At 30.1% G+C, this 57,671-nt stretch carries 47 protein-coding genes (1 of these 47 only partly in view); 43 read left to right on the plus strand and 4 right to left on the minus strand.

Going from position 1 to position 57,671, the window contains the following annotated elements; all coding sequences use genetic code 11:
• From pduB to ACZ446_RS03275, 27 genes are all read left to right on the plus strand, one after another.
• Positions 1-78 carry the 3' end of a propanediol utilization microcompartment protein PduB gene (gene pduB, locus ACZ446_RS03145; RefSeq protein ID WP_464393690.1) on the plus strand. The gene continues 753 nt to the left of window position 1, outside the view, so the window shows 78 of its 831 coding nt (coding positions 754-831); its start codon lies off the left edge, out of view; the stop codon is at positions 76-78.
• Between the two features lie 50 nt (positions 79-128).
• A complete protein-coding gene (locus ACZ446_RS03150; RefSeq protein ID WP_464393691.1) occupies positions 129-1,799 on the plus strand; it encodes a propanediol/glycerol family dehydratase large subunit in 1,671 nt (556 codons plus the stop codon).
• Between the two features lie 18 nt (positions 1,800-1,817).
• Positions 1,818-2,486, plus strand: coding sequence for a propanediol/glycerol family dehydratase medium subunit (locus ACZ446_RS03155; RefSeq protein WP_464393692.1), 669 nt, complete (start codon positions 1,818-1,820; stop codon positions 2,484-2,486).
• 23 nt (positions 2,487-2,509) lie between these two features.
• A complete protein-coding gene (locus tag ACZ446_RS03160) occupies positions 2,510-3,019 on the plus strand; it encodes a diol dehydratase small subunit (RefSeq protein WP_464393693.1) in 510 nt (169 codons plus the stop codon).
• Positions 3,020-3,042: 23 nt separating this feature from the next.
• On the plus strand, positions 3,043-4,884 hold the full coding sequence (locus tag ACZ446_RS03165; RefSeq protein ID WP_464393694.1) for a diol dehydratase reactivase subunit alpha: 1,842 nt from the start codon (positions 3,043-3,045) through the stop codon (positions 4,882-4,884).
• Positions 4,877-5,413 (plus strand): glycerol dehydratase reactivase beta/small subunit family protein, encoded by a 537-nt coding sequence (locus ACZ446_RS03170; protein ID WP_464393695.1) that lies wholly within the window; start codon positions 4,877-4,879, stop codon positions 5,411-5,413. Before ACZ446_RS03165 ends, ACZ446_RS03170 begins: the two co-directional genes overlap by 8 nt.
• Before the next feature lie 34 nt (positions 5,414-5,447).
• Positions 5,448-6,047 carry a BMC domain-containing protein gene (locus ACZ446_RS03175; protein ID WP_464393696.1) on the plus strand — a complete coding sequence of 200 codons (600 nt, stop codon included), beginning with the start codon at positions 5,448-5,450 and terminating at the stop codon, positions 6,045-6,047.
• Between the two features lie 14 nt (positions 6,048-6,061).
• The gene (locus ACZ446_RS03180; protein ID WP_464393697.1) at positions 6,062-6,370 is read left to right on the plus strand and encodes a BMC domain-containing protein; all 309 of its coding nucleotides are present in this window, start codon (positions 6,062-6,064) and stop codon (positions 6,368-6,370) included.
• Between the two features lie 73 nt (positions 6,371-6,443).
• Positions 6,444-7,271, plus strand: coding sequence for an ethanolamine utilization protein EutJ (gene eutJ / locus ACZ446_RS03185; RefSeq protein WP_464393698.1), 828 nt, complete (start codon positions 6,444-6,446; stop codon positions 7,269-7,271).
• Between the two features lie 18 nt (positions 7,272-7,289).
• The gene (locus ACZ446_RS03190; RefSeq protein WP_464393699.1) at positions 7,290-8,102 is read left to right on the plus strand and encodes a flavoprotein; all 813 of its coding nucleotides are present in this window, start codon (positions 7,290-7,292) and stop codon (positions 8,100-8,102) included.
• Positions 8,084-8,359 carry a EutN/CcmL family microcompartment protein gene (locus ACZ446_RS03195; RefSeq protein ID WP_089716148.1) on the plus strand — a complete coding sequence of 92 codons (276 nt, stop codon included), beginning with the start codon at positions 8,084-8,086 and terminating at the stop codon, positions 8,357-8,359. Before ACZ446_RS03190 ends, ACZ446_RS03195 begins: the two co-directional genes overlap by 19 nt.
• Before the next feature lie 12 nt (positions 8,360-8,371).
• The gene (locus ACZ446_RS03200; RefSeq protein WP_464393700.1) at positions 8,372-8,944 is read left to right on the plus strand and encodes a cob(I)yrinic acid a,c-diamide adenosyltransferase; all 573 of its coding nucleotides are present in this window, start codon (positions 8,372-8,374) and stop codon (positions 8,942-8,944) included.
• Positions 8,934-9,350 carry a GlcG/HbpS family heme-binding protein gene (locus ACZ446_RS03205; RefSeq protein WP_464393701.1) on the plus strand — a complete coding sequence of 139 codons (417 nt, stop codon included), beginning with the start codon at positions 8,934-8,936 and terminating at the stop codon, positions 9,348-9,350. The genes ACZ446_RS03200 and ACZ446_RS03205 overlap by 11 nt, the downstream gene beginning before the upstream one ends.
• Positions 9,351-9,372: 22 nt before the next feature.
• A complete protein-coding gene (locus tag ACZ446_RS03210) occupies positions 9,373-10,776 on the plus strand; it encodes an aldehyde dehydrogenase family protein (protein ID WP_464393702.1) in 1,404 nt (467 codons plus the stop codon).
• A gap of 32 nt (positions 10,777-10,808) precedes the next feature.
• The gene (locus ACZ446_RS03215) at positions 10,809-12,140 is read left to right on the plus strand and encodes a 4Fe-4S dicluster domain-containing protein (RefSeq protein ID WP_464393703.1); all 1,332 of its coding nucleotides are present in this window, start codon (positions 10,809-10,811) and stop codon (positions 12,138-12,140) included.
• Positions 12,137-12,685, plus strand: a complete 549-nt coding sequence (locus tag ACZ446_RS03220) for a BMC domain-containing protein (RefSeq protein WP_089722943.1) — start codon at positions 12,137-12,139, stop codon at positions 12,683-12,685. The genes ACZ446_RS03215 and ACZ446_RS03220 overlap by 4 nt, the downstream gene beginning before the upstream one ends.
• 52 nt (positions 12,686-12,737) lie before the next feature.
• Positions 12,738-13,874 carry an iron-containing alcohol dehydrogenase gene (locus tag ACZ446_RS03225; protein ID WP_464393704.1) on the plus strand — a complete coding sequence of 379 codons (1,137 nt, stop codon included), beginning with the start codon at positions 12,738-12,740 and terminating at the stop codon, positions 13,872-13,874.
• Positions 13,875-13,897: 23 nt separating this feature from the next.
• Complete coding sequence (locus ACZ446_RS03230; RefSeq protein ID WP_464393705.1) at positions 13,898-15,127, plus strand: acetate/propionate family kinase; 1,230 nt, start codon at positions 13,898-13,900, stop codon at positions 15,125-15,127.
• Between the two features lie 29 nt (positions 15,128-15,156).
• Positions 15,157-15,510 (plus strand): ethanolamine utilization microcompartment protein EutS, encoded by a 354-nt coding sequence (eutS, locus tag ACZ446_RS03235; protein ID WP_290769540.1) that lies wholly within the window; start codon positions 15,157-15,159, stop codon positions 15,508-15,510.
• Positions 15,511-15,512: 2 nt separating this feature from the next.
• On the plus strand, positions 15,513-15,947 hold the full coding sequence (locus ACZ446_RS03240) for a EutP/PduV family microcompartment system protein (protein WP_290769543.1): 435 nt from the start codon (positions 15,513-15,515) through the stop codon (positions 15,945-15,947).
• A gap of 29 nt (positions 15,948-15,976) precedes the next feature.
• Positions 15,977-17,242: a phosphotransferase gene (locus ACZ446_RS03245; RefSeq protein WP_464393706.1), complete on the plus strand. Its 1,266-nt coding sequence runs from the start codon at positions 15,977-15,979 to the stop codon at positions 17,240-17,242.
• 39 nt (positions 17,243-17,281) lie between these two features.
• Positions 17,282-17,938 carry a phosphate propanoyltransferase gene (pduL, locus tag ACZ446_RS03250; protein WP_464393707.1) on the plus strand — a complete coding sequence of 219 codons (657 nt, stop codon included), beginning with the start codon at positions 17,282-17,284 and terminating at the stop codon, positions 17,936-17,938.
• Between the two features lie 181 nt (positions 17,939-18,119).
• Positions 18,120-19,511, plus strand: coding sequence for a DUF2254 domain-containing protein (locus ACZ446_RS03255; protein ID WP_464393708.1), 1,392 nt, complete (start codon positions 18,120-18,122; stop codon positions 19,509-19,511).
• Between the two features lie 92 nt (positions 19,512-19,603).
• Complete coding sequence (locus tag ACZ446_RS03260; protein WP_464393709.1) at positions 19,604-22,348, plus strand: cation-translocating P-type ATPase; 2,745 nt, start codon at positions 19,604-19,606, stop codon at positions 22,346-22,348.
• A 76-nt stretch (positions 22,349-22,424) separates the two neighbouring features.
• Complete coding sequence (locus tag ACZ446_RS03265; RefSeq protein ID WP_464393710.1) at positions 22,425-23,876, plus strand: GntR family transcriptional regulator; 1,452 nt, start codon at positions 22,425-22,427, stop codon at positions 23,874-23,876.
• Between the two features lie 138 nt (positions 23,877-24,014).
• On the plus strand, positions 24,015-25,157 hold the full coding sequence (locus tag ACZ446_RS03270; RefSeq protein WP_149796915.1) for a baeRF7 domain-containing protein: 1,143 nt from the start codon (positions 24,015-24,017) through the stop codon (positions 25,155-25,157).
• Between the two features lie 187 nt (positions 25,158-25,344).
• The gene (locus tag ACZ446_RS03275; RefSeq protein WP_464393711.1) at positions 25,345-27,537 is read left to right on the plus strand and encodes a methyl-accepting chemotaxis protein; all 2,193 of its coding nucleotides are present in this window, start codon (positions 25,345-25,347) and stop codon (positions 27,535-27,537) included.
• Here ACZ446_RS03275 and ACZ446_RS03280 read toward each other — a convergent pair.
• The gene (locus tag ACZ446_RS03280) at positions 27,532-28,758 is read right to left on the minus strand and encodes a BaiN/RdsA family NAD(P)/FAD-dependent oxidoreductase (protein WP_464393712.1); all 1,227 of its coding nucleotides are present in this window, start codon (positions 28,756-28,758) and stop codon (positions 27,532-27,534) included. The two genes, ACZ446_RS03275 and ACZ446_RS03280, sit on opposite strands and share 6 nt — an antisense overlap.
• 476 nt (positions 28,759-29,234) lie before the next feature.
• On the opposite strand from ACZ446_RS03280, the gene ACZ446_RS03285 reads away from it, so the two are divergent.
• On the plus strand, positions 29,235-30,170 hold the full coding sequence (locus ACZ446_RS03285; RefSeq protein ID WP_464393713.1) for a hypothetical protein: 936 nt from the start codon (positions 29,235-29,237) through the stop codon (positions 30,168-30,170).
• 64 nt (positions 30,171-30,234) lie between these two features.
• On the opposite strand, the gene ACZ446_RS03290 is transcribed toward ACZ446_RS03285, so the two are convergent.
• The 3 genes from ACZ446_RS03290 to ACZ446_RS03300 are packed head-to-tail and all read right to left on the minus strand — an operon-like array spanning position 30,235 to position 33,431.
• Positions 30,235-31,788 (minus strand): DnaB-like helicase C-terminal domain-containing protein, encoded by a 1,554-nt coding sequence (locus ACZ446_RS03290; RefSeq protein ID WP_464393714.1) that lies wholly within the window; start codon positions 31,786-31,788, stop codon positions 30,235-30,237.
• Positions 31,775-32,461 (minus strand): AAA family ATPase, encoded by a 687-nt coding sequence (locus ACZ446_RS03295; protein WP_464393715.1) that lies wholly within the window; start codon positions 32,459-32,461, stop codon positions 31,775-31,777. The genes ACZ446_RS03290 and ACZ446_RS03295 overlap by 14 nt, the downstream gene beginning before the upstream one ends.
• Positions 32,462-32,480: 19 nt before the next feature.
• Positions 32,481-33,431: a winged helix-turn-helix domain-containing protein gene (locus ACZ446_RS03300; protein ID WP_464393716.1), complete on the minus strand. Its 951-nt coding sequence runs from the start codon at positions 33,429-33,431 to the stop codon at positions 32,481-32,483.
• Positions 33,432-34,058: 627 nt separating this feature from the next.
• Between ACZ446_RS03300 and ACZ446_RS03305 the strand changes: the two genes are divergently transcribed.
• The 15 genes from ACZ446_RS03305 to ACZ446_RS03375 all read left to right on the plus strand — a co-directional run bounded on the left by ACZ446_RS03305 (position 34,059) and on the right by ACZ446_RS03375 (position 56,474).
• On the plus strand, positions 34,059-34,367 hold the full coding sequence (locus ACZ446_RS03305; RefSeq protein ID WP_464393717.1) for a hypothetical protein: 309 nt from the start codon (positions 34,059-34,061) through the stop codon (positions 34,365-34,367).
• Between the two features lie 33 nt (positions 34,368-34,400).
• Positions 34,401-36,947, plus strand: coding sequence for a DEAD/DEAH box helicase family protein (locus ACZ446_RS03310; RefSeq protein WP_464393718.1), 2,547 nt, complete (start codon positions 34,401-34,403; stop codon positions 36,945-36,947).
• Positions 36,948-37,221: 274 nt separating this feature from the next.
• Positions 37,222-37,701: a hypothetical protein gene (locus ACZ446_RS03315; RefSeq protein WP_464393719.1), complete on the plus strand. Its 480-nt coding sequence runs from the start codon at positions 37,222-37,224 to the stop codon at positions 37,699-37,701.
• An 18-nt stretch (positions 37,702-37,719) separates the two neighbouring features.
• A complete protein-coding gene (locus tag ACZ446_RS03320) occupies positions 37,720-38,856 on the plus strand; it encodes a PD-(D/E)XK nuclease family protein (protein ID WP_464393720.1) in 1,137 nt (378 codons plus the stop codon).
• Between the two features lie 175 nt (positions 38,857-39,031).
• On the plus strand, positions 39,032-39,814 hold the full coding sequence (locus tag ACZ446_RS03325) for a BrxA family protein (RefSeq protein WP_464393721.1): 783 nt from the start codon (positions 39,032-39,034) through the stop codon (positions 39,812-39,814).
• Entirely contained in the window at positions 39,798-40,355 is a 558-nt protein-coding gene (locus ACZ446_RS03330; protein ID WP_464393722.1) for a BREX protein BrxB domain-containing protein, read from the plus strand. Before ACZ446_RS03325 ends, ACZ446_RS03330 begins: the two co-directional genes overlap by 17 nt.
• Positions 40,356-40,373: 18 nt before the next feature.
• Positions 40,374-43,985: a BREX system P-loop protein BrxC gene (gene brxC, locus ACZ446_RS03335; RefSeq protein ID WP_464393723.1), complete on the plus strand. Its 3,612-nt coding sequence runs from the start codon at positions 40,374-40,376 to the stop codon at positions 43,983-43,985.
• A 10-nt stretch (positions 43,986-43,995) separates the two neighbouring features.
• Positions 43,996-47,655, plus strand: a complete 3,660-nt coding sequence (gene pglX / locus ACZ446_RS03340; protein WP_464393724.1) for a BREX-1 system adenine-specific DNA-methyltransferase PglX — start codon at positions 43,996-43,998, stop codon at positions 47,653-47,655.
• Positions 47,656-47,683: 28 nt separating this feature from the next.
• Positions 47,684-49,108: a hypothetical protein gene (locus ACZ446_RS03345; protein ID WP_464393725.1), complete on the plus strand. Its 1,425-nt coding sequence runs from the start codon at positions 47,684-47,686 to the stop codon at positions 49,106-49,108.
• A 22-nt stretch (positions 49,109-49,130) separates the two neighbouring features.
• A complete protein-coding gene (locus ACZ446_RS03350; protein WP_464394367.1) occupies positions 49,131-51,374 on the plus strand; it encodes a PglZ domain-containing protein in 2,244 nt (747 codons plus the stop codon).
• The gene (gene brxL / locus ACZ446_RS03355; protein WP_464393726.1) at positions 51,355-53,406 is read left to right on the plus strand and encodes a protease Lon-related BREX system protein BrxL; all 2,052 of its coding nucleotides are present in this window, start codon (positions 51,355-51,357) and stop codon (positions 53,404-53,406) included. Before ACZ446_RS03350 ends, brxL begins: the two co-directional genes overlap by 20 nt.
• A gap of 58 nt (positions 53,407-53,464) precedes the next feature.
• Complete coding sequence (locus tag ACZ446_RS03360) at positions 53,465-53,596, plus strand: DUF2292 domain-containing protein (RefSeq protein ID WP_464393727.1); 132 nt, start codon at positions 53,465-53,467, stop codon at positions 53,594-53,596.
• A gap of 28 nt (positions 53,597-53,624) precedes the next feature.
• Complete coding sequence (locus ACZ446_RS03365) at positions 53,625-54,173, plus strand: hypothetical protein (RefSeq protein WP_464393728.1); 549 nt, start codon at positions 53,625-53,627, stop codon at positions 54,171-54,173.
• A gap of 66 nt (positions 54,174-54,239) precedes the next feature.
• Entirely contained in the window at positions 54,240-55,832 is a 1,593-nt protein-coding gene (locus tag ACZ446_RS03370; RefSeq protein ID WP_464393729.1) for a hypothetical protein, read from the plus strand.
• A 111-nt stretch (positions 55,833-55,943) separates the two neighbouring features.
• Positions 55,944-56,474 carry a hypothetical protein gene (locus tag ACZ446_RS03375; RefSeq protein WP_464393730.1) on the plus strand — a complete coding sequence of 177 codons (531 nt, stop codon included), beginning with the start codon at positions 55,944-55,946 and terminating at the stop codon, positions 56,472-56,474.
• The last annotated feature ends 1,197 nt before the right edge of the window (positions 56,475-57,671 follow it).

The following is a 57,671-nucleotide window of genomic DNA, read 5'->3' on the forward strand; positions in this document are numbered from 1 at the left end:
GCTGCTCGTGAGGTTGGCATTAAGCTTCTAGGAAGTTTAGGAGACAAACCACAATCAACAACTAAACCATACATTTAAAAATAAAACATTGATATTTAAGTATAAATAATGTTTAAGGAGGGAAAAATGTGAAAAGATCCAAGCGATTTTTAGAATTAGAAAAAAGACCAATCAGTAAAGATGCTTTTATTAAAGAATGGCCAGAAGCTGGTCTAGTTGCAATGGAAGGACCAGATGATCCGAAGCCAAGTGTAAAAATTGAAAATGGTAAAATTGTTGAATTAGATGGAAAAAAACGAGCTGATTTTGATATGTTAGATTCATTTATAGCAGATCATACTTTAGATTTAGATATAATTGAAAATGTAATGTCACAGGATTCTATTGAATTAGCTAAAAAAATTGTCAGTGTAGATGTATCTAGAGATGAAATTAAAAAGATTACATTAGGCATGACTCCTGCCAAAATAGTAGAAGTAGTAGGGAAAATGAATGTAGTAGAAATGATGATGGCAGTACAAAAAATGAGGGCTAGAAAAACTCCTTCAAATCAATGTCACATCACAAATGTAAAAGATCATCCTGCTTTAATTGCTGCTGATGCTGCTGAGGCAGCTCTACGAGGCTTTGATGAAATGGAGACTACAGTAGGTATAGTTCGATATGCTCCTTCTAATGCAATTGCATTATTAGTTGGTGGTCAGGTAGGAAGAAGAGGAGTATTAACCCAGTGTGCTGTTGAGGAAGCAATGGAATTAGAAATGGGTATGCGTGGATTTACAGCTTATGCAGAGACAGTATCTGTATATGGTACAGAACAGGTATTTGTAGATGGTGATGACACACCATGGTCTAAGAGTTTCTTAGCTTCAGCATATGCCTCAAGGGGACTAAAGATGAGATATACATCTGGAACTGGTTCAGAAGCTGAAATGGGTTTTGCGGATGGAAAATCAATGCTTTATTTAGAATCTCGTTGTTTATACATGACTAAAGGTGCTGGTGTACAGGGTATTCAAAATGGTTCAATAAGCTGTATTGGAGTTCCTGGAGCTGTTCCTTCTGGTGTTAGAGCGATCCTGGCTGAGAACTTAATAGCAATGCTTCTTGATTTAGAGTGTGCTTCTGGAAATGATCAGACCTTTACTCATTCCAGAACAAGAAGAACTGCAAGAATGTTAATGCAGTTTTTACCAGGTACAGACTTTATCTTCTCTGGTTATAGTGGGGTACCAAACTATGATAATATGTTTGCTGGTTCAACTCACGATGTAGATGATTATGATGATTATTTAACTCTACAGCGTGATTTAAAAGTAGATGGTGGTCTTCTTCCTGTAGAAGAAGAAGATGTAATTAAAGTTAGAAATAAAGCAGCTAAAGCTCTACAGGCAGTTTTCAAAGAAGTTGGTATGCCAGAAATAACTGAAGAAGAAGTTGAGGCAGTAACTTATGCTCACGGTAGTAAAGATGTTCCTGATCGTGATGTAAGAGAAGACTTTAGAGGCATTGAAGATATGCTTGAAAGAGGTACTACAGGTGTTGAGATTGTAAAAGCACTTGCAAAACATGGGTTTAATGATGTAGCAGATAATGTATTCAATCTTTTAAAACAAAGAATTGCAGGAGATTATTTACATACATCTGCAATATTTGATAAAGATTATAATTGTATTAGTGCGGTAAATGATAAAAATGATTATGCTGGTCCTGGTACAGGATATAGAGTTTCTGATGAGTTATGGGAAAAAATTAAAAATACCAGGCTTGCAAGGGATCCATCTGAAATAGGTGAATAAAATTTTGGAGGTGTTAAAATGCAGTTAAATGAAGATACTATTCGTCAGATAGTTGTTAGTGTATTAGAGGATATGAGCGAAGAAAATAATAGTTCTAATACAAATAAGCAGAATAATTCAATTGCAGTAAAGTCTGGTGATTTTAGTATTCAAGAAATCGGGCTTGCTGAAGAGGGTAAAAGTAATGATGAAGTTGTAATTGCAGTTGGACCTGCTTTTGGAGATAAATTATCAAAGACCATGATTGATGAAAAACATTCTAATATTTTACGAGAAATAATGGCTGGAATCGAGGAAGAAGGATTAAAAGCTAGAGTAGTAAAAAATTATGTTACAGCTGATGTTGGTTTCATGGGACATCAGGCAGCTCAATTAAGTGGTTCAGGTATAGGAATTGGATTACAATCAAAAGGTACAATTTTGATACACCAGAAAGATTTGAATCCGCTTGCAAACCTGGAGTTATTTCCACAGGCACCACTTTTAACTTTAAAAACATATAGACAAATTGGAAAAAATGCTGCCCGTTATGCTAAGGGAGAAAACCCTGATCCTGTTCCAACTCAAAATGATCAGATGGCTCGGCCAAAATATCAGGCAATATCTGCTGTTTTATATAATAAAGAAGTTAAATGTCTTGATAAGGCAAAAAAGGTTGTAGAATTAGCAGTTGATTTTAGTAAGTAATTATATATCAGGAGGTGTAATTTATGGAAAAAGAATTGATTGAATCTATTGTTCGTGATGTTTTAGGTAACTTAGAAAATGATGAAAATATAAGTAAAAAATCATCAAATAAAAGTGGAGGCCTTACAGATAAGGATTATCCCTTAGCAAAGAAGCAGGCAGATTTAGTAAAGACTCCTTCAGGAAAAAAATTAGATGATTTAAAACTACAAAAGTTTATTTCTGGAGAAATGGATGGATCAGAGTTGAGAATAACTGCCGAAACACTTTATCATCAAGCAGAAATAGCAAGGTCAGTTGGTCGAGATCAATTTGCCAAAAACCTTGAAAGAGCAGCAGAATTAACAAAAGTAGATGATGATAGAATTCTTGAAATCTATAATGCAATGAGACCTTATCGATCATCTAAAGCAGAATTAATAGAAATTGCTGAGGAACTTGAAAATAATTATGATGCTGTAATTAATGCAAACCTGATACGTGAGGCTGCAGATGTTTATGAAAAAAGAGAGCGCCTCAAAGGGGATAGATAAGTTAATAAGAGTAGGTGACGACTATGGAATATATTGTTGGAGTAGATGTAGGAAACTCTACTACAGAGGTTGCTGTAGGAAAAGTAAATAAAGAAGAGGAAAACATAGAATTTATAACTGATGGTATATATAAGACTACTGGTTTCAAAGGTACAGTAGATAACATAGAAGGAATAATAAATTCTTTGGATTCTGCACTTGAAAAAGTAAATTTAAAATATGAAGATTTAGATTTAATTAGGATTAATGAGGCTACACCGGTAATTGGTGATGTAGCTATGGAAACAATTACAGAAACAGTTATTACCGAATCAACAATGATAGGCCATGACCCCTGGACTCCAGGAGGAATAGGACTTGGAGTTGGTTATACTACCAGGATAGAAGACATATCTGACTGTAGACCGGGAGATGAATTAATTGTTATCATCCCGGGAGATGTTGATTTTGCGGATGCTGCTGTCTTAATAAATAAAGCAGTAGAATCTGGGATTAAAATTAACGGGGCTGTTGTTCAAAAAGATGATGCTGTTTTGATTGTTAATCGTCTTAATGAGAATATACCAGTTATTGACGAAGTTAAGTATATTAATAAGATACCACTAAATAAAAAAGCAGCTGTAGAAGTTGCCAGGCCAGGTGGTACTATTAATAAACTTTCTGATCCTTATGGTATTGCAACAATTTTTGAACTTAATTCGGAAGATACTAAACATATTTTTCCAGTGGCCCGGTCATTAATTGGTAATCGTTCTGCTGTAGTAATCAGAACTCCAGAAGGAGATGTTGAAGAAAGAAAAATTCCTGCTGGTAAGCTGGTGATTTTTGGTGATAAAGGTAAATCAGAAATCAGTGTAGATTCTGGAGCAGAAAAAATCATGGATTCGTTAGAAAAAATTCAACCTGTAAAAGATGTAAAAGGTGAATCTGGAACTAATGTTGGTGGAATGTTAGATAGGGTAAAAGAAACAATGAGTCAGGTTACTGATCAAAATTTATCTGAAATAATGATTAAGGATATACTTGCAGTTAACACCTTTGTACCTCAAAAAGTAAAAGGCGGACTTGCAGAAGAACATGCAATGGAAAATGCTGTTGGTCTTGCTGCAATGGTTAAAACTTCTCAATTACCGATGCAGAAAATTGCTGATAAACTACAGCAAAAAACTGGTGTAAAAGTTGTCATTGCTGGAGTAGAAGCAAATATGGCAATTCGTGGGGCTTTAACCACTCCTGGTACTGACAAACCATTTGTTATTCTTGATATGGGTGGAGGATCTACTGATGCAGCAATGGTTACAACTAAAGACCAGGTATATTCAACTCATTTAGCTGGTGCTGGAGATATGGTTTCACTTTTAATTAATATAGAACTGGGAATTGATGATTTAAAACTTGCTGAGTTAATTAAAAAATATCCCCTGGCTAAAGTAGAAAGTATTTTTCATATCAGACATGAAGATGGAAGTGTTAAATTTTTTGATAAACCTTTAGCATCTAAATTATTTGGACGAGTTGTTATTTTAACAGAAACTGATATGATTCCGATTCCCACTAAGCATTCTCTAGATAAAATTAGTCAGGTTAGAAGAGAAGCCAAAAATGATGTTTTTGTGCGTAATTCTGAAAGAGCCTTAAAAAGAATTATTCCAACAGGAAATATTAGAGATATTGATTTTGTAGTTATGGTTGGCGGATCTGCTATTGACTTTGAAATACCAACCCTAATATCTAATCGTTTATCTGAATTTGGAGTTGTAGCAGGAAGGGGTAACATTAGAGCAATCATGGGACCACGGAATGCTGTAGCTACTGGACTGGTTCTTTCTTATCTAGATACAGAAGGAAGTGTTAAAAATGGGTGATCATAGGGAAAAACCATCTGTATATATAGCAGTTGAAGACAATTATAAAAACAGTTCTTTCTTAGACTATTTATGCTATGGTTTGGAAGAAGAGGGTATACCTTTTAAAATAATGGATAATAGTGCTGAAAATTTATATTCTTTAGCACATCAAGCAGCTCAAGCTTCACGTTTAAATGTTTCTTTAGGGCTTGGAGATAATAATAAAGTGCTGATTCATCATAAAAAGTTAGAGATTAATGAACCTTTTTTTGAAAAAGAAATAAGAAAAGAATTTCAAGCAAAGGTGATTGCATCAAATGCAGCTCGATTGGTTAAAGGTATACCAATTAAAGATATTCCCTTAGAAATAGATCATAAGCAAAAATCTGTATCTGATATTTTAACTGATTTAGATAACTTTAAGAATATTAGTAAAGATACTAAGAATGAAGAAATCTCTAATTCTGCAAACGAAATAAATGAAAAAAGAATAAAAGAATTAACTAATTATATTTGTAAAAGATTAAAAGATATAGAAAACAAATAATATTGAAGAGGCACTTTTGAGGAAAGGAGGTAATATGTCCCAAAAAGCTCTTGGAATGATAGAAACAATAGGAATTCTTGCTGCATATGAAGCTGCGGATGTAGCATTAAAATCAGCTAATGTTAAACTGGTCGGTTATGAAATTAGTAGGGGTGGTTTAATAGTTATTAAATTTACGGGTGATGTCAGTGCAGTAAGATCAGCTGTTGATGCCGGTAAAACTGCTGCTTCGAAATTATCTAAGGTGTGGTCTTCTCATGTAATAGCCAGGCCTGCTGAACAAATAGAAAAAATGATAAATAGTGAAGATACAATAAACAATAAGAATAAATCAAATAAGAAAGCAGAAAAAAAAGAAGCAGTTGAAAATAATGAATCTAAAAATAAGCTTGAGGATCAGGAAAATAATGAATTAGATAGTGTTCAAAACGAAAAAAATGAAGAAGTAGAAGTGGTAAAATCATCAGAGGAAATAAATAAAGAATCAGAGGATACAGAAGATTCTGAAGAGGTAGAAGAAAAAAAAGAAGAGGATATATGTAATCTCTGTGGAGATCCAGCCTGTCCTCGAAGTAAAGGAGATTTACACACGGATTGTATACATTATGATGAAATTAAAGGTGATAAAGAATAGAAGGGGGAATATTAATGAGTGGCGAAGCTTTAGGATTAATTGAAACTAAAGGATTTGTAGGTGCAATTGAAGCAGCAGATGCAATGGTGAAAGCAGCAAATGTTACTCTAGTAGGCTACGAAAAAATTGGTGGGGGACTAATTACAGTTTTAGTTAGAGGTGATGTTGGAGCTACAAAGGCAGCTACAGATGCAGGAGCAGCAGCAGCTGGTAGAGTAGGAGAATTGGTTTCTGTTCATGTAATTCCAAGACCTCATACAGATGTTGATGGTCTTTTACCAAAAATTGCAAAAGAAGAATTAGATATGCCTGAAATGAAATAAATAATAATATCCCCTTCCTGGCTATTAAAAGGAGGGGGATAATAATATGCTTTAATTGTCTGGAGGGTAATTAATGGATTGCTACATAAAGAAAGCTAATAGAACACTTGAAAAACTAAATAGTTTAATAGAAGAAAAAAATAGTAGTATAAATTATGATGGAGAAATAAAAGCAGGTGTTGATCTTGGAACTGCAAATTTAGTTTTGACACTTGTTGATCAGGATAATAACCCATTAGCTGCCTTAAAAAAATCAGGTAAAGTTGTTCGAGATGGTCTGGTAGTAGATTATATTGGGGCTTTGAAAATAGTAAGAGAAATGAAAAATAAGATGGAAAATATTTTGGGAAGAGAAATTTTATATGCAGCAACTGCTGTACCACCTGGAACTGGGGAAGGTGATGTTGACACCTTCAAAAATGTTGTTGAAGGAGCTGGATTTCAAGTAAGTAATGTTATTGACGAACCATCAGCAGCAGCAACTGTCTTAGAGATTGAACGAGGTATTGTTGTTGATATTGGTGGAGGCACAACTGGTATTTCAATTCTTGAAGATGGTGAAGTGGTTTATACAGCCGATGAAGCAACTGGAGGTACTCATTTAAACCTTGTAATAGCAGGAGGGCTTGGAATTAGTATAGATGAAGCAGAAAAAATGAAAGAAGACCCTAAACACGCAAATGATATATTCCCAATGACAATTCCAGTTATTGAAAAAATTGCTTCAATTATTAACAAGCATATAAAAGATTATAAAGCTGAAACAATCTATTTAGTTGGTGGAACGAGCAGTATTGAAGGAATAGAAAATGTCTTAGCTAAAAAAACCGGCCTTAAAGTAGTAAAACCATCCCATACCTTATTAGTTACTCCTCTTGGTATTGCTATGAACTGCAAATAGCTGGAAGGAGGAATAATTGTGAATCAGATTAGTGAAGATCTTATTAGAAAAATAATTGAGAAAGTAATAACTGCTCTAGAAGCAGATAAAAAAATGAAAATCACTGTTGTTTTTACAGGAGGTAAAATTAAATTTGAAGAATCCTTATCTCAATTGAAAAAAATAGATAATAATTATAATGTAATTTGGAATTTTATTTTCTCAGAATCAGCTAAAGAAATTCATAATCATAATAAAATAAGATGTGAATTTGAACAGCAGATTAGACAAAAACCAATTCAGTTTAATACAGTTAACGAGAATGATTTAATATTGATTCCAGTTTTAACCCGAAACACTGCTGCAAAACTATCAGCACAATTTCTAGATACATTTCTTTTAGATTACATTTTTAGATCATTAATGGCATCTGTTCCTGTTGTTGCAGCATCTGATGCAGCAGATTTAAATGGAGAGGGCTGGCAAAACCTTGGTTTTAATAATTTTTCTGATGCAATTAAGTTAGAAAATCAGCGTCATTTAGAAAAAATTAAGTCGTATGGTATCCAGTTGACTGCTGCAGATAATCTTGCTGAAAAATCTTTTTCAATCTTAAATGGTGATAACAAAAAAATTGTTAATAAGTCGAGTTCACAAAATACTGTTTCTAGTTTAAATAAATCAGATAATAAAAGTATTTATCTTGAATCAAAAGTAATAACTTATAAAGATATTAATCCATTAGCTAAAGATATAGATAAAATTTATTTAAAAAGTAATGCAATAATCACACCATATGCAAGAGAGATAGCAGAAAGAAAAGGGATGATAATATGTTTACAGCAAAAGTAGTTGGAAATGTTGTTGCAACCCAGAAAGACGAATCTTTAAGAGGTTCTAAATTACTTGTTATAAAACCTCTTTTTGGAAAAGCAAAAAAAGAAGATTGTTTCGTTGCAATTGACATAGTTGGGGCAGGAGTTGGAGAAAGAGTCTTAGTTGCCAAAGGAAGTGCTGCGCGTAAAGTTGATCAGTTTTCTGATAGCCCAATTGATATGGCTATAGTTGGTATTATTGATGATATAGAGCTGGATGAAAGTGAGTTCTAGGGAGGTGTAGAAATGTCGATAGCAACTAAACGGGGAGACAAAGGGAATACCAGCCTTTTAAGTGGAGAAAGAATAAAAAAATCTGATCCACAGGTTGAAGCCTATGGAGCTGTCGATGAATTAAACTCGTACCTTGGTTTAATTCGTTCTAAAAGTAAATATTCAGATCTTAATGCTGTAATTTATAAGATACAAAAAGATTTATTTATAGCTGCAGCGGAATTGGCCTCTCTTTCTAAAAAACCTAAAGAACAAATTTCTGATAAACATTTGAATTATATTGAAGAAAAGTTAGATTTATATCAGGTAAAATTTAACTTTAAAGGGTTCACTGTACCTGGAGAAAGTGAAATAGGGAGTTTATTTGATATATGCAGAACCATATGTCGAAAGGTTGAAAGAAGAATGGTTGCAGCCGAAGGTGAAGATTTATTTTACTCAAATACTTTAAAGAGTTATATTAATAGGCTTTCTGATTTATTATATATAATGGCCAGAGTTTCTGATGATAGAAATTTAGTTGAACAGATTACGGAGAAGGTTTTAAAAGTTTTAGCCCTAAAAGGTGATAAAAATGAAAATTAACTTAAAAATTGCAGAAAATATAGCTAATAAATGTTTTGAAAAAGCAAAAGAAATTAATGTTCCTATGTCAATAGCTATTGTTGGGAATGATGGACAGCTTATTTATTTTAAAAGAATGGATGGTGCACTTCCAATTAGTATAGACTTAGCACCTGCTAAAGCTTATTCAGCTTACTCTTTAAGGATGACTACAGAAAAGTTGAAAACTTTAACTGAACCCGGAGAAATGTTGTATGGTCTTGATAAAAGTTGTGACAATATAGTTATTTTTGGTGGAGGTATACCAATAAAATTCAATAGTGAAGTGATTGGTGCAGTTGGGGTCAGCGGCGGTAGTGTTCAAGAAGATATTGAAGTGGCTGATTCTGGAGTTAATTTTTTCGAAAATAGATATACAACTAATTGATTTAAGTAAAGGGGGAATAAAATTGGATATTAAAAAAGATGAATTAAATAGAATTGTAAACCAAGTAATTAGTTCATTAAATAAACAACAGGATAAAATTATTGATCTAAACAAAAAGAATAATGGTATATTTACTAAGATGGATGATGCAATTTCAGCAGCTGTAAAGGCACAAGAATGTTTACAGTTAAACTATTCTATTGAGGATAGAGAAAAGATTATTAAATCTATGCGCGAAGCTGCCGCTAGGTATGTAGAAAAAATGTCAGAAATGACTGTAGAGGAAACAGAGATGGGTCGCGTTGAAGATAAAATAGTTAAAAATAATTTAGCAATTAATAAGACACCAGGGACAGAAGATCTAAGAACTGAAGCCTATAGTGGTAAGAAGGGTTTAACTATTGTAGAAGAAGCACCTTTTGGCGTGATATGTGCAATTGCACCTGTAACAAATCCAACAGAAACTATTATTTCAAACGCTATTTCTATGATAGCAGGTTGTAATGGGGTAGTTTTTAACAGTCATCCAGGTGCAAAAAAAGTTTCTAAGTTTATTATTGAAATATTAAATAAAGCAGTTGTAGATGCTGGAGGTCCAGAAAACTTATTAACTGCTGTAAATGAACCGACTCTTCAAACAGTTGAAAGTTGTATGAAAGATGAGAGGATTGCAATGATTGTTGCAACTGGTGGACCAGGAGTAGTAAATGCAGCCCTATCTTCCGGTAAAAAAGCTATTGGAGCTGGAGCTGGAAACCCCCCTGTTTTAGTAGATGATACTGTGGACTTAAAAAGAGTGGCAAAAGATATAATAAATGGGGCCAGTTTTGATAATAATTTACCATGTACTTCCGAAAAAGCAATTGTAGCTTTAGATAGTATAGCTGATTCTTTGCTAGAAGCTATGACAAATGAAAATGCACAATTAGTATATGATATAAAAGCTTTGGAAAAAGTGATTTTAAATGAAGATGGTTCAATAAATAAAGGTTTAGTTGGCAAAGATGCAGCATATATATTAAATGAAGCAGGACTTAAAGCTAAAAATAAAGATTTGCGTTTAGTTGTAGTAGATGTAGATTTGAAGCATCCATTTGTTCAAAAAGAACAACTAATGCCGGTTATTCCTCTAGTAAGAGCCAAAGATTTTAATGAGGCTATGGAGATGGGAGTTGATATTGAGGAAGGAAATCGACATACCGCTATGATTCATTCTAAAAATGTTGATAATTTAACAAAATTTGCTAAAAAAATTGAAACGACTATTTATGTAAAGAATGCTCCTTCATATGCAGGTATTGGAGCAGGGGGAGAAGGGTATGCCACTTTTACTATTGCTGGTCCTACTGGAGAAGGACTAACTTCTGCTAGAAGCTTTACACGTAAAAGGAGATGTGTTTTAGTAGATGGTTTCTCAATTATTTAAATTTCTAGTTGTTTATTGAGAGGAGTTTTAATATGAGTCTAATTGATGATATATATCAAGCAGGAGTTGTAGGGGCCGGTGGTGCCGGTTTTCCTACTCATGTTAAGTATGATTGCCAGGCAGAATATTTAATAATTAATGGAGCAGAGTGTGAACCTTTATTAATGACTGATAAATATCTTATGCGTAATTTTACTGAAGAAATATTGGATGCTGTCAATATAGTAGCTGAAAATATTAAAGCAGAAAAAATAGTATTTGCATTAAAAAAGAAATATAAAGATGAAATAGCCTGTTTGCAAGAAATAAGTAAAAAAAAGAATTACAATATCGAGTTTTTTTTAATGGAAAGTTTTTATCCTGCAGGTGATGAACAAATTATGGTTTATGAAATAACTGGCAGGACTGTGCCTGAAGGTGGGATACCAATAGATGTCGGTGCAGTTGTGACAAATGTAGGAACATTAAAAAATACTTATTTTGCCTTGGAAAATAAACCAGTTACAGATAAATATGTTTCTGTTTTAGGTGAAGTAAATAACCCTAGTATTATTAAAGTACCTATTGGAACTTCAGTTAAAAAATGTATTGAAATTGCTGGGGGAACTAGAATAGAAGAATATTCAGTTATTCTTGGCGGACCTATGATGGGCAAGAATTATAGTCAAGAAGAAGTAGAAGGGGTTACAATAACTAAAAGAGATGGTGCTGTTATAGTTGTTCCTAAAGATCATTTTATTATTAAAAGAAATAAACAGAGTATAGAACATATAAAAAACCAGGCAAAAGCTGCCTGTATACAGTGTAGAATGTGTACTGATTTTTGTCCTCGTTTTTTAATAGGACATGAACTTGAGCCTCATAAAATAATGCGGGCACTTGCATATTCGGATGATGAAGAAGTATTGAAATCAGCTCAACTATGCTGTGAATGTGGAATCTGTGAACTTTATGCCTGTCCAATGGGACTTTCTCCAAGATTAGTTAATGTTCATTATAAAAATAAAATTAGTGAAAAATATGAAAGTCAAAAAGAATCTTATCAAGCGCCCCCAATGCGTGATTTTAGAAAAATCCCTACTGACAGACAGATTGCAAGAATTGATCTTTCAAAGTATAAACACCAACAAATAGCTGAAAATATAAAAGGCAGTATAGATATTGTAGAAATTAAGCTTATTCAACACATAGGAGCACCTGCAGTTAAAATAGTTTCTGTAGGAGACAAAGTTAATAAAGGAGATTTAATAGCTGAGGCTAAAGAAAATTCTTTGAGTATAAATATTCATGCTTCTATTAAAGGGGAAGTAGTTTTTGCAGATGATGACCAAATAATAATTAAAAAATCAGAGGTGGTATCATGATTACTACAATTGGACTACTTGAGTTTAATTCAATAAGTCAGGGTATAAAAGTTGCAGATATAATGAAAAAAGCAGCAGATATTGATCTAATCCTTGCTCAACCTACTTGTCCTGGTAAGTATACAATATTGATTTCAGGAAAAGTTGGAGCAGTAAAATCTTCTGTTGAGTCAGGTGTAGCTGCCGGGGATCCATTTGTAGTAGACCATCTGGTTATTCCAAGAATTCATAAGCAGATCCTGAGTGCTATTAATGGTACTACAGAAATTAAAAAAATTAATGCTGTGGGAGTATTAGAGTATTTTGGTATAGCTAGTGCTATTATTGGAGCTGATGCAGCTGCCAAGGCTGCTCAAGTAGATTTAATCCAGGTGCGGCTTGGAACTGGTTTAGGTGGTAAAGCTTATGTTAGCTTTACAGGAGATGTTAGTGCTGTTGAACAATCTTTAAAAGCAGGAGCTAATACAGGTAAAGATTCAGGAATGTTATTTAATAAGGTTATGATTTCTTCTCCGGATAAAGAAGTATTTGCAACACTATTATAAAATTTGTTGTTTTTAGATTATTGTTTGTAAGTTTTAGTAGGGAGTGGGATAAATGGGTTTATATAATTTCGAATTTCAAATAAAAACAAAAATTAAATTTGGCAAAAATAAAATAGAAGAATTAAATGACAGTCTAAAATCATTTGAAACAAAAAGAATTATGTTAGTTGTTGATCAGGGAATTATTGAGGCTGGATTAATTGAAAAAATTGAAAAAATACTCAAAGAATCTGATTTTGATTATTTTATCTTTGACCAAGTAAAACCTGACCCAACAATTGCAATAGTTAATTCTGGAGTTAGATTTCTCATAAATAACAATATTGATGCTTTAGTAGCAGTTGGCGGGGGTAGTCCTATTGACACTGCTAAAGCAATTAGAGCTTCATTTTCTAAAACAGAATTATCAGAAAAGATAACTGCTGACAAATTACCATTAATTACAATTCCTACAACTTCCGGTTCTGGGAGTGAAGTTACTAAAGCAATTGTAATAAAAGATGAGAATACTAAAAAGAAATTTGCTGTAGCTAATGAAAATTTAGCACCCGACATTAGTATTGTTGATCCTGTTATGACCAAAACATTACCACCATATTTGACTGCAGTTGGTGGAATGGATGCCTTAAGTCACTGTATAGAATCATATACTTCTCATGACGCTGTTTTGCCTTTTGAAATGATTGCAACAAAAGGAATTGAGATGGTAAAAAATTATCTTCGACCTGCTGTAGGAAATGGAAATAATATGGAAGCAAGAGCAGGAATGTCACTTGCCAGTTTATTTGGAGGCATCTCACTAAGCAACTGTGGATTAGGTTTGGTACATGCAATTTCTCATCCCTTAGGCGGGCAATTTAATATTCCTCATGGTCTGGCAAATTCAATGATTTTGCCGTATGTTATGGAATTTAATATTATTGCAAATCCAGCTAAATATGCGAATATTGCACGTTTGTTTGGGGTTAATATTGATAATATGACTGAAATGGAAGCAGCATATAAGGCGGTAAAAGAAGTAGAAAAAATTAAAAAAGACATTGGGTTAGATTACAGTTTAGATGATTTTGGAGTAGATAAATTTGAATTTATAGCAGAACTGGCTTTGAAGGAAAAATTAATGTTAAAAAGTAATCCTCGCTCTATAGGAAAAGAGGATATCATAAAAATACTAAGGAGAGCTTATTAGCATTTTTAGAAAGGGTAGATAATATGAAAGTGTTTGTATTAAATTGTGGAAGTTCCTCTTTAAAATATCAGTTAATAAATATAAAGAATGAAAAAGTAATTGCTAAAGGACTTGTAGAAAAAATTGGTGAAAACATCTCATATTTAAGTTATAAAACTGAAGCGGATAATGAAATTGAAATAGAAAAGGAAATTAGTGATCATAACCAGGCAATAGAAATGGTACTTGAAATACTGCAAAATAAAGAATATGGTGTACTAGAAAATATGGACGAAATAAATATTGTTGGCCATAGAGTTGTCCACGGTGGAGAAAAGTTTTCTGGTTCTGTTTTAATAGATGAAGAAGTAATAAAGGCTTTAAAAGAAAACATAAAATTAGCTCCTCTACATAACCCAGCAAATATTATGGGAATTGAAGTCAGCAGAAACTTAATGCCGAATACCCCAGATGTAGGAGTTTTCGATACAGCTTTTCATCAGTCCATGCCTAAAAAATCATATTTGTATGCTGTTCCTTATGAATGGTATGAAGATAATGGAGTTCGCAGGTATGGTTTTCATGGTACCTCTCATAAATATGTTTCAGAAAGAGGAGCAAAATTATTAGGGAGAGATTATAAGGATTTGAAAATTATCAGCTGTCACTTAGGTAATGGAGCAAGTATTACAGCCATCGAAGATGGAAAAGTAATTGATACAAGTATGGGTTTAACACCTTTAGATGGTTTGGTTATGGGTACTAGGTCCGGGGATCTTGATGCAGGTATAATACCATATGTTATGAAAGAAAGAAATATGAATATTAAAGAAATTGATCAAACTCTTAATACGGAAAGTGGGGTACTTGGAATTTCCGGAGTTAGTAATGATTTTAGAGATATTGGTGAGGCAGCTGAAGCAGGTAATAAAAGAGCAAAGCTTGCTTTAGATATCTTTTGTAGGAGGGTAAAAAAATATATTGGTTCATATGCAGCTTTATTAGGACGAGTTGATTTATTAATCTTTACTGCTGGTATTGGTGAAAATGCAGTTAATGTTAGAAAAAAAATAACATCAAATATGGATTGTTTCGGTATTGAAATTGATGAGAATAAAAATAATTGTCGTGGAAAAGAAATGAAAATTAGTTCAGAAAGCTCTAAGGTCGATGTTTATGTTATTCCAACAAACGAAGAACTGGTTATTGCAAGAGAAGCAAAAGACGTTGTAGAAAGTCATATTAAAACTATAATTAAAGAAATTGTTGGATAATTATTATGCTTATTTCCGGAGGAGATAACATGGCAGAATTGAATAATAAAAAAGATAGAGTAATCCAAGAATATGTGCCAGGAAAACAGGTGACTCTAGTTCATTTAATTGCACATCCTTCAGCTGATATTTATAAAAAAATTGGTCTAAATGAAAAGCATGAAGCTCTTGGAATTTTAACTATTACCCCCAGCGAGGCAGCAATAATTGCAGCAGATTCTGCTAGTAAAAATGCAGATATTAAAATTGGATTTATTGATCGGTTTAGTGGTTCATTAGTTATTAGTGGAAAAGTATCAAGTGTTGAATCTGCTCTTAAAAATATTTTAAATTTATTAGAACATGTTTTAGGATTTGACGTAACAGAGATTACAAGGTCATAAATATGAAAGATATAATTTTAATTGGTGGAACTAAGGCTGGTAAAACTACACTATTAAAAGTATTGAATGGTGAAAAATTCAAAAAAATTGATGTTAGAACACAAAGTTTAGAATTTGAAGATCAGGTAATTGATACTCCTGGCGAATATATAGAAAATAGACAGTATTATACAGCTTTGATTTCTGCTGCTCAAGAGGCAGAGATAATTGGGTTAGTTGCTGATGCAACTGCAGAACAATATTTTTTCCCTCCTACATTTGCTTCAATATTTACGCGACCTGTAATTGGTATTGTGACAAAAATTGATGATAAAGAAGCTGATATTGAAAAGGCTGAAGATATTTTAAATATGGCTGGAGCTGGTAAGATATTTTTAACAAGTGCCTTGACTGGAAAAGGAATTACTGAATTATCCAATTTTATTTCTGGCAAATAATTGTGACCAAAGATTGGAAGGCGTGGATAATGAATTTAGATGAGATGCTCACACTGGAAGAAGCAGCTGAATATATAAATGAAAAGACTAATATTTTTTTAGATTTGAATAGCATTTCTATTAAGAGTTTAAACTCCAATACTTTAAGTGTTAATGGTTTTGCTAACAACTTATTTTTAATTGAGAATAAGAATAATGGAAAGAAGGTTGTTTTAAAACAAGTTCTTCCTTATGTTAGAAAAGCAGCTGTAGAAAATGTTGAAATTCCGCTGCCTAAAAAAAGAATATACTCAGAATTTTATTCTTTGAAATTTTGGCGAGAAACCTGTCCAAGCTTTGTTCCTGAGGTATACTTTTTTGACGGTGAAAACAATATAATTATTTTCGAATATATAGAAGGGATGGAGCTTTTAAGAAGTTCTTTAATAAAAGGAAAAAGAGTTAAAAATGTCGAAGATAAAATTGCTAGTTTTCTGGCGAAAACAGCTTTTTATAGTTCAAAATATTTTCTAGATGAACAACAATTTTATGGACTTTTAAATTTCTTTAATAAGGCTGAATCAATAAAAGTTTGGGATGATTTGATTTTTGTTAGGGCTATTTTACAACCAGAAAAAAGAGAAATTAATCCTCTAATCAAAGAAAAAATCTTAAACTATTGTCAAGACAAAAAGATTATCAACAAAGTAAAAGAGATTAGATTTACATTTAATAACAAAAAACTTTCTTTAATTCATGGTGATTTTCATAGTTCAAATATTTTTATTAAAAATAATAAAATAAAGATTTTTGATACAGAGTTTGCTGCTTATGGTTTACCCTCCTTTGATATGGGAAGATTAATTGGTAATTTAATTTTAAATTATTCTTCACTGTTAGGACTTGAATATAGTTTTCAAAGAAAGAAATATCAAAAATATTTATTAAAGTTTATAGAAAAGGTTTATAATTCTTTTGAATATAGATTAGGTAGTTTGTTTAAATTAAAATCTAATTTATCATCTGTAGAAACAGAAAAGTATTTTGATAAATATTTATATCAGACTCTTTCTTTTATCTCTTTAACAATAATTAGTAGGTTATATGATGGAGGTCTTTGTCTTGATTTAAAAAGAATTAAAGATTTAAAGAACAGAACAATTGCTCAAGAATTTGCAATAAAAGTATCTAGAGAAATTTTTTATAGAAATAGAGAAATCAAAAATATTGGAGAATTAGTTACTATAGTTGAAAAATTAAATTATGAATTCCAATATAATAAAATCAAAGAATTAGTAACTAGAGCTGTTAAATAACTAGATAACTAAAAAATTAAAAACTAGGGGTGATTCTTAATGATAGAATCAGAATTAAAAGAGAAAATTGAACAAATAATTAAAGAATCATTAACTGAAAAAAGGGAGTCAATTAACAAAGAAAAAATAATTCCACTGGAAGCTTCAGGGAGACATGTTCATTTGTCTCAAGCGGATGTTGATGCTCTTTTTGGTGAAGGTTATAAGTTAACTCCTAAAAGGGAACTGTCTCAACCAGGCCAGTTCCTGGCAGAAGAAAAGGTCAAACTTATAGGAAAAAAAGGGGTTATTGAAAAAGCAGCAGTTTTAGGGCCAGCAAGATCACATTCACAGGTAGAACTTTCTAAAACTGATTCTATTAAACTGGGGATTAATCCTCCATTGAGATTTTCAGGAAATATTGATAATAGTGCTTCTGTTTTTATAGCCTCATCTGAAAACGTTATAAAGTTAGAAGAAGGAGTTATTATTGCTAAAAGACACATACATATGACACCAAAAGATGCTGCTAATTTAGATGTAGTGGATGGAGAAATAGTTTCTATTGAAGCTCTGACTGAAAGACCTGTTATTTTTAAAGATGTATTGATTAGAGTAAATAAAGACTATAGTTTGAGTATGCATATTGATTATGATGAAGCAAATGCCTGCTTGTTTTCTAAAGGTGATAAGGCTAAAATAATTAAACAAAAATAATAAATTATAAACTAAAATCCCTCTATATTTTCAGAAGTTTTTTTGAATCTGAATTTATAGGGGTTTTTTTATATTAATTTTAATAAGTTATGATTCATTTTATCCCCTTAAGAAAAAGGATATTACACAATTATGTTGAAATTAAATTATAGAGGAAAAAGTTATAATAACTAAAGAGGATGTGGAAATTTTGAAATTGAAATTCCTGCATAATATAGAAAATAAAATATATTTTATTCCTTCAATTTATGCAATATCTGCAACTATTTTATCAATAATAGTAATTTTTATAGAATATCAATATACTAATACTTTAGTAAATATTTTACCATCATACTTTTTCACCTCCTATGATTTATCAAAAACCATTTTGTCAACAATCGCAGGATCTTTATTTGCGATGATTACAGTATCCTTTTCAACTATTATGGTTGTTTTAACAATGTATTCATCTCAATTCTCTCCACGTACGATGCAGGATTTTCTAAAGAATAAAGTTACCTTAAAAGTCTTAGGGATATTTATAGCAGGCTTTATATATTCAATTCTTACCTTATTGTTTATTGACGATAGTATGCAGGGTAGTGGAGAATCCATTATTTTTTCAGCGATGATAGGTGTAATTGTAGCTATTGTTTGTCTGGGTTATTTTGTATATTTTATCCACCATGCAGCTAATTCTGTTCAGGTTAACCTATTAATCGAAAGCCTTAAAGAAGAAGTTATAGAAATTGTAGATAAAATAGAGGCCAGAAATAATAGCAATGATCAAATAAGGAATGAAGCTCCTGAAAATTTAACTAAAATGCTGGAAAGAGATTCTTGCGAGATTCACCCAAAACAAAGTGGTTATATTCAGGCCATTTATGATATTGAACTTACTAAACTAGCTGATGAGTATGATATTATTGTGAGAGCTGAAAAAATGATTGGTGATTATGTTACTGAGAATACAGTGGTTTTTAAAATCTGGCAGTTAAATAAAGATGCTGACCAATTTAATGAAGAAAAGCTAGAAGAAATAAAAAATAAAATATTAGGTAATTTAGTAATTAACAATGAAAGAAGCAAAAAAAATGATATAGAATTTGGCTTATTAAAATTAACAGAAGTGGCTTTAAGAGCAATTTCACCTGGTATTAATGATCCCAACACGGCAATTTTTTGTATTAATCAGCTGGGATGGGTTTTATCTAGAATTGCAGTTGCTAATTTGGAAAACACTTATTATTATAATGAGAAAGATGAATTGTGTTTTATATTAGAAGATATTTCTTTTTGGGATCTGCTTTATAAAACCTTTTATCAATTAAGCCATTATGGAAATCAAGATGTCTCAGTTGCAGGATCTATAATTGATGCCTTAGTAATTATCGCTGAAGGAAGTCCAAAAGATATTAAAGAAAAAGTTTGGCATTTTAGCCATTATATTTTAGGTGGTTTTGATAAAAATGTTTTAGAACAGGAAGATAAGAAGTTCTTAAATCATAAAATTTATAGATTAGCTAAAGAAACTGGGCATAAAGAGCATAGAGAAAAATATTTTCAGGTTGAAAATTTTAAAATAAATTAGTAAAGCAAGGTGTAAAACAGTAACTTTAAATTAATTTTAAAAATGTTATTATTATTATTAAATACTAAAATAATACAAAACGGGGTGTTTATATGCCAGAAAAAGAATTTTATAGACAAAAGGGAACAGAAATCCTTGAAAAATTAGAGACTTCAAAAAAAGGTCTAAGTTCTTCTGAAGCTGCAAAAAGGCTTAAAGAAAATGGGAAGAATGTTCTGGAAGCGAAAGCCAAAAAATCTTTAGTAACGATCTTTTTGGAACAATTTAAAGATGTACTGGTGATTTTGCTTTTAGTTGCTGCTGTAATGTCATTTATAATTGGCAGTTATCGCGATGGTACTATTATGGTTATCATTGCTGTAATAAACTCAGTAATAGGTTTCCGGCAGGAATTTAAAGCTGAAAAAATTATGGATTCTTTAAATAAATTGGTTAAGTCTCCTTCCAAAGTGATTAGAGATGACCAGATTGGAGAAATTGCTCAGGAAGATCTGGTTGTTGGAGATATTGTCAGTCTGGAAGAAGGCGACAAAATCCCGGCTGATCTAAGAATTATTGAATCATTTAACTTAAGAACAAATGACGTTTCTCTGACCGGTGAATCAATGCCTCAAGAAAAACAGTCAAATCGGATTGCAGAAGAGAGACCTCTTGCAGATAGAGATAACATGGCTTATTTAGGAACAACCGTTGCCTCTGGATCAGCTAAGGGAGTAGTTGTAAGAACCGGAATGGAAACCGAAATGGGTAAAATTGCTTCGATGACTCAAGAGGAGGATAAATCTAAATCTCCTCTGCAGTCTGAGCTGCAGTCGGTAGCCAATAAAATTGCAACTTTTGCAGTTATAATAGCCCTGGCTTTATTTGGAGTCAGTATTTATCAGGGTTATGGACTTGACTTTGCTTTGATTTATGCTCTGGGAATTGCAGTTGCAGTTGTACCTCAGGCTTTACCAATGCAGGTTACAGTTGCTTTATCCCAGGGAGTTGACCGCCTGGCAGAAAAAAATGCAGTGGTTAAGAAACTTTCTTCTGCTGAAACTTTAGGTTCAACAAATGTAATCTGTACTGATAAAACTGGAACTCTGACTAAAAATGAAATGACAGTTAAAAAAGTATATTTTGACGGCAGAGAATACGAAATAACAGGACTTGGTTATGAACCAGAAGGAGAAATTTTAGGAGATGATGGTGAGCCGCTGACAGAAGAGGAAATTGCAGAAATGGAAATTATTTTTGATGCAGCTACTATGGCCTCTAATGCCGAGATTCATGAACCAGATGAAGATCATCCTGGCTGGTATGCCATTGGTGATCCAACTGAAGCAGCTTTAATTACTCTTTCTACCAAACTTGGTACCCGCTCACCAACTGAAGATGAAGATAATCCGGAATTACACGAGTTTAGCTTTGACTCAGACCGTAAAAGAATGAGTTCAATTAGAGAATTTGAAGACGGAAATTATCTTAAGATGAAGGGTGCTTTGGGGAGTGTGCTTTCTATTTCAAAGCATATTCTTAAAGATGGAGAAGTTGTAGAAATTACAGAGGAAGATAAGCAGAGATTAAATAAATTAAATGAAAAATATTCCAAAAATGCAATGCGGGTTCTGGCAATAGCTTACCGTAAGCTGGAAGATAATGAGACTGATTATGTTTTAGAAGAAATTGAAAAGGATGTTATCTTCTTAGGTCTGGTAGCAATGATTGACCCTCCTAAAGAAGGGGTAAAGGAGGCTATTCAGGAGTCACATGATGCTCATATAGATACTTATATTATGACTGGGGATCATGCAATTACTGCTCAGGCAGTTGGTAAAGAAATTAGCCTTTCTGTTAATGATGAGGATGTACCTGTATTTACTAGTGAAGATCTAGAGTCAATGAGCGAAAAAAAACTGCGTGAAACTATGGAAGCAAATGAGTCTTTAATTTTCTCTCGTGTTTCTCCAGAGGATAAATTGAGAATCGTTAAAAACTTAAAAGAACAGCAGAAAATTGTAGCTGTTACCGGTGATGGAGTCAATGATGCTCCTGCTTTAAAGAGTGCTCATATTGGTGTAGCAATGGGCCAGATGGGGACAGATGTTTCAAAAGAGGCTTCAGAATTAATTTTGCTTGATGACAGCTATCCAACTTTAGTATACGCAATCAAAGAAGGAAGAACAATTTATAATAATTTAAAGAAAACAGTAATTGCTTCTCTGACAACAAATGGAGCAGAACTAACAATAGTGCTCTTAGGGCTTTTAGCAGCTGCACTACTTGGAACACCGATACCAATTTTAGCTATTCAGATACTTTCGATTGACCTTTTAGCTGAAATTCTGCCCCTAACAGCACTGACTTTTGATCCGGCTTCTGAACATTTAATGAAATCACCGCCGAGAGAACAGGATGAGCATATTGTTAATAAAAACAGTTTTAGTGAAATAATGTTTCTTGCTCTTTTAATGGGTGGGCTTGCCTTTACTAACTTCTATTTATTTATTAATGATCAGGCAGCAGCAGTCAGGGAAGGGACCCAGCTTTATGCAAGGGCAACAACAATTTCGTTTTTAACAATTGCCTTTTCTCAGTGGGTTAATATTATGTCCCGTAGATATGAATACGAAAGTATTTTTAATAAGAACTTCTTCAGCAATAAAAAGATGCTTTATTCAATTCTAATTTCAATTGCTATGGTTTTATTGATTATTTATACTCCAATCAATGGCTTTCTTGGCTTTGCTGGAGTTACCATAATTGACTGGCTGAGAGTTATAGCTGCTGGAGCTGTTTTCTTAGTTGGACATGAATTAATAAAATTTTTCAAAAGAAAAAACGAAACAGCTTAGTTTAATTTTGTGGAAGAAGATATTATTTTAAATAGAATTAAGATTTTTAATTAAAACTATACTGGAGGGAAGTTAAATGTTTGATATTGAACTAGAAAGAGATGGCAGTGAAAATTTATATACTCAGATCTATGAAGCAATTAGGGCAGAAATTCTGGCAGATAAATACACCCCAGATACTAAGATGCCATCAATAAGAAAGCTTGCTTCCCGCCTCAGTGTAAATGCAGAGACTGTTGTTAAAGCTTATGATCTGCTGGCAGCTGAAAACTTAATTTATAAAAAAGAGGGTAGTGGGAGTTATATTGCTCCTGCTGCTGCTCTAAAAAACACTAGTGATGATCAAAGGCTGAGGATTTTAACCTCTAAGCCCTCTTTATCTTCTCAAAAGACTATTGATTTTAGTGGCCCAGAGCACGGAGAAGAATTTTTAGAAGAGTATGCCTGGGACTTAATTTTTGATCGGTTTTATTCAGAATTTAAAGGACGAAGTTTTAAACAAACTTACGCTGAAAAAAATAGTTATTTTAGATTTTTAGAATCAAAAAATGAAAATTTAAATAAAAGCAAATTATATTATAACTCAGAGGCACAGTTGGCAGAAATATTATTAGAATTGATTGGGGAAAATAAAGAATTACTATTTACCAGCGGCACCAGTAATTCTTTATTCACAAAATTATTTTCAAAAGATGGCAGTCTGAATAATGGAAAAGACAAAGCTTCTTTTTATAATCATAAAGCCAACATTCATCTTAGTTCTGCAGACTATGAAAGTTTAATGAACTATCTTGAAAATAATACTATTGATTATTTAATAATTAGTGATGAATCATTAGAAGAGAGTATTTTAGATTGGAGTCTTTCTAAAATAAAATCTTTGCTGGAACTTTCTCAAATGCTTAAATTTAAAATAATCATTTTAGAATATTTTTCTCTTTATCAAAAGAATGAAAAAATCCAAGAGCTTTTGGAATCAAAATATCAAAGCCAAGTTATTTTGATTCAAGCATTAACAAACAGAGTTTTTCCTGGGTTAAATTTAGGCTTAATATATTTAGATAATTATTACCTAAATTCATCGGATAATAAAGAGTTTTTAAATAATTATTCTTTGATTGAGTTTATAGCTAAAAGTAACTTTTCGGCTGGAGAAAATTTGCTTAATAATCTTTTAGCTTATTATATTGATAATGGTTATCTAGAAAAAAGAGTAAAATTTTTAAGACAACGATTAAATAATAGGAAACTCCTTTTAAAGGAAGCCATCAAAGATCATTTTAGAGGAATTGAGACTGCAGATAATTCTTCACTTTTTTATTTCAAAGTATTATTGAATCAAAATATTAATCAGCATGATTTTAAAGTTTTTGCAGAAAAAAATTCTCTTTTATTACCTGACTATAGAAACTTTTTTAGTCGTGAAATAAGTAATGAACTAATTATTTCAGCAGCTTCATTAAATCAATTTTCAATAAAACAGGGTGTTATGATTTTAGCTAAAATTTATTGGCAGTTTATCAGTTAATAAATAACTTTATTTTTATAAAATATCTGTTAAAATAAAAATATAAGAAACTTTTATTAAATTCTTTATCAACTTTGTCTTAGTTATCAAGTCATGAAAGAGTCGATTTTTATTCAATTTAATAGGGGGTTAAATAAAATGACAGAAGAACTAAAATTGGAAACTTTAAAAGACCTTATTCAATGTCAGGAGAGTCCCTGTATTTCAATTTACATGTCAACTAAGGCGGTACACAAGGGAGAATTTAAAAAACTAGAAATTGAGTTTAAAAATTTACTGCAGCAGGTAGAAGAAAAGCTAAAAACTAATTGGGGATTTAAGGAGAGAGAAATCAATAAATTATTAGAACCAGCATTTAAGCTGGCATCTGATAGTAATTTTTGGCAGCAGCAAAAAGAAGGACTGGCAGTTTTTATATCTTCTGAAAACTTTAGATCGTTTAAACTTTCAGTAGATACTTATGATAGTGCTCATGTCAGTTATAATTTTAATTTAAAACAATTGATTTCTGAAGTTCATGATAGTCAGGAATATTATTTATTAGCTTTAAGTTCTAATCATAATCAATTATATAGGGTTAACAGAAATGAAATAGAAGAGTTTGATTTAGAAGAGTTACCACAAAATATTAAAGAATTTCTTAATTTAGATGAAGAAGCAGCTGAAAAATATCAATCGATTAATACTGCTGGTTCATCTTCAGTTTTTCACGGTCAGGGAGCAGCTGGTGATGATGATAATGAGGACTTACTGCATTATCTAAAAGAAATTGATCGTGTTATTAATTCTGAATTGAAGGATAAGAAAAATCATTTAATTGTTGCTGCTGATGATAGTGTATTTTCTCTTTATAAAAATATTAATAATTATCAAGGACTCTTGGATGAGCATTTAAGTGGTAATGCGAGACAAATGAATAAAAAAGAGCTTCGCGAAAAGAGTTGGGAAATTATTGATTCCCATATTCATGATTATCTAGAAGAAATAAAAGAAAGATATATGGAAATAAAATCAAGTGATAAAAGTTCATCTGAATTAGAAGAGATTGTTGAAGCAGCTCATTTTGGAAAAGTTGATACACTTGTATTAAATAAATTAGCAGAAAAAGCTGGAGTTTTTATAGAAGATGAAAATGAAGTAAAACTTATGGAAAATACTAAAGACTATGATCTTTATAATTATGCTGCTTCTGAAACCATTAAACATGGTGGATTAGTCTATTCAATAGAAAAAGAAAAAATGCCAGAAGAAACTGATATTCTAGCTATTTATAGGTACTAATATTTAATTTAGAGCCTAAGTTTTATGTGTAAAATAACTAATTTATTTAGTATATGTTTAATTTGTTTTATAAATTAAAGCCAGATATTCTTCATATCTGGCTTTAATTATGTTATAGTAGATTGACTAACACCTTAACCAGTGATTTTCTAAAAAATATTGCAAAACAAAAACAGGGGGGAAGCAAGTGAAAAATATTTTACCTAATTTATCTTTGAGAAATTTATTACTTATTGTAATTAGTCTGAGTATGATAATTATTATTTCTAGTTTAAGCTATTTTATATATTCTAATATGTCAGCAGAAATAATAGACCAGGAAGAAGAGAAGCTTAATGGAATTGCTAAAACAATTGATACAAAATTAAATGATCTTTTAGAAGAGGGAGAAATAGCGGTTAAATTAATTGCAAAAAATACTGCGGTTCAGAGTGCTTTTGCTGATCGGGATCGAGAAATGTTAAGAAATATGCTGCTTAATTCTTATCAGGATATTAGTCAAGAAATGGCTCAGTTTCAATTTCATTTACCTGATTCAACTTCTTTTTTAAGATTACATAATCCGGACAAATATGGAGATGATCTTTCATCATTCCGTTTTACAGTTAATCAAGCTAATCAAGAACAAAAAATGATTAGTGGTATTGAAGAAGGACGTGGTGGTTATGGACTGAGAGTAGTTTCTCCAGTTGAATATCAGGGAAGACATTTGGGAACAGTAGAATTTGGATCTAGCCTGGGAGAAGGATTTTTAGGAGAAATAGAGGAAAACTTCAATGGAGATTATTATCTTTATTCGTTAGCAGATGATCAAAGTGTAGCCTGGGATGCAAATAGTTCTAACTGGATAGCCAGCACCACTGATAGTGATCCTTATCAAGTTAAATCTGAACTAATTTCAAAATTACAGGAAGGTGATACTATAATTGAAAGTAGAGGAGATAACAATCTACTTTTAATGCCTTTTGAAGATTATAGGGGTGAAGTAAGTGGATATTTTAAGGCTGTTTATGATCGCAGTCAGATTGTTAATGATTTAAATTCATTATTAAGAAATGTAATTATTTTTTCAATAATTGGAATTATAATTTCTTTAGTTATTACCTTTTTAGTAGCCAGGAAAATATTTAACCCTTTAAAAAAGTTTGAAGGGATGTTTGCATCTTTAGCACTGGGAAATCTAAATGTTTCTTATCCAATAAAAACAGTAAATTGTTCAGCGATTATGGATTGTGAAGAAGAAAGCTGTCCTGATTTTGAACGTGATGAAGTAACCTGCTGGTTTGATGTTGGATCTTATGCTCCAGAATTTGGCGAGGAAGTACACTGTCCGAAGATAAAAACTGGGGAATATAAAGACTGTACTGAGTGTAAGGTTTACAAAGAGGTTAATAAAAATGAGATTGAAAAATTAGGAGCCTGGTTTAATAAATTTTCAGATGTATTAAGAAATTTAGTCAAAGATATTATTGAGATGTCAGATAGTCTTGCAGCTTCCAGTCAAGAATTAACAGCAACAGGTGAAGAGTTATCAGCTTCAGCTGAAGAAATTGGTAATTCAATGCAAACAGTAGCATCTGGATCCGAAGAACAGTCAGCTCAAGTTGAAGAAACTTCAGCAACTATTACAGATTTAAGAAATCAAATAACTTCTATCAATGATCATTCAGATGAAATGTATAATCGAGCAGAAAATGTAATGGAAAATATTCAATCTGGCAATCAAACTTTAAGTAAAACTGAAGATGTTTTTTCTAAAGTTAAAACTAACACCAAAACTACTGCAGAAGCTATTAACTCCTTAGGAGAATCTTCTAAGCAAATTGGAGAAATTGTTGATTTAATTAATAATATTTCTGAACAAACTAATTTATTAGCTTTAAATGCAGCAATAGAGGCAGCTAGAGCCGGGGAAGCCGGAAGAGGTTTTTCAGTTGTTGCAGAAGAAATTAGAGAACTGTCTGAACAATCATCTAAAGCAACTGAAGATATTGCAAAATTAATAAGATCAATTCAAAATGATGTGGAAAAAGCAGTTTCCAATATGGATGAAAATGAATCTGCTGTTCTTGAAAGTGTAGAGGCAATTGATAAGACTTCAGCTTCTTTTACTGATATAACTTCTCAAGCTGAAGGTTTAGAAAATCTCATTAAAAATATCAGATCTGAAGTAGATAAAATGAGTCAAAATAGTAAAAATGTAAAGAAAGCAGTGGATGAAATTTCAGAGGTCAGTGAAATGGCCGCAGCAAATGCTGAAGAGGTAGCTGCCTCCAGTGAGGAACAGGCAGCTTCAACTCAGACAGTTGTTAATGCATCAGAAGAACTTGTTGATATGGTAGAGAGGTTAAATAAAATCACGTCACAATTTAATTTATAGCTGCTCAGAAATATATTTTCCAGCAGAATATGCTGTGGAGAAAGCAGCCTGCAAATTATACCCGCCAGTATCTCCATCAATATCTAAAACTTCTCCAGCAGCAAAAAACCTTTTTACAATTCTAGATTCCATGTTTTGGGGGGTGATTTCATTCAGATCAATCCCTCCTTTTGTTACCATTGATTGGTTATAATTTGCTAAACTTTTGATTTCAAATTTGAGATTTGAAAAAATATCTATAATTTCTTTTCTTTCATCTTTAGTAAGATGAGCAGCATTTTGACTGCCGTCAATGTTAGCTAATTCTAGAATTTTTTCGATTAACCTCTGTGCAATTGGATATTTAATTAAAAGATTAACTAAATTTAATCTTCCTTCTCTTTCAATTTTTTTCAAAAGGTCGCTTTCTAATTCTTTTTTATTATAATTAAGGAGTTTTATCTTTATTAAATCTCCTTTTTTCATATACCTGGAATAATTAATTATTCCAGGTCCAGAAAGTCCACGATGTGTTAATAGTAAATCATCAGTCCAACTTTTAAGTAAATTACCATTTCTCCAGAGAGAAGTTTCTTTATTTCTTAAAGAGATACCGCTCAACATCCTAAATTGATAATTTTTAATAATTACTGGAGCTAGGGCAGGTCGAGGTTCAATTATATTATGACCTAAACTTTTTGCTATCTTGAATCCATCACCAGTTGAACCAGTTTTAGGGAATGATTTGCCTCCAGCTGCAAGTATTAAATATTTACTTTGATAAATTTTATCAGGACTTTGTACTTTAAATAGGCCATTTTTTTGTTCAATATTTTCTACGTTTGCATTGTATGTGATTTTAATATCTCTAGTTTTTAATTCTTTTAATAAAATATTCAAAATATCTGAAGCATTATTTGATTCTGGAAATATTTTTCCGCCTCTAGCCTTTCTAAAGGAGATACCTCGTTTTTTAAAAAAATGCATTAAATCCTGGTTATTGAAGCTATAAAGAGGCCCTAGTAAAAAGTTAGAATTATTACCATAATGATCAAAAAAATCAGCTATATCACCAGCATGGGTTAAATTACACTGGCCAGAACCACTAATCAAAAGTTTTTTTCCGGCACTAGAATTCTTTTCTAAAATTAATATATTCTTATTTTGATTATTTTCAGCAGCCTGAATCGCAGAAAATAGTCCTGCAGGACCAGCCCCTATAACTAGTAAATCCACTTTCATATTTTTTCTTCCTTTCGAACTTAAATTTTATTATATATTCTTTTAATGAAGAGCAACTTTCAATTACTAGCTGCTTCTGTATTGGCTTAAAAACAGAAAAAGCCATTCAATTAAGAATGACTTTAAGTTCCAATATATCTGATATTAAAATGGTGCCGAAGGTGGGACTCGAACCCACACATCCGTGAGGATAATGGATTTTGAATCCGTCGCGTTTAAAAATAACACCAATTACAAGATCATAGCCTTCTTAAGAATCCCGTTATGTCAATCATTATAAAATTTTTCCAAGTTATCTTATGGTTTAAATGTCATATATTACCATCCATTACCAACCCTTATGGCAGGATTGGCAGGATTTTAGACTTTAAATAGCAGTAAAATAATTATAATTGAATGGAGTTCTAAATGCAAATATAATCAGTAGTATATTGCTTTTTAGTAAATAAAATTTAAAACAAAAAGGAGATAAGATAATGAGACTGAATAAAAGTTCAAAAAATTATGAATTCGCAGAAGTTGTAAATTTCAGTTCTGAAAATGAAATGGAAGATGTCTTATATATAAATGAAGATCTGAATAAAATTGTTGAGGAAGAACTATTGATTGTTGGTAGGCAGATACAGGTTGAAAATTTCTTAGACACTATTGATATTTTGGCAATTGATAAAAAAGGTAGAATGGTTATCATAGAAGTGAAATCTTCATTAGTTAATGGTACTAACGCAGATTTTCAGACAGTAAAATATGCAGCTATTGTAAGTAGATGGACTATGGCTATCATAAAGGAGCTGTATGAGGACTTTTATCATAAACGAGTTAATAAGTATGTAAATTTTGAAAAGAAATTGGATGCTTTTCTTGAGGTGGATATCAGTTATATAAATAAAGATCAGCGAATTATTATTATTGGAACAGGAGAGAATGATAAATTAAATCTTTCGTGTTCATGGATGAATTATAAGAATATAGATGTTGATATTATATCTTTAGTAAGATATAAAGATGGGTCATTAGATGTTATAAAAGATAGACATCTAGAAAATTTTGAGATTAATAAACCCATCCTAACTAGTCAATATACAGTAGAATATCATATACAGAAAGGAAATAAGAAAACCAGAAAAGTAGCAAGAGCGTATATCAAAGCGTTAAAAGAGGTCCACTTATTTAATTCTCCTTCTGCTACCCAGTCATATATAGTTTTTAGGAGAGATGGAAAGAATATTGTTAATATATGGGTAAATAAGAAGACCATTAAAGTTGATTTCTTGAAAGGTTTTGGTAAACTTGCGGATAGAGTAGAAGTTGAAAAACAAGTCGAAGAAAGTGTTGGTTTTTCAATTGATGATAAGATTAGTTACGGAGATGAAAGGCATATAACAAATCTAGATTACTACTCAAAATTATAGGATTAACCCAGAAAATGAAATAATATAATTACAGGCATAGGTTTTATACCTATGCCTGTAACTATTAATCCCAGAATAAAAATTGATCTATAACGCCAGATTGATTATTTTGAGCTTCATAATCTGGCACAGATGCTAGTTCATCAATTAAGGAGAAATTAGTTATATACATTTTATCTTTAATAAACTTAAGGTTAGTTATTCCTGTTTTTCCATCTCGAGATTTGCCAAAATTAACTTCAAGTAAGTTATCATCTTCAAAATTAGTTAATTCTTTTTCTGATTTTCCATAATCTTCGCGATCTAGAATGATAACAAAATCTCCAATCTGTTCAGCAATTCCACTGTATTTGATACTATCAATACCTGGTTTTTCATCCTTTTGTCCCTGTCTTTTCAATTGGACTATTAAATTAAGAGCCTGATCATATTTACGAGTAATTTCATTTCTCAGTTCCATAAATGCGTTTCTAAAAAAAGTTGTTAAGTCAGTTCCTTCTCCGACTAATTCGTGCATATGATCGATGTGTATTAATTCTACCCGCTCTTTTTGTGTTGCCAGATGAATTAATTTTGCTTTTAATTTGTATAAAGAACTGTGATTAGATAAATCAATTACATGTTGAGCAAAACAATTTTTAATAAAGTCAAATAGTATTTGGTCTCGAATTTTACTGCTCTTTTTCTCAAGATTAAAACCTCCATCTTTCCAGTCAGATAGCCTAATTTCTTCGTTGTGATTGTTCAGATGATTCGAATGAATAGTTAATAATCGCTGCAGAATTTGTTCTTTTGTACTTTCTAAAGTAACATATTTTACTTTATGGCCATTCAAAATCTGGCGGTAGAAGATATTGAGGGCAAAAACCGTTTTTCCGACACTTGGTCTGGCTCCTGTGAAAAGCAACTCACCATTTCGAAAGCCATCATCAAGAAACTTATCATCAATATCTGCTAAATAGGTTGGAATAATTACTGAATTACCAGATTTTCTTTTTTTGAGTAGTCGGTCCATAATATCTTTGGTGTTTTCATTTAATTTTCTTACTTCCTCTGATTTCAGAGTTGATTCCAGAATTGAAGTCAATAAACTGTCTGGTATTTTTTCATTGTTTTCTTGCAGTTGTTCTAATTTAGTACCTAGTTTATTATATTCATTCATTACATTATTTAGTTTAATTTTTTTCTTTAATTCCACAATAAAATATTCTAATGATTTTTCCTGAACTTCAAAATATATATCAGAATCTTTTATTAGCCCATATCTTTTTTTAATTTCTACAAGAATTTCTGCGTCAAACAACTTATTTTCATTTTTCAATTTCTGATAATATTTTCTCAATTCAGATGTATCATTACTATTAAGATGAGATTCTTTTATATTTTTTGAGATCTTAACGAAATAATTTTTTAATTTAAAATCGTTTAAAAGATCAGCTGGTTTAATTATTTGCCCATGTTCTTCAAAATAATTTAGGGCATTAGTAATTACATTAAATTCAATTCCGACTCCAAAATCTTTTACATGTAATTCTTCATTAATAAGGTGAAGATTTCTACTATCATTTCCTATAAAAACTTTTCCGATTATAATTTTTCTTAACTTATTTTTTTCCACTAACATCTTTCCCTTCTATTTTATTTTTTAATGGACTATTAGAATGAATCCTTCTATCTTTCCCAAGGAATTCTACAGAGTCGTAACTACCTAGTATTGATATTATTTCGTCTTCATCACTGTTAATTTTTTGGACTATATCTGACATAGAATTATTACTGGTGATAATAGTTATGAATGATTGGCTGTCTCGATATTTTAACAACAGGTCAATAGTTTCGTGCTGCCAGTCAGCATAATGTCGAAAAAACTCATCAATTACGAGGATAGGAATTTTTTTGATTTTTTGAAGCTTAGTAGCTATTTCTGCTTTTTGCTCAAAACTTCCATTCCAACTCTGCTTATATTCAAGCAGCATGTTGGATAGATCAATAAAACCTATTTTTTGACGATCTTCTTTTTCTAATTCAAATAGTAATTTTTTCATTATTGTTACAGCGGTAAGTGTTTTCCCATTTCCTTTATTCCCAATGAAGAACAAGCCATAATTTTCGTTATTTTTCCAGGCGTTTAAGATTACTGAATAGATATCATCAAATTCAATACTACTGTCAGCAAATTTTAAATTAAGAATCTCTTTTTTTAATTTTTTTTCCCAGAAATTTTGGGGAATATTACTGGCTCGAAACCAGTTCCTCCAATACGCGTTATATTGATTAGTTTTCTTTTTCAATTTAATTCATCCTTTCAAATTATAATTTTTCAAATTTTCCATCCCTCATAAATCTTTCATAATTCTTTTCATACTTTCTTTTCAACTCTCGTTTGGTGCGTTTTTTGTTTTCCAAAAGGTCATAGTAATATTCAACATTTTTAGTTTCAGATTTTCTATCTGATATGCCTTTTATATCTGATTCAGGAATTCGAAAAATACTCTTTTTTCCTTCTTGATGTTCCACTTCTAGTAGTTCTAACTCGACTATTTTTTTTAAATGCCTACGAGTAGCAGAAACGCTGAGATTAAGTCCCTGAGCGATTTCCGCAGCTGAAATTTTTAACTCTCTAACTCCATATCCATCATCAGAATTATAGTTAGGTTTCCTGTATAATTCGAAAAGTATATATACAAAACTTTTAAAACCTGAAGTTTTCCCTGCTTTAAGAAGCCAATTATAAAAACCTGCTAAGGGTATATTGCGAAAGTTTTTGTTTTCTTTAAATGGGTACTCAATATTGCAATTATTTCTCTTGCCAGTTTTTTTAATTAATCCTAATTTTTGAAGTTTTTTTAAACTTTCTGAATTATAGTGAGAAGAAATATCAATATGGATATTTTCATTCTCCTCTTTTGGAACTGATACAATATTGAGTTGATTAGCAGGAAATGAGTAATTTTTATTCTCCTTATTTTTGATCCAAATATGAAAAAGCAGCAGCATTTCCTTTTGAGTTAATGACCAGAATTTATCGAGGTTTTTAAATTCTAATCTAAAATATTGTTTGTGTTTTTTTGTAGTCAATGGATCAGGATATTTGAGTTTTTTGTACATAAAATAAAAAAGCACCACCTTTTTGAGTTGACCTAAAAGTGGTGTAATTGATAGTTTGGTAGATTGTTTAACAAGAATGTATGGCTGAGTTTTTAGTTGATAGTTTGGCTGATTTAGGTATTTAATTTTTTTAATGTAGTTTAAGTATAGCACTTAAATCTATAAATGTCAAGAATTTCCAGTAAAAAATTACCAACTAATTTCTTTACTTAACTAAAGCAAATAAATGGATAGGGTAAAGTCTTTTTTAAGCAAATTATTAGAGAGGGTCAAAAAGATAAAGCTAGTCAATGAATAGGGTTAAGCAAATCAATGACAGGGGTTAAAGCACTGCTATAATTGTTATAACAGGGTTTATGAGGTTTCTATATGGTTTATGGTTTTAAAAGAATATGGTATTAAATATATAGTAGAGTTAATTGTTTTAAAAAATTAATTTTTGAATTTAAGCTAACTGGTAACTTATCAATAATATCATTAGATAATTATGTAGAATTATGTAATTTAATGTCGCAAAATTATTCTAATAAAGGAATAAATCTGTACTTCTAGAAGTAAGTATTAGGAGATCGATAGCAAGAATTATTTAATTAAGATCAATTAATCTAATGATTAATATTAGTAAATTTTTATTTTTCAAGAGCTTCAAATATTGACTTTCAAATAATAATTTATAACAAATATTTATTGGTGATTTTTATAAGCAGCTCTTATTATAAAATATGATAAATAAGGAAACTTTATATTTTAAAATGCAAATAATCTTATGGAGGGATAAATATGGAGTTTAAAGTTGGTAATTTTTATGAGGCTAAGGAATATAGAGATTGTGGCTATAGTTTTTCATTTGGTCAATATAAGCTTAAGGCCATAAATGATGGTTTTCCAGATAAACCAATTAATAATGAAAATGAACTAGATGTTGCTAAGGAACAGTGGTTAGAAGGTCTAATGGGAACTGACCAATATGAGAAAGATTTGAATAGTAATTGGTATTACTGGGAGTTCCCTAATAATGAAAATGACATTGAATACATGTGGATACCAGAATCTGTAGTAAGAGAAGTTTTTATAACTATTAATAAATAAAAAATATTTACTATAATAATTGGAGTGAGTGAATTGGCTGACATAAAAAATGAATTACATAGTAGAGTTGAAGAAGTAATTACAGATATCAAAAATACTGTTGATGATAATGGAATAACTTATTTGAAGTTTAAAACCTTGCTTGATAAGTTGAATTATAAAAGACGAAGTAATCAAGTTATGGAATTAATTATAGGTTATATAGAAGAAAATGAGCTTATTGCTATAGAAAATAGTAGGACAAATAAGGAGATTAATTGGGACAATATTGATTACAATGACAATATAACCTTCAAATCCAAAAGTGAATTTTATAATGATAATTCTGGGAAAGTAGAAGTTTCTAATTCCAAGAACCCCTATAATTTATATCTACATCAGCAGGAAGCGATTAAAGAAATGAATTCTATTTATAATAGTAAGGGGAGTTTTTCAGGGATATTGGCTATTCCTACTGGTGGAGGAAAAACTCTGACTGCTATGCAATGGCTATTAAAAAATGCTATTGATCATAACAAAAAAGTGCTATGGATTGCTCATAGACACGAACTATTAAATCAAGCATTTACTGCTATGCATAAGAATTCTTACTCAGATATATTAAAAAACAAAAAAGAATTCAGATATCATATGATTTCTGGGCAGCATGATAGATCAGTTAATCTTAAGCCAGATGATGATTTTGTAATTGCGAGTAAGGATAGTCTTTATTACAATACAGATTACCTAATTGATAATTGGCTAGATGATAATGAAGAGGTATTTCTTGTGATTGATGAAGCTCACCATTCTGCTGCAAAAACTTATAGAAAAATTATTGATGCTGTTCGTGAAAATGTTGATAATTCTTCTGTTTTAGGACTTTCAGCGACTCCATTTAGAACCTCTGATGAGGAGCAGGGCCTATTAAAGAAAATTTTTAAAGATGATATATTATTTAAAGTTGATCTAGAACAACTAATTAATCGTGGTATTCTTTCTGCCCCAATTTTTAAGGAATATAATACTCAATTAGATATTTACAAAGAACTAAATGCTCAAGATATAAAAAATATTCAATCATTTGATTTAAAAGGTGATATTGCAGATAAGATTGCTAAAAGCAAGGAAAGAAATAAGCGTATCGTTGATCATTATTTAGAGAACAAGGATAAGTATGGAAGGCTATTAGTTTTCACAATTGATATTTCTCATGCAATAGTTTTAAATAGATTATTTAATAAAAATGGAGTATCTTCAGAATTCATTGTCTCAAGTATTAGAAATGAGCATGGAGTAACTATTTCTCAAGAAGATAATGCAGAAAAAGTTGAAAAGTTTAGAAATGATGAAATAGATGTCTTGGTAAATGTTAATATACTTACAGAAGGAGTAGATCTTCCCAATGTAGAGACAGTATTTTTAACGCGGCCCACTATTTCAACTATTTTGATGACGCAAATGATTGGTAGGGCTCTCAGAGGAGTAAAAGCTGGAGGAACTAAAGAAGCCTATATAGTGAGCTTTATTGATGATTGGCGTGATAAAATTAACTGGGTAAATCCCGAAAAGTTATATCTTGAAGAAAATGTAGATTTTAATGATGATAGTAAAGAAAACAAAGAAAATCTTATTAAATTAATTTCAATTAATAAAATTGAAGAGTTTGCAGATATTATGGATGATAGTATTGATACCTCAAAGTTAGAAGCTGTAGAATTTAAAGAAAGAGTTCCTGTTGGTTTATATTCTTTTTCAGTTTTAATTAAAACTGAATCAGAAAAAGAAGAAAAGAAGAATTGTGAAATATTGATATATAATAATACAGAAGAAATTTATCAAGAATTCATAGATGCTCTAGATGATATTTTCGATTATTATAATCTCAATGAGAAAGAATATCTAGAAGGAGATGAACTTGAATATATATTTGAGGAAGTTGAAGAAAAATATTTTATTGGCCAGGATATGATTCCAGAATATAAGGAAGAAGACATTATAGATATCCTTAGATATTATGCATTGAAGGGTGTAAAACCAGGATTTTTAAAACTTTCCGATCGAAATAAATTTGATCTTGCTAAAGAAGCTGAATATATTTATGAAAATTCTTTAGGTGGCAGAAAGGAAACTGAATATATTAATAATATCTGGGAATCAGAAAATAATTTCTGGAAGGTCTTTTTCAACCATAATAAAAGTTATTTCATTAGACAATTAAATATTGAGAAAGAGAAAATAGCTCATCCTGAGTTATTTGAGGTTGAAGAAGCTGAGCCAATTATTATAGCAGACAAAGTAGAACTGGAAGATTTAACAATGTCCGAGATTGAAAAGAAAAACCCTATATACTGGCGTGAATTACATGACGCAGTATATGAAAAATTTCAAGATGAAGAAGGATATTATCATTCAGCTGATAGTAATTTTAAATCAAAAAGCAAATTTAATTTTGAAATTGATCATATTAAACCAATTTCAAAAGGGGGAAAAACTAATTTAAGTAATTTACAACTTTTGACTAAAAAAGAAAATCGCAAAAAATCTAACATAACAAAAAAAGTATTTAAACAAAATGGAATTAATATTGAAATTTTTTGATGATTGATGTTAAGGCTATTCTTATTTAAGAGTAGCCTTCTTTCAATTATACACTTTTTTGCGACATCATGGTGTCATTCTCTTCTGATAAAATAAAAAGTATAACGAAAAGCAGGTAATAAGTAATTTTTGGTGAATATTAACAATTAAGAAATAAAAGTATTTAAAGGAGTAATATTGACATTTTACGACTTAAATCGACAGAAAATTTTGATTAAATTGAATTCTGATCTAGATTTGTTATATTATTTTGCAATATTAAGGAATGATAATTATGATTGAAAAATTGCATGATTATAATTTGAAAATAGTTAATAGGAAAAATGAAAGATATTTTCATAAAAGAAATATTGTTGCCGTAGAGATGATTAAAACTACAGATTTTCACTACAAAATTGATAAAGTAATTGAGATTGCTGAGATTAAATATAAATATAAAGAAGAATTGTTAGAAAAATTGAATATAATAGTTAATAATATTGCTGATTATTTAGATTTGAAAAGAGAAAGAATTATTTTTAATGACTCTAGTATTTTAAATATTGAATTAGATTTAGAAGTAGATACAGAAAAATTTGAGCAGAAGCCATTACTTGAATTTTATGGTTTTTATGAAATTAGTTCTCAAAAAATATTTATGCTGACTTTTGAAGACCAGATAAGATATGATGTTGAGTATTTTGTTTTGATGAATACAATGTTTAGTTCTAAATTTCCGTTTACAGCTCAGGGAGAAAATGAATTTAACATTTAACAGGGAGGAAGGGAGGATATGATGCAGCTTTCTAATATTGCAAATAATGAAGATTTTATAAAATTAAATAAAAAATTAAAAGAAATTAATTTATATCAAATATTGGGAATTGAAAATAATGAACTGATTCATTCAAATATAATAGCTTATTTATTGGGGAAAAATAATAATTTAGATTTATCAAGTGAATTCAGAACTTTATTTTTAAAAGATATTAGTTATAAAAGCAAGTTTTTTAATTTAAATGATATTAATCTAATACAACCTAATATATACCGAGAAAAATATAATATTGATATTGTTTTGGAATATCCGAATCTTACTATTGCTATAGAAAATAAAATTTTAGCGAGTGAAGGTATTAATCAAATAAAGAGATATCAAAGAAAGTTAGATTTATATTATCCTGATCACAATAAATTTTTAGTATTTTTAACTCCTGAAGGTCGAAAATCAGATACACAATATACAGATTCAAATATTGAAGTAGTTAATTATTCTTATACTGAACTAATAAATTCAACTGAAGACTTAATTGAGAATAATGAAAGTTCATTAAATAATATATTAAGAAAATTTATTATACATATTAAGGAGGATGTTATGGGAGATAAACACGGAATAGAGCAGTGTAAGAACCTCTATGATAAATTTCCTGAAGCATATAAATTTATGGTAGATAATTATCAAAAAGTTTTAAATGATAATATCAGAAATTTATTTAAAGATTTACATAAAAGAATATTAGAATTCAGTAATGATGATAATTTGAAAGTAGTTTTAAATGAAGAGGATAGGAGTAAAAAAATATATATTTACCTTGATATAAGGAGTGAAAACTGGCCAGAAGGTATATTTATTAGAATATATAAACATAAGTTTTTCGGTATATATCCATATTTAACAGAAGAATCTTACAATGATAAAATTGTTGATATTTTATTTAAAAAATTTGAAGTTAAACCAGAAAAAAAGAATTTAGAAACAAGATATTATTTTACTGAGCCTTTCATTTTATCTGAATCAGTAAGCAATGTTAGAGCTGTTAATAAAAATGGGGAAGAAATTGGAGAAAAAGATGCAAAAATAGCTTTTAATAGATTTAAAGATTATTACAATAAAATTAATGGAAAATTAATAGATATTAGCAATTAATATTTTTATTTTGCTTATAAAGATTGGAATTTCTAATTAATTAAGTTATAGAGGAAAATGCTATCATTTATTGAATTGTATTAAGTAGTGAGTGGAATTATCATAGATACTTATTTTCTTATTTTTATAGTTTTTTAAGCAATTAGAATTTCAACTTTGAAAGGAGATCATTTTTATGAAAAACTACAATTCAGCAATTAATATAATAGGTGGAATATCAGATATTAATGTAATTATAGAAACTATTAGATATTTTAAAAATAATGATTTAAAGGCAACTAAAGAAGAATTTGTATCAGGTAATGCTTTTGGATTTGATATTTCCAGCAGCAGAAAAAGATTTTTTAGTTTAATAAAAAAATATTTTTTATCTGAGCCTGAAAAACCAGAGAACAAGTTTTTTATGGAAAGTATAACTAATACAAATACATCCAGTCATTTTAGGAGGCTAATCTTATACATTGAATTTTTTCGTAAAAACGATCTTTTTAGTGATATAACAAAAGAATTGGTTTTTATTAAATATAAAGAGAACAGAAGATTAATAACAACTAGAGAAATAGTTGATTTTTTATCAGATTTTGGTCGAGAAACCAAGATAGATGACTGGAGTGAAATTACCATAAAAAAAATCTGTTCAAAATATAATACTTTCATGAATAAATTAGAATTATTCGAGAAAGATAAAAGATATAAATTTATGATAACTAACCCTGCACCTGATGAAAAAGTGATTACATATTTAATTTACTTATTAAAACTGTCAGGCTTAACAGGTAATGAAATATATCAGTCAGATTTATTTGAAGCTCTTTTCTTAGATGAGAATAAAAGAATTGAACTTATGAAAAAAGGATCACTAGCAGGATATTATGATTTTAACTTTTCTGGTGCCAAAAATGCCAGCTTTGAACTACATTACAGCAGGGAGGAAATAATTGATGAGCTCTTTAGATAAAAGTTTAGAAAGTAAATTTAATGATCTTAAATTGGCTATCAATGAAGATAGAGGGCGTTTACCGACTTCACAGGGGGTTAACGCATTAATAATGGTCTATCCTCCCCAAGAAGAGAAAGAGTGTTTAAAGAGGGTTAAAGCTGATTATGGAGGCCAATATATAATAGATTTATCCAAGCTCTTTGTTGATTATATTGAAGAATTTGGCAAGGATGTATTTTTAGAAATGTATAAAAATTATCGCTCTACATCTGTATTTTATGATGACAGTGATCAGCAAAAAGATTTTTTAGACTTAATTTTAAAAGAAATAAAAAAAGCTGCTGAAAAGGATAAGATGCCCGTATTAATTAGAACAGGTATTTTATATGGTACAGGTATCAGAAATAATGTAATTTTAGAATCTGATGTAGTAGCTAAGATGAAAAAACCTTTAATAGTTTTTTATCCTGGAGAAGTAGAAAAAGATATTGATGGTAAAGAACGAGTATATTTTCTGGGAACAGTTAAAGCCAGTGATTACAGAGGTCAACTATTATAGAATCGGGGGTTATGATATATGAAAATTACAGATTTATTTAAAATGAATTTTGAAGAAGAAATAGAAGCAGTCATTAAAGTTGGTGAATACAGTGAAAAGTCAGCAACTGAAGAAATAAAAAATTACATAGTTACTGATCAAATTGCAAAGAATATAGATAAGTTTATTGATTATTACTCTGCAGATCGGAAGGACACAGGTATTTGGTTATCTGGATTTTATGGTTCAGGTAAATCTTATCTTGCCAAAATAATTGGTTATTTGCTTGCTGATCCTTCTTTAATGGGAGTAGAAGCAAGAGAGTTATTTAAATCCCGTCTTGCTGGATTAGATGAAAAGGCTTTATTGGAAAACAAGATCCAGGGTTTATCAAAATATAAGACTAAGACAATTTCTTTTGATGTTTCAGGAGAGAGTCTAACAGGTACATTTTATAAAAAACTTTTACTTAATTTTATTAAATCTATCGGTTTACCTAAAAACTACATTGGCTATATAGAATATCAGCTGATGAAAACTAATAATTATCAGGAGTTTTTAGATATTGCTGATCAGATAAGTAAAGAAAAAATGGGTGAAGACTGGAAAACAGCCAGGACTAATAAGATGTATGCTCCAATCATCATTAAAGAAGCCTGGTCTCAGATTAATGGTGATATTGATGTTGATAATACAATTGAAAGTATCCATGACTTAATAGACCAGATAGACGCCGATCAGCTGGTTGAAGAACTGGATTCATTTTTAAAGATGAATGATGATTATGATCGGATAATGTTTATCATTGATGAGGTGAGTGAGGCTTTAGATAAAGACCATATAGAGCTTGCTGAGCTTAGAGGTACTGCTCAACACCTATCACAGGATGAACAGAGCAGGTTCTGGTTTATAGCCACTGCTCAGGAAAAGCTAGATAATGTTTTGAGTAAGAAAAATATCAACCAGAATGATCTTAATATAATTACTGATCGCTTCCAGCATAAGATTCATCTTTCTTCTGCTCAGGTGGATAAGGTAATTAAAGAAAGAGTATTGGCTAAAACTGATGAGGGGAAAGAAGAGCTAAAAGAATTTTACCAGGAGAAAAATGGTTCAATTAATTCTCTTGCAAACTTAAGTGGTAATTTTAGTACCAGCATAGAATCAAAAGAAGAGTTTATCAGTTATTATCCCTTCTTTAACTATCAGATGCGTTTGCTTAAAAACTTCCTTTATTCTGTCTTCCAGCAGGCTCAATCTGGTGGATCTGAAAGAGGGATGTTAATTACAGTTGATAGGCTGCTTAAAAATGAAGATAGCTTTAAAGAGGAAATAGGAAAATTTGTTACAGGTTATCAGCTCTGTGATTATGGATTCCCTATGCCTCAATCAGAATTAGAGGAGAAGTTTAATCAGGCTAAAACTGATTTAGAGGATGAAGGTCAGAATGTTGATGGAGCTAAACTGCTTAAAACAATCTACTTCTTAGAAAAATCAGAAGATCTTAAAAGAACTACTGATAATATAACCAAACTCTATAATGATGAACTTCGCTATATTGGTGAAATTAAAGGAGACTTTAATAAGTCATTAGAATCACTTTCTGAAAAAAATTATCTGCTAAAAGAAAATGAAGAATATAAGATCACGAGTGATATTGAAGAGAATATGATGGAAGAGATGAATCAGATAGAAGACAACTGGGAAAATAGAGTTGAGATTGTTAGAGAAAAAATTAAAAAATTATCTTTTATCACTAAGTTCTCAACTAATAGGCTGGACAATAAAACCTATAATATTGCAATTAGAGATGAAAAAGAAAATCTTCTTTCAAGTAAAAAAGGAGAAGTAACTCTTGTAGTCTATAATATCCTTAATTTAGATGAGGATATAGAAAGAGAACTGGATAACTTTAAAAATAAGTATATTGATTTAGATGAAGCTCTTTTAGTGCCTGCTCCTAAATATAAAAATAGAATTGATAAATTGGCAAGAAGTATCTTTAAACATAATCAGATGATCAATCGCTACCGTGGTACTACTGATGAAGAAAAAGAAAAGGTTATTAATTCCTTTACTACTATAGTAAATAATCAGGAAGGTGAATTAGAAAACCTGATTGAAGATAGCTATAACAACAGCTGGTTAATTTATGATTTCAATGAACAGAAATTAGAAAAAAACAGCTTAGATAGTGAAATAGATGATATTGAAAATAAAATGATAGAAAAGACATTTTCTAAGAGATTAAAAGAATCATTAGATCAGGGAGTTTCTGAAAAGTTTCTTAAAGTTGACAGTAAAAAGCTAGTTAAATACTGCACTTCAGGTCAGTTTAATTTCTTTGACAGTGATGGTACCTTTATTGGTGAAAATCTAAGAGTTGTACAGGAAATTAATGATGAATGTAAAAGTAAAGATGGGCGAACTGGCTCAGGTTTAGTTGATAAGTTTAATTCTAAACCCTATGGTTGGAATATTGAAGATATTATGGGAACTTTAGCAGCTCTAATGAGGGCTGGTAATCTTAAAGTTAGATATGAAGCCCAAGATTATCGTGATTATAATGAAGCCAAAATTCATAAAGTATTTACTAACACAAATGAATTCAAAAGTGCTAAGTTTTATACTGTTATTGTCGGGCTGCCAAGAGCCAAAAAGCAAAAAGTTGTTGATTTATTATTAGAAATTGATAGTAAAAATACTGTTCAGGTAAATTATAATCAGAATGACTTTGAAGTTATTGATAAAATTAGAAAGTTAGCCAGCAGTTATGTGAGTAAGTTTTCCAGATTAGAAAACAAAGTTAATAATAATTTAATTGAAAGTGATCGTAATGATATTAAATTATTAAAAGACTTTGCTGCTCGTAATATTGTTGACAGTAATTTAGAAGAAGTAGCTGATGATTTTATTAATAACAGTGATCAGTTTAAAGCTGCTGTGAAATATATTGATAACTTAGAATATTTTAGTGATAATAATTACCTTGATTATAAAGAGAAAAGTAAATTTATTGATGATGTTGAACAGCAAATAGATCAAAGTTCTAATAGAGAATTAGTTTCAGAGATCAAAGAATTGATAAATCATTTCCATCAGGTAGAAGAAAATGGTGTAATTGAAAACTATGATAATTTAGTTGAAAAGTTCAATGATATCAGACAAAAATTCAATGAGCTCTTTAAAATCTATTTTGATGAATTACAGGAAGCAGCTGAAGAATTACTAGAAGTTTCTAAAGCGAAGCAGAAAGAAATAGAAGATGCTTCAATTGAAGCCAATAGAGATTTTTACAGTCAGTTGAAGAGATATATTGAATCCAATCAGAAATTATTAGAAAAGGAATTTAATTTAAGTGAAACTGAGGCTAAGGATAAAGCTACAAATAGCACTCTAAAAGAAATACAGCAGGCCACATCACTTAAAGGCTATAATACTCAGGATGTAAAAGCATTTGTTCCTGAGTTACCTGCTCCTGAGCCACCAACAGGTGGAGAGGGCACACCAACTCCTGAACCTAAGGTCTATAATTTAACTCTAAAAGCAAGAACTAACAATGTTCAACATATTAAGCGTCAGTTAGAAAAAGTAATTAATGAATTAGATCAGGAAGACTATGATGAAATAAATATCAAGCTCAGCAATTAGGAGGCAGACCATGAATTTAGAAGATAATGTTGCTAAGATTAAAGATAAAATAAGGAATTCTTTTCATAAAAGACTGGTTAGATTAGGTGTTAGAGATGATCAGATTAATGCTCGTGATGAAGAAGATCCAGATTTTAAGAAGGCTAAAGCTGCTGTAGAAGCTATTTTAGAAGATGAAGAAAGCTTTGAAGAAGCAAGAGAAGAATACTTAGATGAGGTTACCTTTACCTTATTTAATCGTATTGCTGGTATTAAGACTATGGAAGCTGAATCAAGACAGTTAGTACCAGAGATTATCCAGATCAGAGCTCAACACGGTGATAAATCTTTTGCTCATAATGTCTGGTTGGAAGAAAATCCAGTGCAGAGTAGTGATACTTTAGAGGGCTTAGGTAACTTTATTAGAGCTAAATTCAATGAATTAAGTGATGAGCTCCCTTTATATAGTAAAGAAAACCCTTATGATCTCTTACCTGAAGTTCATGACTTAAAAGATATCATTAATCTTTTTAATGAAGAAATATCATTAGATGACTGGAAAGAAGATGATATCTTAGGCTGGTTATATGAGGCATATAATAAAAAGGATTATCAGGATTTTAAAGAATCAGGAGATAAGATTGAATGGGATAAATTGTCCTTATCTTCCCAGATGTACACACCACGCTGGGTAGTAGAGTTTTTAGTTAATAATTCTCTCGGTAAATACTGGCTTGAGATTAATCCTGACAGTAAAATTCGAGAAAAACATGATATTGCTAATGCACCAGATGAAGCTATTTTAGAGCCAAAGGGTGTGGAAGAAATAAAAGTTATTGACCCTGCTTCTGGTAGTGGAAATTTTCTTCTTTATTCTTTTGAGCTTTTGGCTGAAATTTATGAGGAAGAAGGATATGCTGCTGAAGAAATACCTGCTTTAATTTTAAAAAATAATCTATTTGGTTTAGATATTGATGAAAGAGCAGTCCAGATAGCAAGGTTGCAGCTTTATATTAAAGCTAAAACATATAATAGAAATACTGAGATTGAAGATATTAATGTTGTTTCTTCTAACTTTCATTTACCTGAATTTGATAAAGTAAAAGATCAGTTTGCTATTGATTTAGAGTTTGCTGCTAATGAAAAAGAGTTTTTAGAAGAACTTTGGAATGAATTGAGAGAAGCTCATAAATTCGGTTCTCTTCTAACCTTAGATCAGAAGTTGGAAAGATTTATGGATAATAAAAAAGAAGATGATGCTCTAGGTTTATTTGATAATTTCAATAATGTGGAAAACATTGAAACTCAAGTTTTAAGAAAGTTAGAAACTGTGATTGCTAATGCTTTATATGATAATTATTCTAATAATTTTATTAAATATCAGTCTTTAGATGCTGTTAAATTTGCTGAGATAATGCTGGGGGTTAACAAGAAAAATAATGATTACGAGGTTAATAAATATGATATTGCAGTAGCTAACCCACCTTATACAGACAGTGCTAATTATGGAATAGATCTTAAAAAGTATATTAATGAATATTATAAGAAGCCATTATATTTTTATAAGAATCTTTTTGCAGCATTCTTAAAACAAAATGATAATTTAATTAATGAGAATGGAAAAATAGGAATGTTAAATTTACAGTCATTTATGTACATCAAAAGTTTTGAAGATATGAGAAAGTTTATATTAAATAATTATAACATTAATGTTTTAGTAGAATTTGGAATGGGGGGGATGTTTAAAAGTGATATTTTTGCTGAAACTACTTTTTATGTTATAGAAAAATCCATAGGTAGTAAAGGATTATATATATCTTTAGAAGAATATAGCAATACTAAATTTCAATCTTATAAAAAAGATTATTTAGTTGAAGCAATAAATAATCATGTTAATGGCATTGAAAATAAACATAATTACACTTTAGATCAGGACAAATTAAAAATAATTGATGGAGATCCTTTTATTTATTGGATTTCAGATAGTTTTAGGAATAAATTTTCAGGAAAGACTTTGGGAGAAAGTTTTGATATTGTTTCAGGAATAAAAACATCAAATAATTTAAAATATTTAAGGTTTTGGTGGGAAATTGATTTAAACAAAAGGCGTTTTGAGGAATGGCCTTACTATGCTAAAGGAGGAAGTTACGAGAAGTGGACTGGAAATAATTGGTTAAGAATTGATTGGAGAAAATCAGGAACCGATATTAATAAAAATAGTACAGCTAGTTTAATTAATGAGAAATACAGATTTAATGAAGCAATTACATACTCAGCAATTTCTCAAAAAGGAATCTCTTTTAGATATTTATCTGAAAAATCCCTTTTTGATATGGGAGGATCTTCAATACAGTTAATGAAAGATTATAATAATTTATTTTATTTATTAGGATTTTTAAATTCAAAAACTGTTCAATATATTTTAGGTTGCTTAAATCCAACTGTTAATACCCAAACCTCCGATATCAAAAAGATACCTTTTGTTTACCCAGAAAATGGAATTGAAAAATTAGTTGAAAAATTATCTTTAAAAGTTATGAAAATAAAGGATGAGTTATTAAAATTTAGTATTGTAGAAAATTCATATAAATATAATCCTCTATCATGTAATAAGGAAACTCAATTGAATGTTGAAGGAAAATTAAAAGATTATCTCTCCTTTGAATATGATTCTAATGGTAAGATATTAATAAATGAAGCTTTAATTAACGAATTGATTTTTAATGTTTATGATCTTACAAATAATGATAGAAAAATGGTTTTAAAGCAAGAAGGTTTCCCTGTAGGATTATATCCTGTAATTGAGCAAGATAAGAATAATTTCCTTGAAAATAATAAGTCTGGTCTTGAAGAAGAGGTAATAGAATTTATCAATGATTTGCCTTTTGAAACTGCTAGCTCCAGAGAAAATATTAAAGATAATGTAAAAAAATTATATAAAAAGAATACCTCTCTAGAGGATATATCTAAAGAATTAGAAATCAATCCTATTTCTGTAGTGGAAATAATAAAAGAATTTGATTTTTATCCTAAAAAATTGGCCTATCAAAAAGCACATGAATTTATGCTAGATTTAACCAGAGAAATATTAATAGAAAATGATGATGGGATTGTAATGCTAAATGAATACGCAGGAGAAGAACCTTTAGATAAAATGATTGAAAACAAATTATATGAGAAAAAATTTAGCAGTGGTGATATTAAAAGGTTAGAATCTATGCTTGGTAAAAATATTAAAGAATATCTATTAAGTAGTTTTTTTGCAGATGAGTTAAGTACCTTAAACTTATTTAGATATTTACCCAAAACACCATTTATCTGGCATTTATCAAGTGGCGATCAGCATGGCTTTGATGTTTATACCATCATTTATCGCTGGAATAGAGATAAAATCTTAAAAATAAAATCATATTACATTGATAAAAGAAAAGCTGGAATCAATAATAGATTAAGCAATTTAAGTAGAGATGATTCTGCAGCTGCTGAAAAAGAAAAAGATAAGTTAAGAAAACAGCTTAATGAAATAAGAGATTTTGAGAATAAATTAGATGAGTTGTTAACTTCAGGTTATGATCCTGAATTGGATGATGGTGTAGGTAAAAATATTGCTCCACTTCAGGATTTAGGTTTATTAACTGATGATGTTTTAACTAAAAGTCAGTTGAAGAAGTTTTTAAATGCTGATTGGTAAGTTAAATTCCTAGGAGGGTTATATTATTATGAGTTCTATTAGAAAAGATAGACATTTGAATGTTTTTAACTATTACAATTATAGTGATAAACACGATTCAAAAGAAAACAATCTTACAAGAGCACTTGCCATTACTTTAAGCAATGATAAGAGGTTATTAAATGATGTATTTAAATTATTTACTTTAGATAAATCTTACAGTGAACTCTTTTCTCTTGATTATGATTTAATTGGGAATGACGATATTTATATAGATATTCAAAAGCCTTCTGATTCTGAAGAACTAATAAAAGGAATAACTAATAATAGTTATAAGAATTATATAGGAGTATTACTAGGTAGTTTTGATGAGAAAATAATAGAAAGTGAAGAAGAAATAGAAAATATTGAACCTAATAATACGGATAACCCGATACCCGATATTGTAATTGCGGTTAAAGATACTCTAATTGTAGTTGAAGCTAAACTTGGAGGTAGTAAAAATAGTGTTAGTCAATTGAAAGGTCAGGTAGAGTCAATTCTTAATAATACAGAAAATATAGAAAATCCTAAAGATATTGAAATAGATTATAAAATTATTGATTGGAGTAATATATTAAAATCAGCTATGAAATATACCAGTAAAGAAAAATCAAAAGATAATTTGCTTATTTATGATTTTGTTGATTTTGTTAGAAAATATCGTACCGATTTTATGCCTGTTATACCATTTAATGAAATTGAGATTGCAGATTCAATAAGTGATCATGCTAAAAGGATGATAGATCAAAGAATTGAGATTTTAAAAACTATAATTACTCAAAAGAATGAATACTTTAATAAAGATGAACTTCTATATGAAACTGGTAGAAGTGCTATTCCTATTGAGTTTGGCTGGGCAAGTGAAGCTAATATATCATTTGATGAAAATGATAAGTCTTTAAAATTGGAATTTTGGGTAGCAGATACTAAAACTCAAGGGAAAAAGATCCATAAGAAAAATGAAGAATTAAATTGGATTGATAATAATAGTATAACTGTGAATAATTCTAAATATAATTTGCAAATTGAACCATATATTAAATTTGCTAGTAGCTGGGGTTCTAATATCAGTCATATATGGGGTACCTTAAATAAAGATAAAAAATATAAAAATACTCATAATTACAAAGTGTTTAAAAAAATGGCTGGTCAGTGGAAAAGAAATGAAAATGATAGATGGTTAAAAAATAATTTAGATTTAGAAAATCAATTTGATCAGTTGATTGGTGATGGCTGGAGAACTGATTGTAATTGGGAAGAGTATTTTATTGATAGTAATCGTAATGTACTAAATATATCGTTTGGAATTAATGTAGAAGTAAAAATACCTTATCAAAAAGCTCAAAGTTTAGACGATAAAAAAGATGATCCTCAATTAGCCAAAGAAATTTATAGTATTCTAATTAATTTAAAAGAAATGGTAGATCAATAATATAAGATTGTAGGTGATAGTAATGCTCGATAACTGGTTTAAAGAAGATCTAAATAAACTATATAATAATTCAGATAAAATAGTTTTAATAGATTTAGAAAATAATTATGATTTTCTTGTAGATAAAATAAAATCAGAGACGGATATAGAAGTATATGAAGTTAATGATTTTCTATCTGATTTAGAAGTTAAATATCAGGTTGAAAAAAATGATGAATCTAAGGTGCTAATCCACACAAATATCCAGGTGGACCAATATAATCAAAATGAAAGACAGTATATGATTCAGGAATATGCAGCTACAGGAGCTAAACTGGATCGACCCTTAAACAGATATATCAGAGATAAAGCTGGTTTGCTTACTGATGAGCATAAATTAAGTGAAACTGATTTAATTATTGCTGGTAAGATGAGTTTAATAAGTGAAAATAACAACTCAAAATACTGGCAGAATATATCCCATCAGGGAAAAAAAGCATTACTCGGTGATTTTAATGAAGTTGCTTTAAGCTTTTTAGCTGATCCAGAAAGTTATTTAAACTATCTACCAGAGGGTGGAAGAGAACTTCTATATAATCTGATTGGAGAATATCTTGATTATATTCCAGAAAAGGATACTGATCCTCAGGTTGTAGCAGCTGATTTTAGTAATACTATTTTCAAAAATATTATTTTAGGTATTAATGATACTGAAGAAATCTATAAAAGCTGGTTAGATTCTCATAGATACAGAAAAGTATTAAAGCAATACCTGGCTAATTTTGAGTTACCTGCTAAAATTGATATCTGGCAGGTTAATCCTGATCATCCTTTTGCAGAGATAGATGAGCTCTGGTTAAATGAATTGGCTGATCTGATTTTAGATAATAAAGAGATAAATCAAAAGATAAAAGAATCTATTAGAATCAGGCAGCAGAAAAAAGAAGGGATGGAATTAGCAGAAAGCCATTACTGGAAGTATGTCTATCAACTGCTTAACTTTAAAGCTAAAGCAGCTCATAAAATAGATGACTTAACAGAGTTTATAGAGTTCTATAAAAATAAATTATATAAACTGGACCAGGCTTTTCGTCATTTAAACAAAAACTTTTTAGCTAAAAACAGAGTTAGATCAGCTTTTACAGCCTTATATAAAGAGAAAATTAATCCGTACTTAGATCGCTGGTTTGATCTTTTTGGTAATTACAGAGAAAATCAGAGTGATTATTTATATAGAGAAATCTTTTCTCAGGAGGAAAGAAAAGCAGTTATTATCGGTGATGCTGTAAGTTTTGAAGTAAGCCAGGAAATTTTAGAACACTTTGCAGATGACAAAAGCTTTAATAATGAGTGTAAAGTAATTAATGGAGCTTATCCTTCAACTACTGAAAATAATATGAGTGCTTTATTTGGCAGTCCAGTCTATAAAACAAGAGATAAAAGAGAAAAATATTTAGCAGATAAATTAGAAGAAGAGCTGCAGGTTTTTAATATAGATAGCTTTGATATTTCTGAAATAAGCACCACTCAGCCTGCTGTGATTTATGGTAGAGATATTGATATGCTCTCAGAGGAAGGTCATGAAGCAGCTTTAAAATACTATTCAATCTTTATAGACACAATAGTTAAGAAAATAAAAGAACTTTTAAATGCAGGTTATGTAGAAGTACATTTAACTACTGATCATGGTTTTGTCTGCAATTTTGATATAGATGAAGCTGATAAATTTTCTGTACCTGTTAATGGTAAAATAGGTGATCGTTATGTCCAATCAGATGAATATAAACCTGAGTTAAAAGACTTCCATATTCAGGAGAATAAGGGAGGAGAACATAAATATACATATTACCCAAAAGGAATAGATCCAGTTAAATCAAGAGGACAATATGGCTTCTCTCACGGAGGTATAACGCCACAAGAAGTGCTCTTACCTCACCTGATATTTAGAAAAGAAAGCAGCAGCCAGCTGCAGGTAAGTATTGAAAATAAAAAGCAGCTTAAAAACATTGGTTCTAATAGTTTTGCAATTAAAATTAAGGCTGCAGAAGAAAGTGATCTATTCAGCAGAGAAAGAGATATACTTATTCAGATAGAAGACGATGGCGAGATAGTATTTAGCCAGGAAAGAACAATTACTCCTGCTCAAAAAGATAAAATTGAATTACAGTTATCTCTCAACCGCTATAAGGTCCTAATAAAAGATGCTCAAAGTAAAGAAATATTAGATTCAGTAAAAGGAAAGAAAGAACAATTAAGGGGTGGTCTTGATGGCTTCGATCTCAACTGACGAACTAGATATAAAATTACTTGATAATTTTAATGGTCTGGTTGTTAAAAAAGATTTAACTCATAAATTAAAAGATGGTGTGAATGTTCCTACCTTCGTCTTAGAATATCTACTTGCTAATTACTGTTCAACAACAGACCAGGAAAAATTAGATAAGGGTATGGAAAATGTAAAAGAAATACTTAAAAAACATTATGTTGAGCCAGACCAGGCTGGGCAAGTTCAGTCAACTATGAAGGCTAACTCCCGTCATAAAATTATTGATCGGATAAGTGTTAGATTGGATCCTTCTCAGGATAAATACTGGGCAAGGCTATTTAATTCAAATATAAAGAATGCTAATATTCCAGAACACTTTGTAGAAGAGCATGATAAGCTTCTTTCAGGTGGGATCTGGGCTATTATTGATATGGAATATGACCCAGAGATAAAACACGGCTCAACTCATTATCCTTTTTTAGTAGATAATATTCAGCCAATTCAGCTTTCCAGCTTTTCTGATGATAAAATTGAAGCTGTAATTGATCAGTTTAGTAAAGAAGAATGGGCTAATTTATTACTAAGGAGTTTAGGCTTAGAACCAACTGCTAATGATATGAGTAAGAGAGTTAAATATTTACTTCTCTCAAGATTGATTCCTTTAGTAGAAAGCAATTTTAATATGATAGAGCTCGGACCCAGAGGTACAGGGAAAAGTTATGTCTATCGTGAGCTATCTCCTTATGCTCAATTAGTCTCTGGTGGTTCAACAACAGTACCACAGCTATTTGTAAATAATGCTTCTGGTAAAATAGGTATGGTTGGTCTCTGGGATACTGTTGCTTTTGATGAAGTTGCAGGAGTGAAGTTTAATGCAAAAGATGGTATTCAGCTGATGAAAGATTATATGGAGTCTGGTTCATTTTCTCGGGGTGGTAGTGGAGAATTAACTGGTACTGCTTCTATGGTCTTTAACGGGAATATTAATCAGTCAGTAGAATCACTACTTAAAACTTCTCATTTATTTGAGCCGTTGCCAGAATCATTACATGATACAGCTTTTTTAGATCGTATTCATTTTTATTTACCTGGCTGGGAAGTCATGAAATATTCAAGTAATCACTTCACCACTCACTTTGGATTTAGTGTGGACTTTTTTGCAGAATTTTTAAAAGCCCGAAGAAGATATACCTATGTGTCTGAATTTGAAAAATACTTTAGTTTAGGTTCTCATCTCCAGCAGAGAGATTCTAAAGCTGTTAAAAAGACAGTGTCTGGGATGATAAAACTATTTCATCCCTTTGGTAATTTTACTAAAGAAGATGTCAGAGAATACTTAGAGTTTGCTCTTGAAATGAGAAGAAGAGTAAAAGAGCAGCTTAAAAGAATAGGTGGAATGGAATTCTGGAATACTAACTTTTCTTATATAGATAAGGATACTCAGGAAGAAAAGTATATTACCATTCCTGAAGAAAGAAGTGGTAACTTAATTGAATCTACACCTGTTAAAGCTGGTGTTGGTTATACTGTATCTGATAATAATGGGCAGTTGACTTTAGTAAAGATAGAGACTATTACTACTGATGGTAAAGGTAAATTAAATATTTCTGGAACCAGTAAAACAGAGATAAAACAGAATATAAAGAATGCCTATCAATATATAAGAGCCAATGAAAAACAATTTTTACCTTCAAATAAGTCATTAAATAATTATGATATAACTATCCAGCTAACACCTATGATTGGTGCAGAATTAGGTACTAGTATAGGTGCAGCCATCTTTGTTACTATCTTAACTGCTGTCTTTAAAAAGTCCAGCAAATCAGGTCTAGGAGTGCTTGGAGACATATCAATTGGTGGAGGAGTAAAAAGAGTAGCTAAATTATCTGATTCTCTTGCTTTGTTATCTGATAATGGAGCTAAAAATGTATTGGTTCCTATTTCAAATGCACCAGATATGGGAGATTTGAATCCTGAGTTGCTGTCTAAGACTAATCCTCTTTTCTATGCTAGTGCTCAGAAGTTGTTGGAGAAAGCAATTGTGGAGGAGTAAAACTAATATATATAATCTTATTAAGTTTATAATTTTTAGAAAAGGGAGATATAATATTATGACTAAAGAGGAAAAAGAACAATTATTAAAAATAATTAATTCTATAGACTATGGTTCAATAGAAATAAATAAACAAGGTGGTAAGATTGTAAATATTTTAAAAAAAGAATCGATTAAATTAGAAAATTAATTTAGTTTCTTTTCTAAGGAGTGGTTTGATGAATTTAGAGGATATTAAAGAAAAAGTAGATCAAGCTATTAATAAATTCATGGAAAAAGATGAGTATTTATTGAATTCTGATGTTAATGAGAGGTCAATGACACATAAATTAGCTGAAAAAATTCAAGATAAATTCGAAAATTATTATGTTGATTGTGAATATAATAAAAATTGTGGAACTTCTAATGATACTAAAAGAATCGGATTCTTAGAAAATGAAATTAAAAAGATTGATCATCTTAAAGATAAAACGATTACAGATAAAGAATTTTATGAAGTTTCAGTTTATCCAGATATTATAGTTCATAAACGAGGATGTTCGGAATATAATCTATTAATAACTGAAGTTAAGAAGTCAAATCGTCAGATTAGTGAGCAAAATTATGATATTCATAAAGTTAAAAAATACACCAGTGATAAATTTAATGATGGTTTAGATTATGAATTTGGAGCTTTTATGGTATTTGATCTTGATAAAACAACTAGTGATATTAGTTGGTATGAGAACGGTGAAAAAATTATAAATAGAACTATTGAAATCCTATAAAAATTAAGTTATTAAATACTTTAATATTTATAAAAAAATAGTATCTGATTGAAGGGAGGGTGTGAATTGACTAATAGGGATTTAGGGGAGCTGGGAGAAGCAACTCTTAAAACCTGGGTGGCACAGGTTGGAGTTACTGCAAATAAAGCTTCTCAAGATAAAAGAGGGTGGGATTTTATATTAGAAGTTCCTTATGAAAATATAAAGAAAAATACCCAGCCTTTTGATAAATTAATTAATCCTATGCAATGCTTAATTCAAGTTAAGAGCACAGATAATAATAATACAGGACGATTATCAATTAAATTGAGTAATTGGGTTAGACTTGTTAAAACAAAGTTGCCAGCTTTTTTTCTGATATTGGATTTTAATGGTGAAAACAAGTGCCAAAAAGCTTATTTAATTCATGTTTATAAAGATGAAATAAAAAAAGTTTTGAAAAGATTAAGGAACTTGAGCTCAAAAATTGACTCTTTGAAATTAAACAAAAAAAGTTTGAGTTTAAAGTGGAATGAGAAAAACCTGATTTCATCATTGGATGGTAAAGGATTAATTGATTCAATTGTTGATCATATAAGTGATTTTGCTACATATTCAATGAGGAAAAATAAATTAATTGAAAAAACTGGATATGAAAATGAAAAAGGTAAAATCACTTTTAATATAAATATGCCTGACTCTTATAAGGAAGATAATTTTGGTGAGTTTTGGGTTGATTTTACTCTTGGTATTATAGAGAATATTGAGATTAAAGAAGGTGAAATTTGGGATTTACGCTTTGGCATTCCTTCACCACAACCAATTAAGAAATTAGATCCTGGAACAGTTTTTAAATCTATACCTGAGTATTCAGAAGATATATTATTAATAAGAGAAGTTGAAAAAGGAAATGAGATTCGTATTCCTGTAAAGGTTATTGTTCCTGCAGGTATAGAAAAAGTTGCTAAAAAAGAAGATCTAAAAATGCTTTTAAAGTTTCCTGAGGGACACATTTTAATTGCTCCTTTTAAGTCAGGGATTAAATACAAAATTAATATTCCAGATCCTTTAGAGAAATATTCTCATAAGAAACTTGATTTAATAGCGGATATTATTTTATTTATGAAAAGTATTGATGGAAAAATTCAATTATTTTTGGGAACTGATTCATTAGGAAATGGGTTAGTTGATAGCAAAAAAATACCAGAAGATTTTTATAAATGGGCAGAGAAAATAAAAAAAATTAGTGATATTGCTAAATCCTTTAATATTATGGATCAATTAAAAGTAAAACCGATTGAATTATGGCAAGAAAAAGACAAGATAAAATTATTAAATTTATTGCTGAGTAAAGAAAAAATCAAGGATAAGATTAGATTTAGTTTTGACGCTGATGAAGATTTTTCAGAGGGGGAAAGAGTCTGCATACCCCATGTAATGAATATCTTTATTGGACAATTTAATCTTTTAATAGTTTCAGCTTTTTTGGGAAGAATTATTCTTAAAGATAATTCTACTGAATTAGATTATTTAGTAAAAGTTGAAGAATCTAAAATCATTAGAAAACAGGCTTTAAATATAGGAGATGAATTTCCTAAATCTGAATCTGATTTTGCAAAAGAGGTTGAAGAACTATATAAGAATGAATTTAATATTTTGAATGTTTTTGATAAAAAATAATTATTTTATTTATAATAATTACTGATCTTATTGATATTTAATCAATATTTGTCTGTTTGAAATTAAAATAATGATAAAATATGAGAAATCATTTTCTAGAAGGTGAAATTTATGATTGTAGGTTATTCTTTTAAAGGTGATAATGATGATGAACTTAAGTGGATACAGCATGATGATTATGATAGAAATATAGTTATGCTTTATTTTAAGCCTAGATTAAAATATATTAATGCTATAAACCTAATTCAGAAAAAAACAGAATTATATTACAAAATTAAAGAAAAGAGAAGTTTTGATCATAGGGTTTTACAATCTCATCATGATTTAATTGCTGCCTATTTTAGATTTAATAATCCTAAATCTTATTATATGAAATTAAGATTTAATGATAACGAGCAAGAGAAAAGAAATACTTATCGGAAAATTGAAAAACTGAATGAATGGAGAATTTTTTGGGATAAGACAATAGAACAATTACTTAATGATAATGAAATTATTAGAACAATTCTTGAGGCGGTTGCTTATCAAAACACCGATAAAGGATATTTAGCAGAAAATAAATTAATAAGATTGCTATATTATAAGTATAGTGAAGAATTTAAAAAGGAATGTAATATTTGTAAGTATGTTTTTGAAAAGTAATAATTATTGGGTTATAAAACTTAATAATGCAACACAATCTGAAAAGAGGTGTATTGAGAAATTAATGTAGTTAATCAGTTCTGTCATGAATAGAATTAAACTTTAATATATATTATTAAACAAGCTACATAAATGCTAGAAGTTAGCATCCAAGAATTAAATAGAGAATCAAATTACATTAATATACTGCAGAAAAAATAAATAAATTATATGGAGAAAAATTTATATTATCCAAAGAATTGATCAGTTAGTTTTGGAAAATCTTAGGTGTAAAATCCTATTTAACGAAAGTGTAAAATATTATTTGACATTCACAAAAGTTCTAATTCTAAATTATTATGCAAGAAATTTATCGTTTTCTAATGGATTAATTTGATAGATTACACTATAAATGAATACACCCTCTTTTTTATATAGAAGGAGTAAATATATAGTGTCATACAGTCTTTTCCCCGCAATGACGGGAACTTCTCTAACAGTAATTTATAATCTGAATACAATTCAAAACATAAATATACGATATAGTTGTTTTTAATACATTTTTGTATTTAGATGTAATACAGTTATAGTTTCAGTGATAGCAAGGACTGATGACCATTTTCAAAACATAAAGTGAATACAGGTGATTTTTAAAATGTATTAATGGTATTTCCTTATTATGACGGGTTTCATGGCACATTGGTGTAGAATTTGTATTACACTTTCAAAACATAAATTTATACTTTGAATTCACTTCAAAACATAAATACAATTTGTAATACAAAAAAATAAATTATTAACTATGAGCCTTGTTATTTAGCTAACCTTGTTGTATTCAGAGTATTAATATAAATTTCAAAACATAAATCGTCTTTTTTGACAGAAGTGGACATTGTAATATCTAATAATTAATTTTTTAATGAAATATACGAGACACATATTGTCAATACTGGCAACAAATTATGTTTTGAAAAATCAAAAGAGAAAATTCCACCTTATGAACGAAAGTGAGTAAGCTATAACAAAACGGGCTGAAAACCATAGATATTAGCTTCAATATATAGCCATGATGGAACTTAAACCCCCTCAAATCTAAAATGCACTATACTTTTTCCGTTTTAAACTATCAAATATCTACCTGAGACTAATTTATAACTTGAAAATATTTTCAAAACATAAATTATCCTTTCACTAGCTCATATTTGTATAACAAATTAT

It is taken from the genome of Halanaerobium sehlinense (assembly GCF_055379485.1).

Coding starts and splice junctions, on each gene's coding strand:
- ACZ446_RS03155 (WP_464393692.1), top strand. CDS start 1,818: ATGCAGTTAAATGAAGATACTATTCGTCAGATAGTTGTTAGTGTATTA.
- ACZ446_RS03160 (WP_464393693.1), top strand. CDS start 2,510: ATGGAAAAAGAATTGATTGAATCTATTGTTCGTGATGTTTTAGGTAAC.
- ACZ446_RS03165 (WP_464393694.1), top strand. CDS start 3,043: ATGGAATATATTGTTGGAGTAGATGTAGGAAACTCTACTACAGAGGTT.
- ACZ446_RS03170 (WP_464393695.1), top strand. CDS start 4,877: ATGGGTGATCATAGGGAAAAACCATCTGTATATATAGCAGTTGAAGAC.
- ACZ446_RS03175 (WP_464393696.1), top strand. CDS start 5,448: ATGTCCCAAAAAGCTCTTGGAATGATAGAAACAATAGGAATTCTTGCT.
- ACZ446_RS03180 (WP_464393697.1), top strand. CDS start 6,062: ATGAGTGGCGAAGCTTTAGGATTAATTGAAACTAAAGGATTTGTAGGT.
- eutJ (WP_464393698.1), top strand. CDS start 6,444: ATGGATTGCTACATAAAGAAAGCTAATAGAACACTTGAAAAACTAAAT.
- ACZ446_RS03195 (WP_089716148.1), top strand. CDS start 8,084: ATGTTTACAGCAAAAGTAGTTGGAAATGTTGTTGCAACCCAGAAAGAC.
- ACZ446_RS03200 (WP_464393700.1), top strand. CDS start 8,372: ATGTCGATAGCAACTAAACGGGGAGACAAAGGGAATACCAGCCTTTTA.
- ACZ446_RS03205 (WP_464393701.1), top strand. CDS start 8,934: ATGAAAATTAACTTAAAAATTGCAGAAAATATAGCTAATAAATGTTTT.
- ACZ446_RS03215 (WP_464393703.1), top strand. CDS start 10,809: ATGAGTCTAATTGATGATATATATCAAGCAGGAGTTGTAGGGGCCGGT.
- ACZ446_RS03220 (WP_089722943.1), top strand. CDS start 12,137: ATGATTACTACAATTGGACTACTTGAGTTTAATTCAATAAGTCAGGGT.
- ACZ446_RS03225 (WP_464393704.1), top strand. CDS start 12,738: ATGGGTTTATATAATTTCGAATTTCAAATAAAAACAAAAATTAAATTT.
- ACZ446_RS03230 (WP_464393705.1), top strand. CDS start 13,898: ATGAAAGTGTTTGTATTAAATTGTGGAAGTTCCTCTTTAAAATATCAG.
- eutS (WP_290769540.1), top strand. CDS start 15,157: ATGGCAGAATTGAATAATAAAAAAGATAGAGTAATCCAAGAATATGTG.
- ACZ446_RS03240 (WP_290769543.1), top strand. CDS start 15,513: ATGAAAGATATAATTTTAATTGGTGGAACTAAGGCTGGTAAAACTACA.
- ACZ446_RS03245 (WP_464393706.1), top strand. CDS start 15,977: ATGAATTTAGATGAGATGCTCACACTGGAAGAAGCAGCTGAATATATA.
- pduL (WP_464393707.1), top strand. CDS start 17,282: ATGATAGAATCAGAATTAAAAGAGAAAATTGAACAAATAATTAAAGAA.
- ACZ446_RS03260 (WP_464393709.1), top strand. CDS start 19,604: ATGCCAGAAAAAGAATTTTATAGACAAAAGGGAACAGAAATCCTTGAA.
- ACZ446_RS03265 (WP_464393710.1), top strand. CDS start 22,425: ATGTTTGATATTGAACTAGAAAGAGATGGCAGTGAAAATTTATATACT.
- ACZ446_RS03270 (WP_149796915.1), top strand. CDS start 24,015: ATGACAGAAGAACTAAAATTGGAAACTTTAAAAGACCTTATTCAATGT.
- ACZ446_RS03280 (WP_464393712.1), bottom strand. CDS start 28,758: ATGAAAGTGGATTTACTAGTTATAGGGGCTGGTCCTGCAGGACTATTT.
- ACZ446_RS03285 (WP_464393713.1), top strand. CDS start 29,235: ATGAGACTGAATAAAAGTTCAAAAAATTATGAATTCGCAGAAGTTGTA.
- ACZ446_RS03305 (WP_464393717.1), top strand. CDS start 34,059: ATGGAGTTTAAAGTTGGTAATTTTTATGAGGCTAAGGAATATAGAGAT.
- ACZ446_RS03315 (WP_464393719.1), top strand. CDS start 37,222: ATGATTGAAAAATTGCATGATTATAATTTGAAAATAGTTAATAGGAAA.
- ACZ446_RS03320 (WP_464393720.1), top strand. CDS start 37,720: ATGATGCAGCTTTCTAATATTGCAAATAATGAAGATTTTATAAAATTA.
- ACZ446_RS03325 (WP_464393721.1), top strand. CDS start 39,032: ATGAAAAACTACAATTCAGCAATTAATATAATAGGTGGAATATCAGAT.
- ACZ446_RS03330 (WP_464393722.1), top strand. CDS start 39,798: ATGAGCTCTTTAGATAAAAGTTTAGAAAGTAAATTTAATGATCTTAAA.
- brxC (WP_464393723.1), top strand. CDS start 40,374: ATGAAAATTACAGATTTATTTAAAATGAATTTTGAAGAAGAAATAGAA.
- pglX (WP_464393724.1), top strand. CDS start 43,996: ATGAATTTAGAAGATAATGTTGCTAAGATTAAAGATAAAATAAGGAAT.
- ACZ446_RS03345 (WP_464393725.1), top strand. CDS start 47,684: ATGAGTTCTATTAGAAAAGATAGACATTTGAATGTTTTTAACTATTAC.
- ACZ446_RS03350 (WP_464394367.1), top strand. CDS start 49,131: ATGCTCGATAACTGGTTTAAAGAAGATCTAAATAAACTATATAATAAT.
- brxL (WP_464393726.1), top strand. CDS start 51,355: ATGGCTTCGATCTCAACTGACGAACTAGATATAAAATTACTTGATAAT.
- ACZ446_RS03360 (WP_464393727.1), top strand. CDS start 53,465: ATGACTAAAGAGGAAAAAGAACAATTATTAAAAATAATTAATTCTATA.
- ACZ446_RS03365 (WP_464393728.1), top strand. CDS start 53,625: ATGAATTTAGAGGATATTAAAGAAAAAGTAGATCAAGCTATTAATAAA.
- ACZ446_RS03375 (WP_464393730.1), top strand. CDS start 55,944: ATGATTGTAGGTTATTCTTTTAAAGGTGATAATGATGATGAACTTAAG.